This window comes from Wohlfahrtiimonas chitiniclastica DSM 18708, from assembly GCF_000375345.1.
Taxonomy (GTDB): Bacteria; Pseudomonadota; Gammaproteobacteria; order Cardiobacteriales; family Wohlfahrtiimonadaceae; genus Wohlfahrtiimonas; species Wohlfahrtiimonas chitiniclastica.
In genome coordinates, this window is the sequence record NZ_AQXD01000006.1 from 1 (window position 1) to 57,671 (window position 57,671).

At 43.0% G+C, this 57,671-nt stretch carries 50 protein-coding genes, 4 tRNA genes and 1 pseudogene (1 of these 55 running past the window's edge); 49 read left to right on the forward strand and 6 right to left on the reverse strand.

The annotated features are described in order from the left end of the window. Positions 1 to 118 precede the first annotated feature (118 nt). From B143_RS0109285 to B143_RS0109295, 4 genes and pseudogenes are all read left to right on the forward strand, one after another. On the forward strand, positions 119 to 5,125 hold the full coding sequence (locus B143_RS0109285; RefSeq protein ID WP_211205516.1) for a calcium-binding protein: 5,007 nt from the start codon (positions 119 to 121) through the stop codon (positions 5,123 to 5,125). 240 nt (positions 5,126 to 5,365) lie between these two features. Further along, positions 5,366 to 5,590, forward strand: a pseudogene (locus tag B143_RS10130) (heteromeric transposase endonuclease subunit TnsA); the annotation flags it as partial. Positions 5,591 to 5,645: 55 nt separating this feature from the next. Beyond that, on the forward strand, positions 5,646 to 6,956 hold the full coding sequence (locus B143_RS09780; protein ID WP_248647530.1) for an HlyD family type I secretion periplasmic adaptor subunit: 1,311 nt from the start codon (positions 5,646 to 5,648) through the stop codon (positions 6,954 to 6,956). A gap of 31 nt (positions 6,957 to 6,987) precedes the next feature. Continuing rightward, positions 6,988 to 7,875, forward strand: a complete 888-nt coding sequence (locus tag B143_RS0109295) for a toxin-antitoxin system YwqK family antitoxin (protein WP_008316781.1) — start codon at positions 6,988 to 6,990, stop codon at positions 7,873 to 7,875. A gap of 83 nt (positions 7,876 to 7,958) precedes the next feature. On the opposite strand, the gene B143_RS0109300 is transcribed toward B143_RS0109295, so the two are convergent. Then, positions 7,959 to 10,244, reverse strand: a complete 2,286-nt coding sequence (locus B143_RS0109300; RefSeq protein WP_018123063.1) for a TonB-dependent hemoglobin/transferrin/lactoferrin family receptor — start codon at positions 10,242 to 10,244, stop codon at positions 7,959 to 7,961. A 175-nt stretch (positions 10,245 to 10,419) separates the two neighbouring features. Between B143_RS0109300 and B143_RS0109305 the strand changes: the two genes are divergently transcribed. The 4 genes from B143_RS0109305 (at position 10,420) to B143_RS0109320 (ending at position 15,099) form a co-directional block, all read left to right on the forward strand. Beyond that, positions 10,420 to 11,460, forward strand: a complete 1,041-nt coding sequence (locus tag B143_RS0109305; RefSeq protein WP_155964888.1) for a DUF481 domain-containing protein — start codon at positions 10,420 to 10,422, stop codon at positions 11,458 to 11,460. A gap of 24 nt (positions 11,461 to 11,484) precedes the next feature. After that, complete coding sequence (locus B143_RS0109310; protein WP_018123065.1) at positions 11,485 to 11,988, forward strand: chorismate--pyruvate lyase family protein; 504 nt, start codon at positions 11,485 to 11,487, stop codon at positions 11,986 to 11,988. An 84-nt stretch (positions 11,989 to 12,072) separates the two neighbouring features. Further along, on the forward strand, positions 12,073 to 13,929 hold the full coding sequence (locus B143_RS0109315; RefSeq protein WP_018123066.1) for an SLC13 family permease: 1,857 nt from the start codon (positions 12,073 to 12,075) through the stop codon (positions 13,927 to 13,929). 12 nt (positions 13,930 to 13,941) lie between these two features. Then, entirely contained in the window at positions 13,942 to 15,099 is a 1,158-nt protein-coding gene (locus tag B143_RS0109320; protein ID WP_018123067.1) for an iron-containing alcohol dehydrogenase, read from the forward strand. A gap of 48 nt (positions 15,100 to 15,147) precedes the next feature. Here the strand turns inward: B143_RS0109320 and B143_RS0109325 are convergent, their stop codons facing one another. Continuing rightward, positions 15,148 to 16,260, reverse strand: coding sequence for a glycerol dehydrogenase (locus tag B143_RS0109325; RefSeq protein ID WP_018123068.1), 1,113 nt, complete (start codon positions 16,258 to 16,260; stop codon positions 15,148 to 15,150). Positions 16,261 to 16,461: 201 nt separating this feature from the next. Between B143_RS0109325 and B143_RS0109330 the strand changes: the two genes are divergently transcribed. The 17 genes from B143_RS0109330 (at position 16,462) to trmD (ending at position 31,412) form a co-directional block, all read left to right on the forward strand. Further along, positions 16,462 to 16,959 (forward strand): acyloxyacyl hydrolase, encoded by a 498-nt coding sequence (locus tag B143_RS0109330; protein ID WP_018123069.1) that lies wholly within the window; start codon positions 16,462 to 16,464, stop codon positions 16,957 to 16,959. Positions 16,960 to 16,980: 21 nt separating this feature from the next. After that, positions 16,981 to 17,529: an isochorismatase family protein gene (locus tag B143_RS0109335; RefSeq protein WP_018123070.1), complete on the forward strand. Its 549-nt coding sequence runs from the start codon at positions 16,981 to 16,983 to the stop codon at positions 17,527 to 17,529. A 155-nt stretch (positions 17,530 to 17,684) separates the two neighbouring features. Then, positions 17,685 to 18,605 (forward strand): Dyp-type peroxidase, encoded by a 921-nt coding sequence (locus B143_RS0109340; protein WP_018123071.1) that lies wholly within the window; start codon positions 17,685 to 17,687, stop codon positions 18,603 to 18,605. Between the two features lie 120 nt (positions 18,606 to 18,725). After that, positions 18,726 to 19,067 carry a ribosome hibernation-promoting factor, HPF/YfiA family gene (gene hpf, locus B143_RS0109345; RefSeq protein ID WP_008316765.1) on the forward strand — a complete coding sequence of 114 codons (342 nt, stop codon included), beginning with the start codon at positions 18,726 to 18,728 and terminating at the stop codon, positions 19,065 to 19,067. Positions 19,068 to 19,142: 75 nt separating this feature from the next. Continuing rightward, positions 19,143 to 19,592 (forward strand): hypothetical protein, encoded by a 450-nt coding sequence (locus B143_RS0109350; RefSeq protein WP_018123072.1) that lies wholly within the window; start codon positions 19,143 to 19,145, stop codon positions 19,590 to 19,592. Further along, positions 19,579 to 20,955 carry a UDP-N-acetylmuramoyl-L-alanine--D-glutamate ligase gene (murD, locus tag B143_RS0109355; protein WP_018123073.1) on the forward strand — a complete coding sequence of 459 codons (1,377 nt, stop codon included), beginning with the start codon at positions 19,579 to 19,581 and terminating at the stop codon, positions 20,953 to 20,955. The genes B143_RS0109350 and murD overlap by 14 nt, the downstream gene beginning before the upstream one ends. Beyond that, complete coding sequence (gene ftsW / locus B143_RS0109360; protein WP_018123074.1) at positions 20,948 to 22,135, forward strand: putative lipid II flippase FtsW; 1,188 nt, start codon at positions 20,948 to 20,950, stop codon at positions 22,133 to 22,135. Before murD ends, ftsW begins: the two co-directional genes overlap by 8 nt. After that, complete coding sequence (gene murG / locus B143_RS0109365; protein ID WP_018123075.1) at positions 22,110 to 23,183, forward strand: undecaprenyldiphospho-muramoylpentapeptide beta-N-acetylglucosaminyltransferase; 1,074 nt, start codon at positions 22,110 to 22,112, stop codon at positions 23,181 to 23,183. Before ftsW ends, murG begins: the two co-directional genes overlap by 26 nt. A gap of 41 nt (positions 23,184 to 23,224) precedes the next feature. Continuing rightward, entirely contained in the window at positions 23,225 to 24,640 is a 1,416-nt protein-coding gene (gene murC / locus B143_RS0109370) for a UDP-N-acetylmuramate--L-alanine ligase (protein ID WP_008316757.1), read from the forward strand. Beyond that, on the forward strand, positions 24,640 to 25,563 hold the full coding sequence (locus B143_RS0109375) for a D-alanine--D-alanine ligase (protein ID WP_008316756.1): 924 nt from the start codon (positions 24,640 to 24,642) through the stop codon (positions 25,561 to 25,563). Before murC ends, B143_RS0109375 begins: the two co-directional genes overlap by 1 nt. A 3-nt stretch (positions 25,564 to 25,566) precedes the next feature. Beyond that, a complete protein-coding gene (locus B143_RS0109380) occupies positions 25,567 to 26,394 on the forward strand; it encodes a cell division protein FtsQ/DivIB (RefSeq protein WP_008316755.1) in 828 nt (275 codons plus the stop codon). 4 nt (positions 26,395 to 26,398) lie between these two features. Continuing rightward, positions 26,399 to 27,658 carry a cell division protein FtsA gene (gene ftsA, locus B143_RS0109385; RefSeq protein ID WP_018123076.1) on the forward strand — a complete coding sequence of 420 codons (1,260 nt, stop codon included), beginning with the start codon at positions 26,399 to 26,401 and terminating at the stop codon, positions 27,656 to 27,658. Between the two features lie 57 nt (positions 27,659 to 27,715). After that, complete coding sequence (gene ftsZ / locus B143_RS09785; protein WP_008316753.1) at positions 27,716 to 28,840, forward strand: cell division protein FtsZ; 1,125 nt, start codon at positions 27,716 to 27,718, stop codon at positions 28,838 to 28,840. After that, positions 28,840 to 29,766, forward strand: a complete 927-nt coding sequence (gene lpxC, locus B143_RS0109395) for a UDP-3-O-acyl-N-acetylglucosamine deacetylase (RefSeq protein ID WP_018123077.1) — start codon at positions 28,840 to 28,842, stop codon at positions 29,764 to 29,766. Before ftsZ ends, lpxC begins: the two co-directional genes overlap by 1 nt. A gap of 129 nt (positions 29,767 to 29,895) precedes the next feature. Next, positions 29,896 to 30,147, forward strand: coding sequence for a 30S ribosomal protein S16 (gene rpsP, locus B143_RS0109400; RefSeq protein ID WP_008316748.1), 252 nt, complete (start codon positions 29,896 to 29,898; stop codon positions 30,145 to 30,147). A gap of 64 nt (positions 30,148 to 30,211) precedes the next feature. After that, positions 30,212 to 30,724: a ribosome maturation factor RimM gene (gene rimM / locus B143_RS0109405; RefSeq protein WP_018123078.1), complete on the forward strand. Its 513-nt coding sequence runs from the start codon at positions 30,212 to 30,214 to the stop codon at positions 30,722 to 30,724. Then, the gene (trmD, locus tag B143_RS09790; RefSeq protein WP_051063866.1) at positions 30,714 to 31,412 is read left to right on the forward strand and encodes a tRNA (guanosine(37)-N1)-methyltransferase TrmD; all 699 of its coding nucleotides are present in this window, start codon (positions 30,714 to 30,716) and stop codon (positions 31,410 to 31,412) included. Before rimM ends, trmD begins: the two co-directional genes overlap by 11 nt. Here trmD and B143_RS0109415 read toward each other — a convergent pair. Next, on the reverse strand, positions 31,392 to 32,231 hold the full coding sequence (locus B143_RS0109415; protein WP_018123080.1) for a ribonuclease Z: 840 nt from the start codon (positions 32,229 to 32,231) through the stop codon (positions 31,392 to 31,394). The genes trmD and B143_RS0109415 overlap by 21 nt on opposite strands. 122 nt (positions 32,232 to 32,353) lie before the next feature. Between B143_RS0109415 and B143_RS0109420 the strand changes: the two genes are divergently transcribed. Together B143_RS0109420 and B143_RS0109425 are read left to right on the forward strand one after the other, a co-directional pair. Beyond that, positions 32,354 to 33,163, forward strand: coding sequence for an endonuclease (locus tag B143_RS0109420; protein WP_008316741.1), 810 nt, complete (start codon positions 32,354 to 32,356; stop codon positions 33,161 to 33,163). Between the two features lie 293 nt (positions 33,164 to 33,456). Continuing rightward, positions 33,457 to 36,792 carry a pilus assembly protein gene (locus B143_RS0109425; RefSeq protein WP_018123081.1) on the forward strand — a complete coding sequence of 1,112 codons (3,336 nt, stop codon included), beginning with the start codon at positions 33,457 to 33,459 and terminating at the stop codon, positions 36,790 to 36,792. Between the two features lie 70 nt (positions 36,793 to 36,862). Here B143_RS0109425 and pepQ read toward each other — a convergent pair whose 3' ends face one another. Next, positions 36,863 to 38,179 carry a Xaa-Pro dipeptidase gene (pepQ, locus tag B143_RS0109430; RefSeq protein WP_155964890.1) on the reverse strand — a complete coding sequence of 439 codons (1,317 nt, stop codon included), beginning with the start codon at positions 38,177 to 38,179 and terminating at the stop codon, positions 36,863 to 36,865. Positions 38,180 to 38,373: 194 nt separating this feature from the next. On the opposite strand from pepQ, the gene B143_RS0109435 reads away from it, so the two are divergent. The 12 genes from B143_RS0109435 to B143_RS0109490 all read left to right on the forward strand — a co-directional run bounded on the left by B143_RS0109435 (position 38,374) and on the right by B143_RS0109490 (position 46,456). After that, a complete protein-coding gene (locus B143_RS0109435; RefSeq protein WP_018123083.1) occupies positions 38,374 to 39,120 on the forward strand; it encodes a YebC/PmpR family DNA-binding transcriptional regulator in 747 nt (248 codons plus the stop codon). After that, positions 39,117 to 39,599 carry a crossover junction endodeoxyribonuclease RuvC gene (gene ruvC, locus B143_RS0109440; protein ID WP_008316737.1) on the forward strand — a complete coding sequence of 161 codons (483 nt, stop codon included), beginning with the start codon at positions 39,117 to 39,119 and terminating at the stop codon, positions 39,597 to 39,599. Before B143_RS0109435 ends, ruvC begins: the two co-directional genes overlap by 4 nt. Before the next feature lie 3 nt (positions 39,600 to 39,602). Next, the gene (ruvA, locus tag B143_RS0109445; RefSeq protein WP_018123084.1) at positions 39,603 to 40,199 is read left to right on the forward strand and encodes a Holliday junction branch migration protein RuvA; all 597 of its coding nucleotides are present in this window, start codon (positions 39,603 to 39,605) and stop codon (positions 40,197 to 40,199) included. A gap of 23 nt (positions 40,200 to 40,222) precedes the next feature. Beyond that, positions 40,223 to 40,780, forward strand: a complete 558-nt coding sequence (locus B143_RS0109450; RefSeq protein ID WP_018123085.1) for an ATP-dependent zinc protease family protein — start codon at positions 40,223 to 40,225, stop codon at positions 40,778 to 40,780. A gap of 11 nt (positions 40,781 to 40,791) precedes the next feature. Beyond that, a complete protein-coding gene (locus B143_RS0109455) occupies positions 40,792 to 42,366 on the forward strand; it encodes a UUP1 family membrane protein (RefSeq protein WP_018123086.1) in 1,575 nt (524 codons plus the stop codon). A gap of 1 nt (position 42,367) precedes the next feature. Continuing rightward, complete coding sequence (locus tag B143_RS0109460) at positions 42,368 to 43,345, forward strand: alpha-L-glutamate ligase-like protein (protein WP_018123087.1); 978 nt, start codon at positions 42,368 to 42,370, stop codon at positions 43,343 to 43,345. A 1-nt stretch (position 43,346) separates the two neighbouring features. Further along, a complete protein-coding gene (locus B143_RS10100) occupies positions 43,347 to 44,486 on the forward strand; it encodes a tRNA nucleotidyltransferase/poly(A) polymerase-related protein (protein WP_018123088.1) in 1,140 nt (379 codons plus the stop codon). A 65-nt stretch (positions 44,487 to 44,551) separates the two neighbouring features. Then, positions 44,552 to 44,628, forward strand: a tRNA-Pro gene (locus tag B143_RS0109470). A 25-nt stretch (positions 44,629 to 44,653) separates the two neighbouring features. After that, positions 44,654 to 44,730: transfer RNA gene (locus B143_RS0109475), tRNA-Arg, on the forward strand. A 28-nt stretch (positions 44,731 to 44,758) separates the two neighbouring features. Next, positions 44,759 to 44,834: transfer RNA gene (locus B143_RS0109480), tRNA-His, on the forward strand. Positions 44,835 to 44,876: 42 nt separating this feature from the next. Further along, positions 44,877 to 44,953, forward strand: a tRNA-Pro gene (locus B143_RS0109485). 93 nt (positions 44,954 to 45,046) lie between these two features. Continuing rightward, positions 45,047 to 46,456 (forward strand): MFS transporter, encoded by a 1,410-nt coding sequence (locus B143_RS0109490; protein ID WP_018123089.1) that lies wholly within the window; start codon positions 45,047 to 45,049, stop codon positions 46,454 to 46,456. Between the two features lie 49 nt (positions 46,457 to 46,505). Here the strand turns inward: B143_RS0109490 and B143_RS0109495 are convergent, their stop codons facing one another. Continuing rightward, the gene (locus B143_RS0109495) at positions 46,506 to 47,795 is read right to left on the reverse strand and encodes a Glu/Leu/Phe/Val family dehydrogenase (RefSeq protein WP_018123090.1); all 1,290 of its coding nucleotides are present in this window, start codon (positions 47,793 to 47,795) and stop codon (positions 46,506 to 46,508) included. Positions 47,796 to 47,979: 184 nt separating this feature from the next. On the opposite strand from B143_RS0109495, the gene B143_RS0109500 reads away from it, so the two are divergent. The 10 genes from B143_RS0109500 (at position 47,980) to dnaQ (ending at position 56,623) form a co-directional block, all read left to right on the forward strand. Next, positions 47,980 to 48,741, forward strand: a complete 762-nt coding sequence (locus tag B143_RS0109500; protein WP_248647529.1) for a hypothetical protein — start codon at positions 47,980 to 47,982, stop codon at positions 48,739 to 48,741. Positions 48,742 to 48,843: 102 nt separating this feature from the next. Next, on the forward strand, positions 48,844 to 50,244 hold the full coding sequence (gene thrC / locus B143_RS0109505; RefSeq protein ID WP_018123092.1) for a threonine synthase: 1,401 nt from the start codon (positions 48,844 to 48,846) through the stop codon (positions 50,242 to 50,244). Positions 50,245 to 50,259: 15 nt separating this feature from the next. Continuing rightward, the gene (serA, locus tag B143_RS0109510; protein WP_008316721.1) at positions 50,260 to 51,486 is read left to right on the forward strand and encodes a phosphoglycerate dehydrogenase; all 1,227 of its coding nucleotides are present in this window, start codon (positions 50,260 to 50,262) and stop codon (positions 51,484 to 51,486) included. A gap of 28 nt (positions 51,487 to 51,514) precedes the next feature. Continuing rightward, a complete protein-coding gene (locus tag B143_RS0109515) occupies positions 51,515 to 52,099 on the forward strand; it encodes a DUF2058 family protein (protein ID WP_018123093.1) in 585 nt (194 codons plus the stop codon). A gap of 119 nt (positions 52,100 to 52,218) precedes the next feature. Further along, the gene (locus B143_RS0109520) at positions 52,219 to 53,106 is read left to right on the forward strand and encodes a c-type cytochrome (protein WP_008316719.1); all 888 of its coding nucleotides are present in this window, start codon (positions 52,219 to 52,221) and stop codon (positions 53,104 to 53,106) included. A gap of 44 nt (positions 53,107 to 53,150) precedes the next feature. Further along, on the forward strand, positions 53,151 to 53,810 hold the full coding sequence (locus B143_RS0109525; protein ID WP_018123094.1) for a thiol:disulfide interchange protein DsbA/DsbL: 660 nt from the start codon (positions 53,151 to 53,153) through the stop codon (positions 53,808 to 53,810). A 71-nt stretch (positions 53,811 to 53,881) separates the two neighbouring features. Continuing rightward, entirely contained in the window at positions 53,882 to 54,700 is an 819-nt protein-coding gene (gene lgt / locus B143_RS0109530) for a prolipoprotein diacylglyceryl transferase (protein WP_008316717.1), read from the forward strand. Then, complete coding sequence (locus B143_RS0109535) at positions 54,701 to 55,495, forward strand: thymidylate synthase (protein ID WP_018123095.1); 795 nt, start codon at positions 54,701 to 54,703, stop codon at positions 55,493 to 55,495. After that, positions 55,495 to 55,950: a ribonuclease HI gene (rnhA, locus tag B143_RS0109540; RefSeq protein WP_008316714.1), complete on the forward strand. Its 456-nt coding sequence runs from the start codon at positions 55,495 to 55,497 to the stop codon at positions 55,948 to 55,950. Before B143_RS0109535 ends, rnhA begins: the two co-directional genes overlap by 1 nt. Next, positions 55,943 to 56,623: a DNA polymerase III subunit epsilon gene (gene dnaQ, locus B143_RS0109545; RefSeq protein WP_018123096.1), complete on the forward strand. Its 681-nt coding sequence runs from the start codon at positions 55,943 to 55,945 to the stop codon at positions 56,621 to 56,623. The genes rnhA and dnaQ overlap by 8 nt, the downstream gene beginning before the upstream one ends. A gap of 44 nt (positions 56,624 to 56,667) precedes the next feature. Here dnaQ and murA read toward each other — a convergent pair whose 3' ends face one another. Further along, on the reverse strand, positions 56,668 to 57,671 hold the 3' portion of the coding sequence (gene murA, locus B143_RS0109550) for a UDP-N-acetylglucosamine 1-carboxyvinyltransferase (RefSeq protein ID WP_018123097.1). 274 nt of this gene lie beyond the right edge of the window; only the last 1,004 of its 1,278 coding nucleotides appear in the window; its start codon lies off the right edge, out of view; it ends in the stop codon at positions 56,668 to 56,670.

Sequence of the window (57,671 nt, forward strand, 5' to 3'; positions counted from 1 at the left end):
AGTTAGAATCGAAGATTTTTTCCAAAATGGATATTATGCTTCAGGCGAAGCTGCTTGGTTAACCAATAAGGTTAAATACTTTGAATTTAAAGATAATGTTGTCCTGACCTTAGAAGAATTGGCACAGTCAAAATTAATTCAATGGGAAAGCCAAGGCAGTGATTTAACAGGGATTCACTGGAGAGGTGATATCACTGTATTGTCTAATCCTGATGTTGCTAAAGGACACACGATTGAATTATCAGGTGAAGCCAAAGATGTTCATCATATAACAGGTAGCATTTACGATGATCAGATCACAACAGGTGCTGGTAATGATGTGCTTATTGGTGGTAAAGGTGATGACCGTTTAGTGGGTGGTGCTGGTAGCGATACCTATAAGTTCCGTAAAGGGGATGGTAAGGATGTTATTTCAGATAGCTATAACAGTACAACCGATGTAGATGTTATTGAGTTTTTAGATGTAAGCAGTGCTGAGGCTCGACTGCATGCAGAACAATATGATTTAATCATTGAATATGGTAAAAATGATTCTATTCGTATTAATAACTTTTTCTATGCTAAGAGTGCAAATAAAGCAGATTGGTTAAGCAATAAAATTCACCAATTTAAATTCACTGACAAAATATTAGGGGTAGAAGATTTATTACAGTTACCGTTACTTGTCACAAGTAAATCTAATATTGGTTATAACTTCTATTGGGATGGTGAATTAATTGTTACAACAGATGATGTGTCTTCATCTCAAGGTAGTACAATTCAAATATCAACGAGTAAGAATCAATATATTACTGGTGCTAGTAAAAATGATACTTTAGTGGGTAACAATGGGAATGATTTACTTGTAGGTGGGCGAGGAAATGATACATTAAATGGTGGGGCTGGCAATGATACTTATCAGTTTAGTGTTGGCGATGGTAAAGATATTATTATTAGTAATAATCGATCAACTGAAGATAAAGATCAGATTCATATAACTGATGATTCACTAGAGAATATTCATTTTCAACGAAATAACTATGACCTAATATTACACTATGGTAATGAGGATCAAATAACAGTTAAGGATTATTATGCGCGTACTTGGCGTGATAGAACTGTGATACCAACAGTTACCGATTTGAAAGTTGGGAATAAAAGCATTAAGTTAAATACTTTTGAGGTTTTATCACTTAAGAGCTTGAGTAATTATAATGATTCCAATTTTTATTGGTCTGGAAATGCAGAATTACACTTAGATACTAAGTCTACAGAAAAGGCTACAGTTCACCTATATTTAACAGGCAATGCTGATATAAAAGGTGGAAAAGGTGATGAGACCCTTCATGGTAGTTACGGTGGTCATACAACTTTTACAGGTGGTGCTGGCAATGATGAGTTCTTTAGCCACAGCCTAACGGATACGTTTATATTCAATAAAGGTGATGGTGTTGATCATATTAACTTGGAAAATGATTCATTTTTAGGTGCTAGCCATAAAATAATATTTAAAGGTATTAACTCAGATGAAGTTATATTCACTCAGAAGCCTGAATATTCTTCCAATACTTTAGTCATTGAATATGGTGATAATGACAGAGTATTGATTAATAATTTTGACCGCATCAATGGAAATGCGCCATTTTCTGAATTTGTCTTTGCAGATAAAACAATATCTGGTATTGATTGGCTCCGTAACTTTTCACTGAACGGCACATCGTCGGATAATAAGCTTTTGGGGTATAACAGTATTTCGAATACCATTCATGGTAACGTTGGAAACGATACCTTATATGGCGCAGATAAGGATGACCATTTATTAGGTGGTGATGGAGATGACACTCTATATGGACAGGATGGAGATGATCTTTTAGAAGGTGGTGATGGTCACGATGTTCTTTATGGTAATGATGGTAATGACCTGTTAAAGGGAGGTGGTGGTGATGACTCTCTTTATGGTGAAGATGGTGACGATGTTCTAGAGGGTGGTGCTGGAAATGATACTTTAAATGGTGGTCGAGGCAGTGATAGATATATCTTTGGATCAAATTGGGGAAGTGATCAGATTACAGGTTGGTATCGGGAAAATTCTGAAGATGAAATTGATACTATTGTATTTACCCACTTAAATGCCGATCAATTGGTTTTTTGGCATGATGGAAATGGCCATTTAATAATTTATGAAGCATTAGACCCTAATAATCGTATAGAGATTGATGCGCAATTTGATAATTTGAATCGTAGACTACCAATTAATAGAATTGAATTTGCAGACGGTACATCTTGGGATCAAAATGACATCATTCATTATAGTGTTCAAGGAACATCACAGGATGACATTATTCATGGTTTAACTAGCGATGATATTATTCGTGCAGGTGGTGGTAATGACACAATTCATGGTATAGGTCCAAATAGTCAATTATTCGGTGAAGATGGTAACGATACCATTTCAGGTAGTGGTTATCTTGATGGTGGTGACGGAGATGATCATTTAGAAGGTACTGGTCATCTAGTAGGAGGGGCTGGAGATGATACTTTAATCGGTGATGGTCTTCTTGAGGGTGGTAAAGGTAATGACTTGCTCCAGGGCCAGGGCTTTTTAGATGGTGGGCTTGGTAATGATATTTTGCGTGCTGAAGATAAGTATCGCCATTTCTTTAATGGATTAGAAGAGAAGGAAATGCTATTAGCTGATCTTGAATTTGATAGAGAAAATACTGAATTTGAATCAGATCGAGTGACTTATCTTAAAGGTGGAAAAGGTAACGATACATTATATGGCGCATTTTCTGATGATATTTATTTATTTGAATTAGGGGATGGAAATGACACCATTATTGAACGTGCAAAAGGAGAGGCGTATAGCAATGTATTGGAATCGTTTGACATTATTCGTTTTGGAGAAAATATTTCTAAAGAGAATATTGAATTTAAGCGTTTTGGCGAGGATTTAGTAATACAGCATAGTAATCAAAACGATAGCATTACAGTTAAAGATTACTTTGTAGAATATAAAGATGGTAATGATCACCATAAAATTAACAAAATTGAATTTTTTGATGGAACCTTTGTAACTTCTGAAATGATAGAGAATAGTATTCATTACTATGCAGATCCAAATAAAAAACAGACAATTGGATACCGAGATAGAAGCGAGCATATTTACGGTCACGCAGGTGATGACCAGATTTTCTCAGGAGAGGGAAACGATGTGCTATATGGAAATGAAGGCAATGATTATCTAGATGGTGGTGAAGGTGATGATCAGCTTTTCGGAGGTAAAGGAAATGACACGCTTCGTGGTGGAAAAGGAAATGATGTTCTAGATGGTGGCGAAGGCGATGATCATTATGTTTATTATGCTGGAGATGGTCAGGATATTATAGATCATCAAGGTGGTGGTAAAGATGTTCTTTTCTTTAATGATATTCGTGAAGAGAGATTGAGTTTCCATAGAGATGGCATGAACTTGGTTATCTTAGTAGATAATGATTCCCTGCAATCTGTTACAGTCAAAGATCATTTTCTTGGCGGTGAGAAAGAGCTAAGTTTCGTACAAGCTCAAGGAGGATACTTAATCCCTGCTATTAAAATTTCTGAGATGATTAAAGCTGCTGAAAGTGGTGGTAAATTTGATAGAGTCATTGAAGGAACATCACAAGGTGAACAATTAGCAGGAGGTTCAGGTGCTGATTGGATTCAAGGTTTTGATGGTGACGATAAATTATTTGGTATGGGTGGTGATGATCGACTAGAAGGTGGAAATGGTGATGATTACTTGTCTGGTGGTAACGGTAGTGGCCAAGGGTCTGGTAATGATATTTTGCTAGGCGGTGCTGGAAACGATACATTGTATGGTGAAGATGGTGATGACTTACTAATCGGTGGAACAGGTGATGATAAATATTTATACACAGAAGGTGGTGGTGTAGATACTATTGACAATACTGGTGGCGGTAATGATGGATTATTTATGAATGGCATTGCAGCGAATCGTATTAGTTATCACCGTGATAAAGATGATCTAGTCATTCTAGTTGATAAAGATTTACAACAGCAAGTACGTGTTTTGAATCATTTTTTAGGTGGTGATTGGTTATTAAATTATATTCAACCAGGCACCGGTTATACTCTTTCAGCTGCACAAATAGCAAAACAATTAACAGTGCTTCCAACAGATCCAGGAACAGATCCAGGAACAAACCCTGGAAGTGGTGAAGGGCAGAATATTGTTGGTACCGATAAGAATGATATTTTAAGAGACACTCTCGGAGATGATTATATGATGGGAGGCCTTGGTGATGATTTGTATATTTATACAGGAGGTAAGGATATCATCGAGGAAGCAGGTGGTTATGATCGTATACGTTTTTCTAATGGTATTGTTTTCAGCCAAGTAGGTTCTGGGTTGATACAATCTGGTGATGATTTAATTTTACAAGTTGATCAGAATCCTAATAATCAGATTACAATTAAAAACTTCTTCTTGGGTGGTAATTATTTAATTGAATCTGTTGAATTTGAAACAGGTGGTAGCATTTCTGCTGAGCAAATTTTTGGAGCATTTGGTTTAACAATGCCTGAGAATACAAGCATCGAATGGATTGAAGGTACACAAGGTAATGATACATTGCGTGATACACTAGGAAATGACTACATGCGTGGTGGATTAGGAAATGACCTATACATTTATAGTGGGGGTCGAGATGTTATTGAAGAATCTGGTGGGCATGACAGATTGCGCTTTAGTAATAATATTACCTTTAATCAAGTAGGATCAGGATTGACAAAGTCAGGCGATGATCTTATTTTACGTGTAGACCAAAGTCCTGATAATCAAGTGACTATTAAGAATTTCTTTTTAGGTGGAAAATATTTAATTGAATCTATTGAGTTTGAAACAGGTGGCAGTATATCTGCAGATCAAATTTTTGGAGCATTTGGTTTAACAATACCCGTCAATAGAATGAGTTCTTCTAGGATGGCAATGCAGAATGATGCGGATTTTTCTGTGGATCAAAGTTTACATCAATTAATTAGTGCAATGGCTGCATTCGATTCAACGAATAGTTCTAATGAGGATTTCATGGTGACAACAGATCAATCACTGTCTAGACCAATGTTAACAACTTCTGCGTATTGATTTAATATATAGAATAGCCCTGTAAATATTGCAGGGCTTTTTGTTAATTCTAATTTTCAGGATGAAACTTTATTACTTATTTTCTAGTTTAATACCAATATTTTTAAGATTTAAGATGATACTTTATTATTTTATCATCGAATAAAATTTTATAAAATCAATGTGTTGTGTTAGTTTTAGGGTGAATCTTTATTACTCGGTAACATCAGTGAATACCTCTTGCTATTGTCTATTGTAACAATGGCAAGAGGTTTTTTTATACTCTCAAAGAATCAAGAGAAGTGGCTTAAAGAAGGTCGAGGTCAAGGTGAACTAGCTGATTATAAACCTTGGATAAAAATTTCTGATATATCTTCATCAGGCCGATCACATCGTGTTTTTGGTTATAAAATAAGACGTACTCATCATTTGATGTCAGATTTAGAATTAGCAATATTTTTATTTTTCGAGTGGGAAAGCCGTTTGGAATATTAGGGAACAATTAGATCCACCAAAACGTGAAGAGGATGAACGTGCATTTTTGCCTGCTCAACTAGAGTTGGTAGAAACACCTTTATCCAATGCACCTAAATGGGCTGCACGATTGATCATGCTCTTTTTTGTCATCACTCTTTTATGGGCCATCTTAGGTCATATGGAGGCTGTGGCAACCGCACAAGGTAAAACAGTATTAAGCGGGCGCAGTAAGGCTATTAAAAGCTTAGAAGATGGTGGTATCGTTAAAATTTATGTGAAAAATGGTGATGAAGTTAAAAAAGACGATCCCTTAGTCACATTAGATTTCTTAGGTGCAGATCAAGATTATGAAAAAGCAGAACAATCTTTAGAGGCTGCAACGCTTTTAAAATACCGTTCTGAAGCTTTGATTAAAGCACTGCAAAATCAAGAGATGCCACTCATCACAGAGGAAGCCACCGAACGCATCACAATTGATGAACTCAAACAGGCTGAGCAACTGGTGCAAAACCAGTATCAGCTTTGGCAATCTCAAGATGATCGCTATGGTTCAGCGATTCGTCAAAAGGATGCAGAGTATCGCACCACCAATGCTCAAGTGGATAAACTCACACAAAATATAGAACTCATCGAAGAAGAGCTACAAGACTATGAAAAGCTCAGTAATAATAAGAGTAAAGGTGTCTCTAAACATCAATATAATCAAAAGAGACAAGATCATATCAATGCTAAACATGAGTTAGCCTCTCAGGAAAGTCGACTCATCGAGATCAATGAAGGCAAAATTCAGTTAGAGAAAGAGCGCCAATACACTGAATATCAACTCAAGCAAGAAACACTAAATGGCTTACGAGAAGCCCAAGAACTGATTCCCCAATATACAGCTGATAGCCAACGAGCAAAGCACCGCATGGATCAAGCTCACATTAAAGCGCCAGCCAATGGCACTGTGCAACAGCTGAATATCCATACGGAAGGTGGGGTCGTTTCTCATGGTGAAGAGTTGATGGTGATTGTACCTGAAGGTGATTTTATGGAAGTGGAAGCATTGGTGCCTAATAAGGACATTGGCTTTATTGAACATAACCAAGAGGTTGTGATCAAAGTGGAAAGCTTCCCATACACGAGATATGGTTACATTACAGGAAGAGTGAAAAGCATCAGCTTTGATGCAATCGAACATCAGGATTATGGATTGGTGTATCAAGCAATTATTAAACTAGATAAGGATTATTTAATGATCAATGAAAAGAAAATACCGCTGACAGCGGGTATGAATGTGACGGTAGAGATTAAGATCAGAGAACGTCGAGTGATTGATTACTTCTTGAGCCCCCTTCAAACGAAGGTGGATGAGAGTATGCGTGAGTTATAGAAATAGATTTGAAGCCTAAGGAGAAAAATATATGTTGAAGAAAAGTTTAATAGGACTGGTCATTATTGTAGTTATTGGAGGAGGTTACTTTGGTTATATAAAATATATGACATATAAAGAGGTGGAAAGACAAGAAACCATTGCTGCCTTGGAGCGATTAGATAAAGAGTATCGAGAAAAAAAACTGATAGAACTCAGAGCAGAACGTGCTGAGCAGGAGAAAAAAAGAATATTTGAAGCAGACCATTTTTCTAAAGTTCTAAGTGGTACAGGAAATATTGAAAAAAAAGTTGTAATAGATGAAAAAGGGATTAAGCGAGCAGAATACCAATTGATAGATGGCCATATTGGTGGTCCATATCGTTTATGGAGAGAAGATGGTACAAAAAAAGAAGAAGGCTCTTTACTAACAGCAGAAAAATATAGTAATGGCCAATTCAAAAAAACACGATATTTTAGTGAAAAGCATGAATATGATGAAAAAAATACTTTGAGAACTATCATTGCTTATAGCAACGATGGGAGTCGGTTATGGGATCAGACGTTTTATTCAAATGGTTCAAAAAAAAGCATGTTCATTCATGATTACCCTAGTAGCCAATCAGGAGAAGATTTTGCTTGGTACGAAAATGGGCAGGCTATGTTTAAAAAACATAAACAGACTAGTTCAGCTAATCATGGATGGGCTGAGTATTGGCATAGTAATGGTGAGAAAAGATGTGAAGGAATGTACGATTCAGATGGATTGTGGGCAAATGATAGGGTGGGGATTTGGAAAGTTTGGGATGAAGTTGGGGGTTTGATTGCAGAAGGTTATTTCTCCGATAATAAAATAGATATAAACAAACCTCATTTAGGAACAGAAGAAATGATTAAAGAGTGTTCCAATTTAAATATATTAATAAAACAGGATAATTAAGGATTGAGCTATGCTGAAAGCGCAATAAAAAAACCGATGATACATGAGCATCATCGGTAATATTGGTTGATTAAAAATTGTTGTTAGAATCGAGCTTCAAACGAAATCATAAAGTTACGTTTAGGCGCTGTGAAACGATTTAAGCCTTTACCTTTTGGATCCACGCGATTCGTTGTACCATAAGTAGGAATGTCTCGTAAACTGTCCCATGTGGTGTAACTGCGATTAAAGAGGTTGAACACACCAAAGTTGATGCTCATGTCTTTATCAATGTTCACTTGCCCTGTTAAATCCACCACGAAATAGGATGGGCTTAACCATGGCCATTCTTTCTTTTGTACTCCGCGATAAGAATACTGTGTTTCAATGGTATCCTTACCTTTTTTTGCGGCACTGTAACGCCCGGTTAAGGCAAGATTCCAACGCTCAGAAGGTGCTTGATATTCAATGCCCATCAATGCGCTCCAAGGTTGAATGGATTTGAGTGGATCACCATCTTGATTTTTACCGCGACTGTATTGTGCTTTAGCGTTAAAAGTCCAGCTGTCCGATAATCCCAATAATTCACCATTGATTGAACCATTGACTTCAATGCCTTTGATTTTTGCACGGGCAATGTTCACAAATTGGATTTGATTCACGAAGAAGTATTCGCCACCACTCCATGGATTATATGGATCATAATATGGATTCGGTGCTCGACCCTCTGAAACACGTTCATCAATAAAGTTACGATAGCGGCTTTCAAAAATGCCAATGCCAAATTGGCTGTAATCATTTTGGAATTGGTAGGTGATCTCTTGATTGAGGGCTGTTTCAGGTTTCAGTTGTGGATTTGGCATAAAGTGATTGGCGCCGCCTTTACCAAATTCAAAAAAGAGTTCTTCAATTTTAGGGGCTCTAAAGCCTGTGCTGATTTTATAGCCCACTTGATGCTCTGGCGTAAAATTATAGGTTGCGCCAATTGACCATGAAGGGCGCGAGAAATGTTTTTTACTGTCGTCAAAACTGATGGGGAATTTGTTGCTGCCATCTAATTTTGGGCTGTATGTGTATTGATCATAACGGGCACCTAGGGACAAATGTAATTCAGGGGTGACTTGAATCTCATCTTGCAAAGAGAGTGCGAGCACTTTTGAGCTGACGGGCGTCATGATACTGTATTTTGACGGATGTACGCTGTCTGTTAAATATAAAACATCATAGTTTTGATTTTTAAGGTGCCCTTTACGGAGCTCTAACTTGCCTTGGAAGGTATGCTCGATGCCACCAAGGTTGATGGCTTGTGTAAAGAGTTGTGCTTTGAGTAATTTTTGACGCTGTTCAAACTCACGAAAATAGCGTTGATCCACTTTAAAATCGCGTTGATTCACATTATAAGTGTGCGCTTGCATTTTGATTTTCTGATCAGCGGCGATGATGTTAATGGTGTCTAACCATGTGGAATCGGTGGCAAAGTAGTCATACTCTAAGCCATAGCGGCGATAAGGTGCAGTATCTGAAGCAAATCGGTGCGTATTCCAGCCATCAAATGTTTTTTCTTCAGTAAATTGACGATGCGCACGATCTTCATAAAAAGCGGTGATGCGGTTTGACTCATTGAGCTCATAGCCAAGTTTTGTCAGCCATGATGTGGTGCGGAATTTTGAAGGATCCGGGCGGCCACGTGTCCAGCCATACACATCATCCCCTCGGCCATTATTTTTCGTTTCATGACCGCGGCGCTGCGTTAATTGTGCAAAACCAAAAAAGCCATTGACTTTAAAGCCTGCCCCTAACACATAGCGCCACTCTTTATTTTTAGAGGAATACGCCCCTTTAGTGTAGAGTCCAAGCTTTTCACCCGGTTTAACAAAATCATCCACAGTTTTGGTTTTAAAGTAAACAGAGCCACCGACGGCGCCACTGCCGTCACTGACGGAGTTTGCACCTTTATTGACAGTGACGGAACTGATGTTTTCAAACTCTGTATTGTTCATGCTGCCATTAAAATAACCATAGCCTTTATAAATAGAGGGCATGAAGGTTTCAGCTTGGGGTAAACCATCAACAATGACGGCCACGCGATCTTTATCCACGCCGCGAATGGCATAACCATTGCTGCCAGCACGGCCACTTTCAGTAACGCCCACACTCAATTCATTGCGAAAGAGATCACGCTCATCTTGCACCATATTCTTGGTAATGTCTGCAGCCGTTTGTGTGGATTTAAAGACGGCTTGTGGTTTGACTTCACCAATGACCACAACTTTATCAAGGTTGATGGCATTGGTGTCGTCCTCATCAGAGGATGACTGAGCAAATGTAAAATGGGGGAGCAGCAATGAGGATAGTGCTAAAGCAGTGGTCACAGGATATTTAGGGTGCATGTAAATTGGGTCCAAATGTCAATGGGAATCATTATCGTATGCAAATGTATCATGATAGTATTTGATTATCAATCTCATTGTTAATCACAATCATCATAATTTTTATACAGTTATCAATCGGTTCTCATTAAAAGGGCGCTATAATGATGGCGTATTTGTGCAAAACACAGGAAGAATGTCAGTGAAAAAAATTGGATGGAGCGTTGGACTCTTGCTCTTATCTTCGGTCTTTGCCGATGAAGTGGCTCTGAAAAACGGCGATCGTTTATCAGGACAAATCACCTATCTAGAAGGGCCGTATCTCTTTTTAAAAACAGATTACGCCGGGACAGTGAAGATTGATCAATCGCAAGTGGTCAGTTTTACAACAACAAATGCCGTCAATGTGAAGCGTGATCTCTTCTCTTCTGAAATTGTGGGGCACGGCGCTGAGTTTAAGATTGTTAAGAAAGAGGGCAAGCGTGCACAGCGATTGCTGTTGGTGGATACCGATGACGGCGTTGTGCAAATGCCAATGAGTGAGCAAATTTCGCTCGCGAAAGTCAATGAGAAGATGCCTAAACGCCAAGATTTGAAAGTGACGGGCAATGTCACTTTTGGTGCCTATATTGACCGCGACAGTACAAAAACAGCGCGCTACAATTGGGCCAATACCATTAAAATTGAGCATGGATTGTGGCGGCATACATTGAATGGCGCATTTTATCGAAAAACAGAGAGTGATCGCACGAAGAGCTATTATTATAATTTAGGCTATTCAGTGGATCGCTTTTTCTCGCCTCATTTTTTCTGGCAAAGCGCGATGAGTTATCAGCATGATTGGATAGAAGAGATTCGTGAAAATACCATGGTGGGTACAGGTCCCGGTTGGCAGCTTTGGAACAATGAGCGCTCAGCCTTCTCAGTGGCAACGCTCTTAAATTATCAGGTGCTTGAGTATCGAAATAGTGATCATCGTGAAAACCCACAAGCTTCATTAAAATGGGATTATCGCCAAGCCTTGATGAATCAATCCATTAAATTCAGCACAACTGGTGAGGTGGGTCGAAGCTTTAATCAAGCGGTGACGCTCGATTTAAATTTAGGGGCGACGCTTTCCTATCAATTGACGGATGCCATTTCCGTCAATACAGGCGTGAGTTATGAAAAGATCCGTTCAAAAGATGGTGAATCGAGAAATCGCAGCGTCCATTTTGGATTGGGGTATCATTGGTGATTTTTATGGATAAGGAGCGTTTCGATGCCATGGTTTCATGAGGATCAGCTGCACACAGAACTCACACAAGCCGGTTTATCAATTGAGTTGTATGAGCCATTGCTCACCATTCAATCATTGACGGTGGGGTTAGAAGCATTAAAGGATGACTTTAGCGTTAGTTTACTTTTTTTAGGTGAAAAGGGTGATGCATTCAGTCGTCAAGTGGTCTTGCAATTGTCAGGCATTGCAGTCATTTGGGCAGAAAGCTTATGTGATCAAACGGCGCATTTTTGGTGTGATTATTTAAACTGTGGCACGCAATCTTTAGGGCGCAAATTATTCAGTGGCGAAAACGTGATTGATCGCTCAGCCTTCAGCTATCAAATCTTTGAGCCGCATGAGTTGCCAAGCGCTTTGCGCGACCATTGCCAAACACCATTGACCACGGTTGTGGCGCGCCGTTCTACGTTTTATATGAATCAAGAAAGTTTAACTTTAACAGAGTATTATCTGCCCACATTGCAGCAGTTTGCATCAAAATCTTAAGAGATGAGAATAGGAGATGAAACCTTTGTGTAAATCACTATAATGGCGAGATCTCCCTAAAAAAGTCTTCGAAGAATAAAGATTATGACTCACGAATTAATGATTGTGTTAGGGCTGCTGTTTGCAGCCGTGATTGCATTTATGATCAACAAGCCACGCATGGATGTGGTGGCGGTGTGCGCGCTGCTTGCATTGCCTGTAACGGGCAGCGTGACGCTCGATCAAGCTTTGGCTGGCTTCAGTGACACAAGCGTCATCATTGTGGCGGTGTTTTTCATCATTGGGGATGGCCTTGTGCGCACAGGCGTTGCTTTTCGCGTGGGTGACTGGCTGATTCGCCAATCTAAAAACAGTGAAACTCGGCTCATTGTTTTGTTGATGCTGTCGGTGGCGATTTTAGGCTCAGTGATGAGTTCAACAGGGATTGTGGCAATTTTCATTCCGATTGTGCTCAGTATTGCTGCAAAAATGAAGGCAGATGTGCGTCGATTGATGATGCCGCTCAGCTTTGCAGGGCTCATCAGTGGCATGATGACGTTGGTGGCAACGCCGCCTAACTTAGTGGTGTCTGGGCAATTACAGCTCTCTGGTCATGAGGGCTTTGAGTTTTTCTCATTCACACCGATTGGCTTAATGGTGCTCGTCGTCGGCGTTGTGTATATGTTGTTTGCCCGCCGTTTGCTTGGAAAAAAAGCCGATGAAGCGACTAAAAAATCTCGTAAATCCCGCGTGGACATTGACTATTTAGTGAGTGAATATCAACTCAAAGGTCGTAATCACCGCGCGAGCGTTGGGAAGGATTCACCTTTAGTGGGGCGAAGATTGTCAGACATGCACCTGCGGGAAAAGCATGGGGCGAATATCATTGCCGTTGAGCGCCGTTTAAGCCGCTTTAAAAATGTGGTGCTTGATGCTGTGCCGGATCGGATCATTCAAGAAAATGACATTTTGCTCTTTGACTTTTTCTATCCTGAAAAGATCAATCAATTTTGTTTAGAGTTTCACTTGATGTCTTTGCCATTATTGAGCAGCTATTTCAATGAGCATGCGCGCGAAATTGGCATGGTGGAAGTGACGATTCATCCGGACTCACAACTCATTGATAAAACCATTTTAGAAAATGCCTTTCGCACCAATTACAATCTGAATGTGATCGGGCTGCGTCGCCAAGGCAAAATTGTGGAAAATGAGCTGTTAGATGAGCGCTTAAAGCAGGGCGATACATTGTTGGTCATCGGGATGTGGAAAGCGATTCGTCAATTACAATCCTTAAAAGATGATTTTGTGGTGCTCACCATTCCGGCAGAAGTGGATGAAGTGGCGCCGGCCATGGAAAAAGCGCCGTATGCCGTTGTGGCACTTTTGATCACAGTGGGATTGATGATTTCCGGTATTTTTCCAACGGTGCTTGTGGCAATCTTTGGGGCGCTGTTGATGGGCGTATTTGGTTGCATTACGATGGACAGTGCTTATAAATCCATCCATTGGCAAAGCATTATCCTGATTGTAGGGATGTTTCCTTTTGCCATTGCCCTACAAAACACAGGCGGTGTGGATTTAGCGGTTAAATTTTTATTAGAGATCAGCGGGGATGCGAGTCCACGGATTTTATTGATGATTCTCTTTGGTGTCACGGCGCTCACCGGGCTCTTTATTTCCAATACCGCCACGGCAGTTTTATTGGCACCGATCGCCATTCAAACCGCTTCTGTGTTGGGTTTATCGCCTTATCCATTTGCCATGATTGTGGCGATTGCCTCATCGGCCGCTTTCATTACGCCGGTGTCATCGCCCGTCAATACCTTGGTGATTGCACCGGGTAATTACAGCTTTGGGGACTTTGTGAAGGTGGGATTACCCTTTGCGATGATTGTGATGTTGATTGCTGTGCTTTTCGTTCCGCTCCTCTTTCCGTTATCATTGAGTCCTGTCTCACCTTAATGAGGAACGTTGATGAACAATTTTATGTATGCAAATCCCACTGAGATCATTTTTGGTCAGGGGATGATTGAAAAACTCAAAGATGTGGTGCCAAAGGCGGCACGCGTGCTCATGATTTATGGCGGTGGGAGCATTTTACGTAATGGCGTCTATGATCAAGTCAAGGCGGCATTGAGTGAACACACCGTGATTGAATTTGCGGGCATTGAGCCAAACCCCCATTATGAAACGTGTTTACAAGCAGTGACATGCATTCGTGAGCAGAAGATCGATTTTCTGCTCGCGGTGGGTGGCGGCTCTGTGTTAGATGCCACGAAATTCATTGCCGCTGCGGCCTGTTATACAGGGGATGATCCTTGGCAAATTTTGCTTGATGGTGGCAGCAGCATCACTCAGGCCTTACCGTTTGGTGCAGTGATGACATTGCCCGCGACAGGTTCAGAGATGAATGATGGTGGCGTCATCACCCGTGCCGTAACGCAGGAAAAATTATCATTCACAAGTCCCCACACGTTTTCTACATTTTCTGTGCTGGATCCTTTGACCACATATACATTGCCAACGCGTCAATTGGCCAATGGATTGGTGGATGCATTCATTCATGTGATGGAGCAATATTTAACGGATCAACATCAAGCCTTGGTACAAGATTATATGGCAGAAGCGGTGGTGAAGGTATTGATTGAAACCTCAGATGCCATCATTCATCAAGCACCGGAATACAATTCGCGCGCCAATTTTATGTGGGCGGCCACCTGGGCGCTCAATGGTTGGATTGGAGTGGGCGTGCCCAATGACTGGGCAACGCATGCCATTGGGCATGAATTGACGGCATTGTATGGTTTAGATCATGCCCAAACCTTAGCCATTGTGTTACCAGGTGTCATGGTGATGGAAAAAGCGCACAAAGCCCGTAAGATCATGCAGCTTGGGCGCAATGTGTTTGGCATTGATGCCATCGATGATGATGCACTCATCACACAGACGATTGCGGCAGTTGAGGCATGGTTCCACAGCGTTGGCATGAAAACGCGCTTGAGTGATTATGAATTAGATGCCACAGCCATCGATGCCATTTGTGCCCGTTTTGCCGAGCGTGGTTGGCAGCTTGGGGAGCATCGATCGATTGATGCCAAACGCGTGCGTGAGATTTTAACGCTTCGCCTATAAAAGCAAAAGCCCTGTCAATGTAGGGCTTTTTTATGATGATAAGATGCATCAGATGTCTTCATTGCGCCATGCGCGCCCGAGTCGATCTGCCGTTAAAAGCGCGGCATAGACATCTTCCACTTTCACTTCAAAAGGCATGTTATAAATGGTTTCACCCTTTGCACAGCTTAACTCAGCGGCTGCATGCAATAATTCATGATAATTTGGCGCATCCGTCGTTAAACCAAGTTCTGCTAAGGTGACAGGTAAACCCACTTGTGTACAGAAATCGAGGACTTCTTCAATCTCTTCCATCGGGCTATTTTCCAGCACCAATTGCACCAATGTACCAAAGGCGACCTTCTCACCATGATAACGATCATGGCACGCTTCAATCACCGTTAAACCATTGTGAATGGCATGAGCGGCGGCTAAACCTGCGCTTTCAAAGCCTAAACCACTGAGGAGCGTATTGGCTTCAACAATGTTTTCCACAGCTTTGGTGCTGACTTTATTTTCCACCGCCAATTTTGCTTTAAACCCTTCTTCAAGCAATGTTTCATAACACAATGTGGCCAGTGACATCGCGGCTAATGAGGTCAATCCGCCGGCCATGGTGGTCTTTTGTGCCTCTGAGCAGCTTCTGGCTTCAAAATAAGTGGCGAGCGCATCGCCCATGCCTGCCACAAAAAGGCGAACCGGTGCATTGGCAATGATGCGCGTATCCATCAATACAACATCAGGATTTTTAGGGTAGAGCAGATAGCTCTCAAACTCGCCATTGTCTGTATAGATGACAGAGAGCGCACTTGTCGGCGCATCGGTTGAGGCGATCGTCGGCGCGATGATGATGGGCGCATGACCATAATGAGCCACAGCTTTTGCAGCATCTAAGGTTTTACCGCCACCGATGCCGACGACAATGTCCGCACCGCTCTGTTTAAAGGCATCGCTTAAGCGATCGATCTCTTTTGCAGAACATTCGCCCTGAAAAATCGCTTCACTGTAAGGGATGTTTTGAGTTTGACAACTTTTTTCCACAATCTCTTTGACGAGGCCAAAGACAAATTCATCGGCGATCACGAAAGCCTTTTTGCCAAGGGGTGCGATGTAATCAGCAATTTTAGCAAGTGCATCGGGACCTTGAACATATTTACCGGGGGATTGTAATACTTTTAGCATACGAAGCTCCTTATGTTTATGTTGTTGTATCGATGTGAATCGTGTTGCAACTTTGTTGTGACTTCAATTTCAGTATAACAGATCTGTGTGACAAATTTGAGTCTGAGGAATGATGGTTTAATTTTGGTAACCAATCGGTTATATTGAGATCATTTTGTTCAATCTGGAGTGAATCACGTGAATCTACTAACAAAAAGAGTGATGCTTGCAACGATGGTTGCCGCCTCTGTGAATTTAGCGAATGCTTGGCAGTTAGAGGTGTCCGCAGGGCACACCGGGCAAAGTGAAAATACGTTTCGCATTGGCGCAAGATCGCCTTGGGAAGGGAAATATTTTGACACATCTGTGGGTTATTTATCAGGCTATTGGGATGTGGCGTACACTTATTGGGAAAAAGGCAAATATGGCAAAGATGTGAGCTCGATCTCTTTAAGTCCCGTGTTAACCTATAACTTTTATACGGGGAGCGGCATGGAACCCTTTATTGAATTAGGTGTCGGAATCGCGGCGTTTTCGAAAACCAAAGTAGGGGATCAAAATCTAGGCAGCAGCGTGAATTTTGAGGATCGTATTGGAATAGGGGCAACCATTGGCGCACATACTTTTGGTGCACGCGCCATCCACTATTCAAATGCGGGCTTGAAAAGGCCCAATGAAGGCATTGAGAGCTATGCGCTCTATTATGCTTATGAGTTTTAACCATCCGTGGAGGATTGAGAGATGAAATACGCAAACCCAATCATTGTATTTGTCGATGTACAAGAGAAACTCACACAAGTGATGCACAATCAAGATGAACTTGTGCCACAACTTGAAAAATTACTCAAAGGCGCACAAATCTTGGATGTGCCTGTTTTATGGTTAGAGCAATATCCTCAAGGTTTAGGGGAAACGGTGGGCTCGTTGAAAGAGATTTTAGTGGCAGGTGGCTATTCACCCATCATTAAAAATTGTTTCAGTGCGATGGGTTCAGCTGGGTTTCGCCGTGCGTTGGCAGAATCAGGGGCGGATCATGTGTTGCTAGCAGGTATTGAATCCCATGTGTGCGTCTTTCAAACCGCGCGTGATTTATTGTTAGAAGAGAATGATGTGACGGTAGATGTGGTGGTCGATTGTGTCTCTTCACGCACAAAAGAGAACAAGGAGATTGGCATTGATCGCATGGTTGGTTATGGCGCTGGGGTCACATCATTAGAATCTTTGTTGTTTGAATTATTAGAAACGGCAGAACATCCGAAATTTAAAGAGATCAGCCGTTTAATTAAGTAAAGGCATCGGTTGCTGCATGAAGGGTGGTGCTTCATGCGGCGATTGACTGAAAAATTGTTTTAAATCATTTTTATTGAAGTTGTGCTTTTAAAAGGTGGAATCATCCCCATAATATGAGCCATCACATAGCAATAATGATCTTTTGGAGTGAATGAATGAGCGAATTGAATTATCAAGATGGCATGGTTGTGGAAAATCGAGATCATGCCATTTTTATTGAAGCAAATTTTAAAACAGAGGATATGGATGCCATCAAAGATGCCATCGCTGAGTTTATGGCGCGCATTCGTTCATACAAAACCCGTTATGGTCACATGGGCATTGCCTCTGTGATGGCATTTGGCCAACAAGCATGGAAAAAATTATCAGGCAATGATGACAGTGCGCCTGAATTATTTGATCTCACAGATAAAGCTCATGGCATGGTTGCCGGTACGCAGCGCGATCTCTTTGTGCATTTGGTGTCAAATGAACATAAAATGAATTTCACACTTGCTCAAGAGTTTGTCCGCATTTTTAAAGATGTGGTGACGATTGAGGAAGAAGTGCATGGTTTTCGTTGGTTAGATGCGCGTGATTTAGGCGGTTTTGTCGATGGCACAGAAAATCCTAAAGGCATACAGGATCGCGTCGATGTTGCAGTGATCAATGATGGTATCGATGCGGGCGGCAGCTACGTGATTGCCCAGCGTTGGGAACATCATTTAGAGCAGTTTCACCACTTAGATTTAGCCACACAAGAGGGCACCTTTGGGCGCACAAAACAAGATGACATCGAAATGGGTGATGATGAAAAGCCTGTCGGTGCACACACAGAGCGCGTGGTGATTGAAGAAGATGGTGAGGAGCTTGAAATCGTGCGTCAAAGCTTGCCCTATGGTCAAGCAAGCGGCAAACATGGTTTGTATTTTGTGGGTTATTGTGTACATTTGACGGCGATTGATGCGATGCTCACCAATATGTGTGGTGAAAAAGATGAGCATTTTGATCGCATGTTCTGTTACACCCATGCCGTGACCGGCAGTTATCTCTATGCACCTTCGGTGGATCAATTAGATGCCTTAGGGGATGATTAAACATTGTACGAATCGGATTTATCCCTTCTCATTTCTCAGAATCTGTATTAATGTGAGGGGTAAGTAACAGCTACACAGTCACAACAAAACGTTTCAACGTCGATTATAAAAGGAGTAGTTATGAACATTAACATTACTGGTGATGGTTTAGAATTAACCGCTGCAATCCAAGAACATGTCAAAGAACGTTTAAGCAAAATCGAGCGTCATCGTGATCAAATCACGCAAGTGGACGTGGTGTTATCTGTGGAAAACAAACGCCAGAAAGCTGAAATCAGCATGAATGTTCCCCATGCGGCAGACATTAATGCAGAAGCCACAACCGATGATCTCTATGTATCGATTGATGAAGCCGTCAATAAGCTTGAAAAGCAATATCTGAAAATGAAAGATAAAGCGATGACGCTTCAACGTCAACGTCAAGAACACGAGAAAGAAGTACGCGAAACTGACGAAGAATAATTGTACATTCTCTTAAAACCTTAAAAATGGTACTCTGTTTTTAAGGTTTTTTTATGCGCGTTAATTTTAGGAATCATGAACAAAATCATCATCAGCTGTGGGCTATTGATGTTCACAGCCTTAGGCATTCTTTGGCAAAGTCAGCACATGACCCATTTGATTGACCGAAAGGCACCCCGTCTTTGGGCAAAATCTCATCAACGCATTGAGGGGGCAGCGCGCACGTTAATCAGTGAGGATGCGCTATGCTTTAGTCAGGAAGAATTTGCCAAAATCTTCTCGGTGAATAAAGATTCAGCGCAGTTGGCGCAATTTTGCGACAATTTGATTGAAAATCACCAAGATGGGTATAAAATTTCCGGCACTTGTCAAAATGTCTCCGCACGCTTTTTTGTGAAGATCACACTGAAAGATCACAGGCAGCAAAAAGTGTGGCAGCGGACGATTTTTGACAAAAATCATGCTGTATTGCAGCAAGAAACAATTACATTTAAAGAGCGAGGCGCTTGTCATGTTTCCGATTGAGGGATCAGCTAAACATTTAGTGGTGGGGTTTGGGATTACAGGATTGTCCTTAGTCAAAGCCTTAAAAGAACTTGGGGCAACCCACATCTACGCGATGGACTCAAGAGACGCGCCGCCGAATCACTCAGAAATTGCTGCATTAGGGGCAGATTGTCATATCGGTGGTTTTTGTGAGGCTTGGCTCAATGATTGTGATTATTTATGGTTAAGTCCAGGCGTACCTTTAGCCACGCCTGAATTGCAAAGTTGCTTAGCGCGTTTGCCCAAAGATCACATCGGCGGAGACATTGAGCTGTTTGCGCGCCTGACACAAGGGCAAACCATTGTTGGCATTACGGGGACAAATGGTAAAAGTACAGTGACAACATTGGTGGCGGACATTTTAGCGAAAGATGATCGTGCTGTATTTGTGGGTGGCAATCTTGGTGAACCTGCACTGAATTTGTGGTTAGCGGCAAAGGCTCAGGGCATTTGCGATCCTTTATATGTACTAGAGCTGTCAAGCTTTCAATTAGAAACCACAGAGCATTTAGATGTGACAGTGGCGGCGATTTTGAATTTAGCGCCCGATCATCTTGATCGTTATCGTGATTTTGACCATTATGCACATTCTAAATTTAAATTATTGCACATGGCCAAACAATCGGTGGTGAATGTAGATGATGCCTATTTAATGGATTATGTGTCTCATCAATCCTTGAGCACAACAACATTTAGCCTTAAAAATGATGCCGCCACTTGGTATATGCAATGGCAAAATAATCTGCCTGCAGCCATTACCAATGGTGATATCAATATTCATCTTACGGACATCAGCTTAGGTGGATTGCATAATTATGCAAACGTTATGGCGGCGTGTGCGATCACAAAGCTATTAGGTGTGAAAGAAGCGGCACTGCGTGATGCCATTTTGCATTATCAAGCATTGCCACATCGTTGTGCTTTAGTGGCGGTGATGGATGGCGTGCGTTATTACAATGACTCAAAAGCCACCAATTTACCCTCAACGGTTGCCGCCATTGAAGGATTTTTAGAACCTAAATGGCTCATTTTAGGTGGTGTGACGAAAGATCAAGATTTTTCAGAATTACAAACATTGCTAGATGATGACAATATGCTTGGCGTGTATTTAATTGGGGAAGACATTTCCACCATCACGCCGCACATTCCTGCCACGTGTGAGTCTGTTTACAGTCGTGATTTACAAAGTGCTGTCACAGCCATTGCAAAACGTGCCAAAGCAGGCGAAGTGGTGTTGTTTTCACCGGCCTGTGCAAGTTTTGATCAATTCAAAAGTTTTAATGACCGTGGTGAGCATTTTGAGCGCTACGTTCATGCCTTAGTGAAGGAGCCGTATGTTTAAAGAAGCCCTGCGTGTGCCAAAACGTGTGTATGTGGATCCGTGGCTCATCAGTGCGGTGACCGTTTTATTGGTGATCGGTATTTTAATGGTGACTTCTGCCTCATCCTACACCACAGAACGCTATGAAGTGATCTGGTATCACTACACCCGCCAGCAAGCGATTTTCATTGTGGGGGGCATCTTTTTAGGTTGGGTGGCGTTTCGCATGCGTTTGACTTTCTGGCGCAACATGCATTTTGTGGCAGGCTTTGCGGCTGCATTGCTTTTAGCTTTGGTGCTGATTCCTGGCATCGGGCGCGAGATCAATGGATCGATGCGGTGGATTCCAATTGGCCCCATTAACTTTCAGCCCTCAGAGATGGCAAAACTTCTGATTTTTATCTATGTGGCAGCGTTTTTAGATGCCCATTATCAGAAACTGCGTAAAGAGTGGGTGCACTTAGGTTCCATTTTATTGGTGCTTGGCTTTTATGGCGTGTTACTGCTCCTTGAGCCAGACTTTGGTTCAACAGTGGTGATGCTTGGCGTTGGTTTAAGCATGGTGTTCATTGCCGGGGTTTCGATGCGAAATTTCTTGGTGGTGATGATTGTGACCGTCGGTGGCATGTTGTTCGTGTTGTTCAGCGCTTCATATCGTGTGGCGCGTTTGAAAACCTTCTTAAATCCATGGGATGATAAATATGGCGAAGGCTTTCAGCTCATCAACTCCTTAATGGCCATTGGCCGCGGTGAATGGATGGGCGTGGGCATTGGTGAGGGTGTGCAAAAATTGGGCTATCTGCCAGAGTCCCACACGGACTTTATTTTTGCAGTCTATGCAGAAGAGACTGGATTATTGGGCGTGGTGATTTTGATCGCCATTTTTACCATGCTATTGTCCCGCGCATTCATCATTGGTAAGCGCGCTGAGTTTTGCAATATGCGCTTTGGTGCCTATTTAAGTTATGGCATCGGCATGTGGATTGTGGGGCAGGCCTTCATTAATCTAGCTGTGGCAATGGGGCGCTTACCCACAAAAGGTTTGACATTGCCTTTATTGAGCTATGGTGGCTCTAGTATTGTGACCTTATTGATTGCCATTGGCATTTTGTGCCGCATTGATGTGGATTCGCAGCGCGAGTTGATTAAACGAACACAAGTAAAGGTGGAGAAAGATGAAGCAAACAGCGAAGCAGGTTGATGTGGTCATCATGGCAGGTGGGACAGGTGGACACATCTTCCCGGGGCTTGCAGTGGCTGAAAAATTGCGTGCACAAGGTTATAGCGTGGCATGGCTTGGTGCCCATGGTTTAGAGACAACTTTAGTGCCAAAGCACAACATCGAGCTCTATTCTTTGAGCATTAAAGGTTTACGTGGCAATGGCTTAAAAGGTTGGTTGATGTTGCCCTTTAAAATGCTCAAAGCAGTCAGGGAAGCTAAAGCCATTTTAAAAATGCTCTCTCCTAAATGCGTGATGGGGTTTGGGGGCTTTGCATCAGGGCCCGGCGGATTGGCCGCCAATGCTTTAAAAATTCCACTCATGATTCATGAGCAAAATGCAGTGCCAGGCATGACGAACCGCTATTTGGCTAAAATGAGCCAACATGTGATGACAGGATTTCCATTGCCTCAATGGGCCAATAGTCAATATGTGGGTAATCCTGTGCGTGAAGCATTGTTTCAATTGCCGAATATTCAAACGCGCTTTGCGGGTCATGATGCCAATGAATTGCGTGTTTTGGTGGTGGGGGGCTCTCAAGGCTCTCGTTTTTTAAACACCATTGTGCCGACTGTGATTGCAGGTTCAAAGCGTAACATTGCAGTGTGGCATCAAACTGGGCAAAAACTTTTTGATGAAGCCAATGCGAGTTGGGCGACAACGGGTGTGACGCCATTTCGCATCGCCCCATTCATTGAGGATATGGGGGAAGCTTATGCGTGGGCGGACATCATCATTTGTCGAGCAGGCGCTTTGACTTTAGCAGAATTGACAGCCGTTGGGCTTGGCAGCATCTTGATTCCGTTGCCCACAGCGGTGGATGATCATCAGCGTAAAAATGCAGCGTTTTTAGTTCAGAGTGATGCGGCATATTGCATTGATGAAAAAACTTTTGATGCACAACAGATGATTACGATTTTGGATGGCATAACACTTGAACGCGCCCAAGAAATGGCGGAAAATGCACATAAAAATGCGAAACCCAAGGCAGTGGATGAAATTGCCGAGGCAATTGAGCGTACTTTCTAGTCCTCAATTTATTTAAAAAGGATGTTATTTTGACACAGACAATGCACTACAAACGCGCAGGCAACATGCGCCGAATCAATCGTATTCATTTCATCGGTATTGGTGGCACAGGGATGTGTGGGATTGCCGAGGTGTGTTTGAATCTTGGTTATGAGGTGACAGGTTCAGACATTAATTTATCCACCACCGTTGAGCACTTGATTGCTTTAGGTGCCTTGGTGAAGATTGGTCATGATGCCAGTCATGTGGTGGGCGCCGATGTTGTGGTGGTTTCAACGGCTGTGCACAATGACAATCCTGAAGTGGTGGCGGCAAAAGATTTTGGCATTCCCATCATTGCGCGTGCTCAAATGCTTGGCGAATTGATGCGCTTTCATTATGGCATTGCAGTGGCGGGTACACATGGTAAAACCACCACCACAAGCTTATTGGCATCGATTTTAGAAGAAGCGGGGCTTGATCCCACATTTGTGGTGGGTGGTCGCTTTAATAAATCCAATAATTTATCGAGCTCACAATTAGGCTTAGGGGAATACTTTGTGGCAGAAGCGGATGAATCTGATGCCTCTTTCCTCTATTTGCGCCCAATGGCAGCGATTGTGACAAACATCGATAAAGATCACATGTCCACGTATGATGGTGATTTTAATACCTTAAAACAGACATTTGTGAACTTTTTGCATCATTTACCTTTTTATGGTTTAGTGGTGATGTGTGTGGATAATGCGGGTGTGCGTGAGATCATTCCTGCTTTGCAGCGCCCGGTGATCACATATGGTGAATCAGAAGATGCCGATTTCCAATTATTGGAATATCGCTCGAATAAAATGAGCACAGAGTTTTTGGTGAAAACGCCCTTTGGCGTGAGTGAATTTACGGTGGCATTGCCTGGTAAACACAGTGCCTTAAACAGCATTGCAGCCATTGCCATTGCCACAGATTTAGGGGTGAGTGCCCCTGCGATTCGTCGTGGTTTGATGAAATTTAAAGGCGTCGGTCGCCGTTTTCAATTCCATCCGGATGTGCCATTAAAAACCGGTGGCAATGTCTCAGTGATGGAAGATTATGGTCATCACCCAACGGAAATTCAGAGCGTGATGAATGCATTGACAGAAGCGTATCCTAAAAAACGTGTGGTATTGGCATTTCAACCCCACCGTTATTCGCGCACAGAAGAGTTGTTTGATGAGTTTGTGACGGTGTTAAAAAATTATCCGGACATGATTTTAACGGACATTTACCCCGCCGGTGAACAGCCTAAGGATGGCGTGAGCATTGATAAATTGATCGCGGCGATTGAAGCAGCTGCTGGGCATAAAGTGAATTTTGCCCCAACATTACAAGACATTCGAACGGTCTATCAAGGCATGGCAAAAGAAGATGATCTCATCGTGATGATGGGCGCAGGCAGCATTGGCGGCATTGCAGCGAATTTTTATAAGGGAGGCGCACTCTAATGACAATCGATGTCAATCAATTTGGTAAAGTGGCGGTATTGTTAGGTGGCGAGTCCTCTGAGCGCCAAGTCTCTTTGTGGTCAGGTGAAGCGGTATTGGCAGCATTAAAGCGCCAAGGCGTGGATGCGTATGGCGTTGATCCAAGTGAAGTGAACATTGCGGCGTATTTGCCGGAGCATGGTTTTGATCGCGTGATGAACAGCTTACATGGTGGTGCGGGTGAAGATGGCACCATTCAAGCGGTGTTGGATTATTTAAACATTCCTTATACCGGCAGCGGCACATTAGGTTGTGCGGTGGGTATGGATAAAGTGTTTACCAAAGCCATTTGGCAGGCCAAAGGTTTGCCGGTGTTACAAACGTTTGAAATGAATAATGAAGCGGATGTGGCGCGCGTTGCAGAATTGGGGATTTTCCCGCTGGCAGTGAAGCCAAGTGCAGATGGTTCAAGTGTGGGCGTGAGTAAAGTTGAGCGTGCGGAAGATCTATTAGCTGCTTGGCACAATGCAAAAGGTAAAAGTGGTTTAGTGTTTGCAGAGCCTTGGATTATTGGCGAAGGCGAATACACCTGTGGCATTTTAAACGATCAAGCCTTGCCATTGATTCGCATGGAAACAGATTTAACTTTTTATGACTTTGATGCGAAATATTTGCGTGATGATACGCGTTACTTTTGCCCATGCGGTCTAGATGAAGCTAAAGAGCAAGAGATTCGTGCATTGTGTGAACAAGCGTTCCATGCAGTGGGTGGCAAAGGTTGGGGCAGAGTGGATCTTGTGTTAGATGCACAAGGCTTGCCTTGGTTGTTAGAGGTGAACATGTCACCTGGAATGACGGGGCACTCATTGGTACCTATGGCGGCAAATGCTGTGGGCATGGATTATGATGCGCTTTGCATCGAAATTTTAAAGACAACTTTATAATTGATGAAGCACGCCAAACCTGTCGGTGCACAGCGCATCCATCAGCCTAATGATACATGGACATGGGCGAGAAAGAAGCGCGGTGCACATTACAAAAAGCCATTTCAATGGGGGGAGATGTTTAAAGCCCTCGGTCGGCACCTGCGTTTTGCCATTGTGGTCTTAACGGTGATCGTGGTGTGTACATCGCCCATTTGGGGTTGGATGTATTTGTCTGTCAATAATCTGTTCCCTGTAAAAAATGTGATGTTTCACACCATCAATGGTACAGAGCATTATGTGTCGGGCGATCATAAACAGCGCATCATCAATGAGTTGATGGGGCAAAACTTGGTCAGTTATGATTTAACGCAGCAGCGCGATCAATTAAACGCGCATCCTTGGATTAAATCAGCACATGTGGTGCGTCATTGGCCTGAATCCATTGAGTTATTGATTGAAGAGCGCCGCCCTGTTGCGATGTGGAATGATCTTTATTTGATTGAAGCCGATGGTGAGATTTTTGAGCCTGATTTGATGCCGAATGTCAATTGGATCAACCTTGTGGGGCCTGAGGCACATCGCATGAAAATGCTCGATGGCATGCAAAAAATCACGCAAGCGATGCGCACCATTGGTGTGAAAGTGGATAAAATTATTCTCGATTATCGAGGTGCTTGGACCATCATTCTAGAAAATAATGTAGAATTGTATTTAGGTTCAAGTTTATTTGAAGAAAGGTTAAGAAAATTTATTTTGCATTATCCTTCTTCGATTCGAGCAAAAATGGACAGCATCATGGCGATCGATTTTCGATATGATCATGGATATGCATTGAAATGGAAACAGTAAAGTGATGGCAGATAATAAACAAGTTGTGAATGAAGAAACGCCAAGCTTAGTGGTTGGTTTAGACATTGGGACCAGCAAAGTGTTGGCAGTGGTGGCGGAAGTGAATGATCATCATGTGATCATTCGTGGATTGAGCCGCCAAAAAACATATGGCGTCAATGCGGGTGAAATCTCAGACATTGAGCAAGTGGCTGCGGCTGTGAAAAATGCGATCACAGATTTAGAGCAACAGAGCGAATGTAGAATTTATTCGCTCTCAGCGTCGTTGTCTGGCAAACACATTGAGTGTTATGAAACTGGTGGTATGGTGCCGATCAATCGTAAAGAAGTGACGTATAAAGATAAGCAAGAGGTGTTGAACACAGCTCATGACATGGCGTTGCCTCAGGGCTCTGAAATCATCAACATGATTCCCCAAGAGTATGAGATTGATAAGCAAAAAGGCATCACCAATCCCATTGGCATGGCGGGCATTCGCTTAGCGGTCAAGGCGCTAGCAATCGCTGCGGCGAGCAATGCACTAGACAATACACGTAAATGTATCCGTCGCTGTAATTTTGATGTGGACCATTTTGTGTTTCAAGGTTTAGCCTCTTCAATTGCGGTATTAACGGAAGATGAAAAGCGCTTAGGCGTCTGTTTAGTGGACATTGGCAGCGGCACTTTAGATTTAGCCATTTACATCAATGGTCAATTAAAAGATGTGGTGAGCATTCCATTTGGCGGTGACTTTGTCACCATGGACATTGCCCGTGTGATGCATATGAGTACGGATCTTGCAGAAAGCTTTAAAGTCAAATATGGTTCAGCGAGCGTTGATCGCGTGCCTCATGGTGAGATGGTGAGCATGCCAGTGCATCAAGGTGTAAAAACCGTCTCGCGCGCTGATTTAGCCGCCATCATCGAGCCACGCTATGATGATTTCTTTGGGCTCATTCGTCAAACCCTTAAAAGCAACTATTATGATCACATGTTAGGGGCAGGGCTTGTGTTTACAGGGGGCGCTGCTAATATTGATGGTTTCGTGGATGCTGCGATCAGATATTTTGACCAACCGGTGCGTGTCGGGTATGTTAAAAATGTGCAGCTTGATCCAAAACTGCGTGAAAAAAATATCAATATTAGTGATCCAGAGTATGCAAATGTGATAGGATTGCTAGGAAAGCATCAAGAATATTTGATAAATCATCGTGGACTGATTGAAGAGGCACCGAAGTTGACCTTCCTTCAAAAAGTCAAAAAGGGGCTAAAGCAATATTTTTAATATTTAAGAATATTTTGCTATAATGGCGTGAATTTTATTTTTTATGGGGTTTTATAGATGCCAGTTTTTGAATTACACCAAGACTTTGAAGACCAAAAACCAATTATAAAAATTATTGGCGTTGGTGGCGCTGGTGGCAACGCTGTAACTCATATGGTTGATTCAGGTTTAAAAGGTGTTCACTTTTTATCCGCTAATACTGACTCGCAAGCACTTAAAAAAACCAAAGCAGAAATCATGATCCAATTAGGATCATCATTGACCAAAGGTTTAGGTGCTGGTGCAAACCCTGAGATCGGTCGTCAAGCCGCTCTAGAAGATAAAGAGCGCATCAAAGAAGCATTAGATGGTGCGAACATGGTTTTTGTGGCAGCAGGCATGGGCGGTGGTACCGGAACAGGTGCTGCGCCAGTGATTGCTGAGATTGCCCGTGAAATGGGAATTTTAACCGTTGCTGTGGTGTCAAGACCCTTTAGCTTTGAAGGCAAAAAGCGTGAAAAAGCGGCCAATGATGGCTTAAAAGTTTTGGCCGATCATGTCGATTCTTTGATCACCATTCCAAACGAACGTTTATTGACAGTGTTGGGTAAAACCGCCAGTTTAGTTGAGGCATTTGCCGCAGCAAACAACGTGTTGTACAACGCTGTTCAAGGCATCTCTGAGAGCATCATTAAGCCAGGTTTAATCAACCTTGACTTCAATGACGTGAAAACAGTGATGAGCCAACAAGGTATGGCGATGATGGGCGTGGGCTCAGCATCTGGCGACAATCGTGCGCGTGAAGCGACACAAGAAGCCATTGCCTCTCCGTTGTTAGACAACATTAACTTAGCGGGTGCTAAGGGTATTTTAGTGAACATTACAGGTGGCATGGGCTTATCCATTGGTGAATACAATGAAGTGGGTCAAATGATCAGCGAATATGCGTCTGATGATGCAACCGTGATCATTGGTACTGCCATCGAAGAAGAGTTGGGTGATGAATTACGTGTCACCATCATTGCAACTGGTTTAGATGCACCAAAAGACACCACAACAGCACCAACCACACGTCGCCGCGTTGCAACGACTGTGGAAGAGCAGGAAGAAGAGCATCCTGCGGAGCGTCGCGGTTCTAAGCAGGACAAATTGTTTGGTGAAATCTTAGATATTCCCGCCTTTTTGAGAAAGCAATCAAATTAATGATTAAGCAAAGAACGTTAAAACAGACCATCTCAACCGTTGGCATCGGTTTACACTCAGGGAAGAAAGTTTCCCTGACGTTGCATCCTATGCCCGTTGATTTTGGCATTCAATTTAAACGCAGTGACATGCCAAACAGTACACCTTTTAAAGTGTCGGCTGAAGGCGTGATCGAGACCATGCTTGCCACAAAAATTGCAAGTGGTCCGGACTCAAAAGAGACTGTGTCTACGGTTGAACACTTGATGGCAGCCCTTGCTGCTTTCGGGATTGACAACGTGTTGATTGAAGTGAGTGCGGCGGAAGTGCCCATCATGGATGGCAGCTCTGCACCGTTTGTTTACTTATTGCAATCAGCGGGCACCGTTGATCAAGAAGCGCCAAAGCGCTTTATTAAAATTAAGAAAACAGTGAGCGTCAAAGAAGATGATAAGGTGGCAACATTAGAGCCATACAATGGCTTTGCCTTAGACTTTACCATTAACTTTAACCATCCTGTTTTAAATCGCACGGGCGATCATGTTGCGTGTGATTTTTCAGCAAAAGTTTTCATCGAAGAGTTTTCACGTGCGCGAACCTTTGGTTTCATGCGTGACTTTGAAAAGATGCGCGAATACAACTTAGGTTTAGGGGGCAGTTTAGACAACGCCATTGTGGTGGATGACTACCGCATTTTAAACGAAGGTGGTTTGCGTTATCCGGATGAATTTGTGCGTCATAAATTGTTGGATGCGGTTGGTGACTTATATCAATTAGGTTATCCGATTTTAGGTAAATTTGTGGGCTATAAAGCAGGACATCGATTGAACAATCTTTTGATTCGTGAGTTGATGAGCCAGCGGGATGCCTATGAATGGGTGACATGCGAAGAAGAAGAGTTCTCCATTTTTGCACAATTTACATTGCCAACATTTGTACACGCTTAAATATTTTCTTTTTCTAACTTTTGTAGTAGAATGAGATGTTATTTTTGTGCTTCTCTATGTATCGTGTCTCTATATTTTAAAAGAAGTACTGTGTTATTTAATTATTGATATTTTTAGGATTTTTATTTTATGGTTACAATTCGTTTAGCACGTGGTGGATCTAAGAAGCGCCCTTTCTATCAAGTCGTTGCTGCAGACAGCAGAAACGTTGCAACAGGTCGTTATATTGAGCGTTTAGGTTTCTTTAACCCAATCGCTTCAGGTCAAGAAGAACGTGTACGCATTGATATGGATCGTTTAAACTATTGGAAAGGTGTGGGTGCACAACCAACTGATCGTGTTAAACAATTAATTAATGAGTTAAACAAAAAAGCTCAATAATTAGTTTTGAATAATAGAAATACCTCATTCGCTCGAGTGAGGTTTTTTTTTGAAGGCGATTTATATGGACAATCACGATAAAATTGTTGTGGGTAAAATTAACGGTTTTTACGGCCTAAAAGGTTTTGTGAAAGTATTTTCTGAAACGCGCCCAAGAGATGCCATCTTTGACTATGATCATCTATATGTCTTCAGAAACAATGAGTGGCAAACATTGGTGGTGGAAAAAGCCCAATATGCAGGCAAAAGCTTGGTGATCAAATTTGAAGGCTTCATTGATCGCACAGCGATTGAGCCTTATTACGGTTTACAGCTTTTCATTGAGCGCGATCAGTTAGAAGACCTCAAAGAGGGTGAATTTTACTGGGCAGATTTATTGGGCATTACGGTGAAAAATACTGAAGGCCATGTCTTTGGGGAAGTGTCTGAGTTTTTAGAAACGGGCGCAAATGATGTGATGATCGTGAAAAAAGGTGGCGCAACCACATTGATTCCTTTCACACGTGGTCATGCCATTTTAGATGTGGACTTGGAAAATCGTGTCATTTTAGTGGATTGGGATGAAGATGATCTTTGATGTCATCACGCTTTTTCCTGAATTGATTGAGGGTTACTGCGAACTTGGCGTTGTCGGACGCGCTCATCAAAAGGGCAGCATTGAAACCCGTTGTTGGAATCCTCGTCAATACACCACAGACATTCATCATACTGTGGATGATCGCCCATATGGCGGTGGTCCTGGCATGGTGATGAAGTATCAGCCTTTAAAAGATGCTTTTGATGAGATTAAAGCAACCCGTCAAGCGCGTGGTTATCGCATTTATCTCTCGCCGCGCGGTCGATTGTTGGATCAACAACTCGTGCAAACGCTCTCTGAGCAATCACACATTGTTTTGCTGTGCGGTCGTTATGAAGGGGTTGATGAGCGCATCATTGACAGTGAAATTGATCTTGAATTATCGATTGGGGATTATGTGTTATCTGGCGGTGAGCTTGCAGCTAATGTGGTGATTGATTCAGTGGCGCGTTTGTTGCCAGATGTGTTATCGAATCATGAATCCTTTGAGCAAGATTCCTTCAGCAATGGATTATTAGATTGCCCACACTATACGCGCCCAGAAGAGATCAACGGCATGCGTGTGCCAGATGTGTTGCTCTCAGGCAATCACAAAAACATTGCCAAATGGCGCACTGAGCGATCAATTGCAGACACTCAAGAACGCCGCCCGGATTTGTGGGAAAAATTAAATCTCCACACGAAGTAGATCGTGAGCTAAATGGCTGTTTGGAAAAATTGAGCGGCACTCATCAATCAGTTGCTGCTGCAATGCTTGATTATAATAACGTGAGCTGATGTGGGTCATATAAAGTTTACCCACATTTGCTGTATGTGCCGTTGTGGCAGTTTGTACCGTGGTTGAATGGGCACGCTGTAAGGCGAGTTCTTCAAACTCTGCTGCGTATGTGGTTTCGTGCACCATAAAATCAGCATCTTTGGCAATGGTGATGGCATTATCGCAAGGATAAGTGTCCCCAAAGATCACCACAGTTTTCCCATCACGATGGGGATGATGTTCCTCAATTCGATAGGCAAAGGATTGCACACGATGTTGCAATTCAATGGCTGTAACCGTAATGGTATCATCTTCAAACACAGTGAATGGCTGACTTGGATCGCTGTTTGGTGTTAATTCAATGATCTCAAAGGGAAAGAGCATAAAGGATTCAGAAATCTCAATCACGGTTTCTAAGATTTTACGAATGCCTTTCGGGCCATAGAGCGTCAATGGCTTTTGGCAACCAGTCATAGAGCGGCTTGTTAAAAAACCAAACAGCCCAAAAATATGATCACCATGCAAATGGGTGATGAAAATTTTAGAAATTTTAGGCAACGTGATGCCAGGCAATTGAACATTATTTTTAGATTCTTGTTGCTGTAAGCGTTGGATTTGATGGCCTGTGGCTTCGCCGCAATCAAATAGCCACATCTCATGACGTTCTTGGGTTAAATCTAAAACCATGCTGGTGACATTGCGTTGTAAAGATGGACGGCCAGCGCCGGTGCCTAAGAATGTGAGATTCATGCGAGTGCCCTGAGTTGACGGATTTTGGCATTATAGCAGAATTTAAAATCTCAGGTTTGATTGAGGTGCTGCCCATAGATTGCTATAGTATGCGACTTTTAATGATACAAATGGCATAAAAGATGGCGAAAAAACCACAAAAAACCGTGACCCCACAAGATTTATCTCGCTTGTGGACACAATTTCAACGACGTCCCTTACAAACGATCGCAATGATTGTCTTTGCATTGATCGCTTCATTCTTTGGTGGCAAAACCATCATTGAAAAGAGTGATAAGGGTGATTCGCGTGACGTACAAACGTTTGCAAAAGCCAAAACAAAATTGATCAAATTGTACAAAGACAATCCAAACATTAAAGAATTTTATTGTGGTTGTGATTTCACCTATGAAGAGCGTAAATCGAGTTTAGATTTTAAAAAATGTGGTTATCAAGTGCGCAATCAAAGCAACATTGCGCGTGCTAACCGCATTGAGTGGGAGCATGTCATGCCCGCTCATAACTTTGGTAAAAACTTGCAGTGTTGGCAAGAAGGTGGCCGTAAAAATTGCCAAGATTATGCCAAATTTAATGTGATGGAAGGGGATATGCATAATTTGCAGCCAGCCATTGGGGAGGTGAATGGGGATCGTTCAAATTTCCGTTACAGTGAGTTTACCAAGCGCTTTGGTCAGTATGGCAAATGCCATTTTGCTGTGGATCCTAAAAAGCGCCAAGTGCAGCCACGTAATGAGATCAAAGGCGTGATTGCCCGCACTTATTTATACATGGAAGCGCGTTATGGCATCAAAGTGGCTGAGCAAGAGAAAAAGCTCATGAATGAATGGAATCGCACGTATCCTGTGGATGCTTGGGAGTGCCGCCGCAATGAGATCATCGCTAAAATGCAAGGCAATGATAATCCATTCATCACCTCACAATGTAAAAAGTAAAGCAATGTCAGTTTTTTAAGATTCAACAAAAGCGCTGTATGGCGCTTTTTGTTGATTTACCGATGTATTTTGTCAAACTTAGACAGAGATGTTCTATAATATAAAAGTTAAATTGCGTAAAGTGCGAGGTTTTCTGAATGTGGGCACTTTGATTTAAAGCAATTTTTTATAAATTATATGATGGTTGAGCACTATATTATGAGATTTTTCAGTACCATAACGGAACGATCACTTTAGGTTCGATCATAGAATTGACAGTCATTTATAACAAATTAGGGTATCGAGAGTCATCCATGAAACAGCAAACATTATTGATAAAAATGTTACTCGCCTTAGCCCCCGTTGCCATCGGGTCGCTAGCCTTTTCTGAAGAAAAAAAAGAATTTGTGCCATCGACGGAGCCTGTGTTTAATACCGCCCAAGCGAAGCCGAATATTCATATGGTGCTCGATGATTCAGGATCAATGAAATCACGAGATATTTTAGATCGCCCAGGTGGTCGGTATATATTGCGAACTAAAGCATTAGACGATGCTGTACAAAGTTTATTATATAAATATCGTGATAAAGCATATTTGGGCATTACTTTAATCTATCAATTTCGTAATGAATCTGGATTGATTCAACTGCCTTTAGATGATTATTCAAAAATGAGTGAATCTAATTTTAAATGGGATGTGATTGACAGAATTTCAAAATTATTGGAACGCTCTCCGGGCAATACACCCATTCGTCCTGCAGTTTACGATACATTGAAAATGTTTCGAGGCATGCCAGTGTCTGCGCGTGGTGGGATGAACGCGAATGGTACCATTCAATATGAGTCACATCGAGCTAGATATTATGAGGGCAGACAATTAGAAACACCATTAAGATATCGTTGTCAGCAAAACCATATGATTGTGATGACAGATGGACAACCCTATGGTGATACCTCTGTGGGCATTGCTGAGGTGGATAAACATTTATTCGGTCGTTATGTCCATTCTTTAAATTCCAATACAGATGTGATCAGTAATGGTGTGATTTTAAGCAGCTCAGTTGAACTGGGTAGATTTGGTTCGACATTGGGTCATATTGCCGCCAATACAGATTTACGTGATGCATTTAAACCAAAACTATTGGGTTTAGATCCATGGCGTAGAGAAGTTTGGGGCATTAAAGATAAGGATGATGCAGGTAAAGATTGGCATGATGAATTTTCAACCAAAATGCCCATTACAGTGCACAGTGTGAGTTTGTACATTAAACCCACAGCAGATGTTTATACGGAATTAACCAGTGCCAGTAAAGGTATGAATTTAGGGTTTGAAAAAAATAAGGGAACGGCTCAAGATCTTTTATTGGCCTTTGATACGATTTTCTCTGCCATTATCAAAAGTACCAGTAGTACGAAAGCCATGAATGATAAGGCGAATGCTGATATTTTGTTTGGCACACCGAGAAAAGGTGATTTGTCATCCATGGGTGCCATTCGTTACGATACCACTTACAACTTTAGACAGCAGTTTGGTACCATTCGTGCCATGGTGCCTTATATCAGTGACTGGACTGAAGATGCTTCAGGCAAAAAAATCCCGCAAGTGGATGCGGCAGGTAAGCCAAAACAGGCAACTTTAGAGTTATGGAATACAGATCAAACGGTTAAAAGTAATCAGGGCCGATATGTCACATTAGGCGGACTTTTGAGCGATGATCGATCCATTCGTGCCATGAATGAAATTTATAAAAAGGCATATCCTGATTCAGGTAACAATTATGACAGAACATATGTGACATGGTTGACAGATCATGAGGTGACAACACATGCACACAATTTACGTGGACGTTTAACGCCCATTGGTAGTGTGACAAACTCAGACATTAAATTGGCCAATAAAGATGAATTATATATTGACATTACGCCTAAAAAAATGGGTGGTGAGTTAAGAGAAGGTTTGGTTAAATGGCTGATGTTTAAAGCGAAAAATCAACCTGTGAATCACTTGGTTGTGGGTGATAATAATGGTTTTATTAATTTTATCAATGCGGAAAGAGGGCTGGCTAGAGGTTATCGTGCAGGTGAACGCAACACGGCATATTTTCCAAAAATGTTGGCCAGTCGAATCGATGACATTGCCAAAGTGAATCGATCGGCAACGTTGGTGATGGAAGGACGAACCAATTTTGTGGATGCTAAAGTGGGTGCCAATCAATATGCAACCATTGGTTTAACATCTATGGGTAGTGGTGGTAAAGGATTAGTGGGTTACAGTATCTTTGAAGGTACAACCAATAATGGTCAATTATTTACTACGACATCTAATCAAATTAAACCATTGTTTGAAATCATTAACGAAGGGCCTAAAGAGTTTAGAACCAAAGGTTTTGAAAACTTAGGCTACACTTATTCGGGTTTTGAGTTTTTTAATCGGACGAATCCTTTAAATGGCGTCAAAGTCGGGCAAGCCGTTGCTGTATTTGGTAATGGTTTTGGTGTAAAAAAATCTAGCCTCTATTTCATTGATGCCCATACGGGTGAAAAAATTCGTGAAATTGTTCTCAATCCACAAGGTGGTGGTGCATCAACGCCATCGATGTTGGTGCATGCTGAAGGTGCGGGTCAAATGGTGGATCGCATTTATGTGGGCGATTACTCAGGCACACTTTATCGAGTTGATTTTAATGGTAAAGGATTAAAAGATAGTGATGTCACAGTCACCGCTTTATTTAAAGCACCGGAAAAAGGTTTTGGACAATCCGCCATTTCCATTAAACCTTTATTATTGAAAAATGACATTACGGGCAAAGTGACGGTTTATTTTGGTACGGGTATGGCTGCGAGTAAAGAGCTTGACCGTGGTGAAAAATCTTTGGTTGAACATAGTATTTATGCAGTGGTTGACTCGAATCAAACCAGCGCTGCTTCCACGGCAAAAGCAAGTGCGATGAACTCTAGTGCTGCATCAGTGTTAGCCCCTGTTTTAACCCAAAAAGATTTGAGCCCAGGTCAGGTTGAATATGCTAATAAGGCAAATGTCAACTATACAGATACAGACACACATAAATTAGAGATTAAAGCACCTGTTAATGTTTCTAACAAAGATGGTTGGTATTTACGTTTGATTGCCGATGGTGATAAAAGTGGTGAACGTGTCATTCAAGAGCCAAAGTATGATGCGCGTCATAAAGCGATTACCTTTTCAACATGGGGCGTGCATGAGCGTGAAGGCGGTAAACCGATTGACGGTTTAGATGATCCATGCTTATCAGATGCAGCATTTGGTAAATCATTGGCGATTGATGTGAAAACCGGTGGCGCATCCAATAAAATTGGTTTAAGTAACAAAGGTAAAACCAACAATGCACCAGGTGGTTTAACTGGTGATGAGTTATATGCAGCGCCAGAAGGAAACAGTGTGACTAACATTGATGATCTTAAAAAAATTGATGCTAAGGCCGCAGAGGAATTAATTGTGGCAGTGGGTGAAGAGAACAGCACGCATGCCACGGATCCTGAAGGTTATGCCGCTTATTGTGAAGGTGATTTAACAGGTGGTTTAGAGTGCGATTTATATGATCGTAGTTTGTTGAATCAGAAGGTCTTAGATCCTAAACGCATCGGCATTCAGAAAATCTTTAGTTTCTAATGATTGACGGCTGAAGACAAAAATCCCTTGCCATGGCAAGGGATTTTTTTATGTGTTCATGAAGAGAGAATTAAAAATTGGGTGCGCCAATTTCAGCAAATGCTTCAGCGGTCAGGTTGCGCGGTTGATCATCACAAATGACGATGTTGTCCTCATCACGAATGCCGCCATAGCTCATCATCGGGTTGATGCGCTCAAGGTTTAAATGTGACGCGATTTCAGGATTTTCTAACGCTTGAGTGATCAATGTATCATTGAAATAGATGCCAGGCTCAATGGTGAGCACCATATTATTTTGCAGCGATTGCGTCAGGCGCAGGGTTTTAAAGGTTTCATTGCTCTTTTTTAAGGATTTGGCAATGCTTGGCGTATCATGCGTGTTTAAGCCCAATAAATGCCCGATGCCATGTGGGAAGAAGACGCGCACAATGCCTTTATCTACAGCATCTGCAAGCTCAATGTTCACAATGAATTGATGCTCAATCAACAGTTCACCGATGAGTTTTAAGGCATAACGATGAATGTCCATATAGGAAACGCCCGCTTTGCACTCATCAATCAATACGAGTTTAATGGCGCGCATGTGTTTAAGGAGCGTGATGAAAAAAGGATCGGCATCCTCTCCCGGATGGGTTCGGGTAATGTCTGCAATGTAACCGTCATACACAGCGCCGGCATCGATTAAAAAGCTGTTTAAAACGGCAGGCGGCGTTTGATCTAAATCTTGATAATGTAAAATGCTGCCATGATCATTGTAAGCAATGATGTTGCCATACGGTAATTCAGATTCACGCAGCCCAGTTACATCTAAATAATCTAAATTCATCTGAAATTCGCTGATGTATTCGCTGAGTGATTCGCGCACCGCTACATGAGCAGAAGCCGCGCGGATCGAGGCAAGCTTCATGCATTCAATTTCAAACTCAGTTTTAATGAGGCGCCAACTGTCGATGGCCATTTTTTGTGTTTGTGTGGCGATGTTGTGGGCAAATTCATCGGGTACATCAGGGCCGAGCCAAATGGTTTTTTGTGTTTGTGTGGCGTTGTTTAAGGCGGCGAATAAGCCTTCTAATGACTCATGAGGTTCAAGGGTGAAGGCGTCCGACCATGGGCCAAAACTCTCTTTGACTTTGAGCCAAAAATCTTTCGGGCGGTGGCTGTAAAGTGTGCGTGCATCTTTTGTAATCACTAAATATTGATGTGTGCCAATGTTTTCAGGAATCCAATGGCGTAAACTTGCGGGCATTTTATGGGGAATCTCAATGTCATCGTCATAATAAAAATGTGGCATGCCCGCGGTTAGGATTAAAGCATCTAATTGTTCTGTGGCTAAAAAATCTGCCGCTTTTGCGTGAAGTGTGTTTAAGTGATCAAGATAAAGGGACATAAAAGGTTTCCTTGAGATGATTTGATGAATCAAAGTGTCGCCTAAATGATAATGCACAGGGGCAAAATAACCAACCATCAAAGCGCTCACACGGGGAATCTTTGTCGGTGGTTGCAAACCCCGGGGGGCTTTGTGATAAAATGCATTGATTTTGAGTGTACATGCAGTTAATTGTTAAAGTTTAAGGAGCTTTCATGGCAGGTCATAGTAAATGGGCAAATATCCAACATCGTAAAGGCGCACAGGATGCGAAACGCGGTAAAATTTTTACGCGTTTGATCCGCGAAATCACCATCGCTACGCGCATGGCAGGCAATGGTGATCCTTCGAGCAATCCGCGTTTACGTTTAGCGATGGATAAAGCGTTGTCTAACAACATGTCCAAGGATACGATGGAGCGTGCCATCAAGCGTGGTTTAGGCGGTGATTCTGACAGCGCGCAAGAAGAGATTCGTTATGAAGGTTATGGTCCTGGCGGTGTGGCTGTGATGGTGGACTGTGTGACAGATAACCGTAACCGTACCGCTGGTGAAGTTCGTCATGCCTTCACAAAATGTGGCGGTAATTTGGGCGTGTCTGGCTCTGTTGCCTTCCAATTTACAGAAACAGGCGTATTGTCTTATCCTGAAGGTGCCGATGAAGATGCCATCACAGATGCGGCGATTGAGGCAGGTGCCGATGACATCGTTGTCAATGATGATACTTCCATTGATGTGTTAACCACACCACAAAATTATGCAACGGTTTATAATTTTATGGTGGAAAAAGGGTTAGAGCCTGAAGAGTCAGAAGTGACAATGCGCGCGGCAAATAATGTGGCGTTATCATTAGATGATGCCAAACAAATGATCAAAATGTTGGACATGTTAGAAAATTTAGATGACACACAAAATGTGTACTCTAATGCGGACATCTCTAGCGAGATTTTGAGTCAATTGTGATTATTTTAGGCATTGACCCAGGCAGTCGCATCACAGGTTATGGCGTGATTGAATGGGTCAATCATAAAGCTAAATACATCGACAGTGGTTGCATTCGCATGGATGTGAAGGCAACCACCGGCAATCGTTTAAAGACGATTTTTGAAGGGCTTGATCAATTGATCGGGCTCTATCAGCCGGATGTCTTATCGATTGAACAAGTCTTTGTTCATAAAAACCCTCAATCTGCCATTAAGTTAGGGCAAGCACGCGGTGTTGTGATGTGTGCGGCGGCTTTAGCGAATATTGAGATTCATGAATACACACCAACGCGCATTAAACAAACGGTTGTGGGCAATGGCCACGCCACAAAAGAGCAGGTGCAGCACATGGTGGAACATCTATTAAAATTAAGTCGAAAACCGCAAGCAGATGCCGCCGATGCATTGGCCATCGCCTTGACACATGGTTTTCATGGACCAGTTTTGGGAGTGAAATAAAAAATGATTGCACGCTTAAAGGGATTGATTTGGGAAAAAATGCCACCGAACATTGTGATTTTAGATGTCGGCGGCATTGGTTATGAGATTGAAGTGCCTGTGTCCACATTCTCAATGTTGCCAAAAGCAGGAGAGTGCACCACATTAGAGATTCAAAACATTGTGCGTGAAGATGCCAGTTTGCTTTATGGCTTTTATACGCACGCAGAAAAAGAGGCGTTTCGCTTATTGATTAAAGTCTCCGGCATTGGGCCAAAGAGTGCGATAGTGATTCTCTCTGGCTTATCGGTCAGTGAATTGTATGAAGTGATCTCAAGTGAAGATGTGGCGCGCTTAACGCGTGTGCCAGGCATTGGCAAAAAGACGGCAGAGCGCCTCATTGTGGAATTAAAAGATAAGATTAAAGGATTATCGTTGGGTATCGATCTCTTTAATGGACAAACACCCATGGCCGATCCGACCACAGATGCCGTATTGGCTTTGACCACATTAGGCTATAAACAGAGCGATGCTGAGAAGATGATTAAAAAGATCGTGCAACCTGCAATGGCGGTGGATGAGCTCATCAAGCTTGCCTTGCAATCCTCTATGAAAAAATAAATGTGCTACTGATAAGGACCCTTATGAAAACAATTTCAAAATTTTTGCTATTGTTCCCTTTGTTTTTTGCGCCGGTGTTGGCAGAAGAGAAAAGTGATCAACCTACTGAATCGACCCCTGTGCAAAAACCTGAGGTGGTCAAACATGTTTATGGACACGATGAGCAGGTGGTCTTGCCACAGCTTAACAATATTCAACTGCACGCGAAATTAGACACGGGTGCAAAAACGGCCTCTTTGAGTGCAAAAGAGATCAAGATTTTCACTAAAAATAAAGAAAAGTGGGTGCGCTTTCAACTGGAAAAAAACAATAAAACTTATGAATTTCCCATCAAGCGCATGAGCCGCATTAAGAATCGTGAAGGTGAGCGCATGCATGAAGGGGTGCCAACATCATCAGAGCGTCCTGTGATTGAGTTAGAGATCTGTCTTGGCAATCAGAGCAAGAAGATGGAAGTCAATTTACAAGATCGCTCACGCTTTCAATACCCGATATTGATTGGTAAAGTGGGATTGATCAAATTAAAAGCAGTGGTGGATCCCGCTTTATCTGAAACCACACAACCGAATTGTCAACAATAGAAAGAGCAGATATGAAATCACTAACGTTGCATCTTAAAATATTAATCACTTTGTTATTGGTGATTGGCTTTGGCTCCATTGCTTATCAAGCATGGGTGCTTAAAATCCCATTGACAGAAGATTCCCGTGGGTCTGTTTGGACGATTGATACGAAAATCAATTTCAATGTCCGCGGCTCAAAACCTGTGAAAGTGAAATTGTTCATCCCCTCTAAAGAAAATGGTTTAAGCACCGTGATTTTAGAAGATGACAATATCCTTGCCCGTAATTATGGCGTGGCCCGTGAGATTGATCCTTTAGGCAATCAGCAATTGATCCTCTCATCACGCAGAGCCACCGGTGATCAAACCTTGTATTACCGCTTATTGGTGTCAGAAGAGGCCGGCAATGTGGAGCGTTACATTGGTCCTAAGGGATTGGTGTATCGTGAGCCGATCCCATTAGAAGGTGCACAAAAAGTGGCTGCCGATTCTTTGATTGCGAGCATTCGTGAATTGTCATCGGACACGGCAACTTTTGTCTCTGAAGCCATTCAAACGTTGAATGATCGTCGCAATGATTATGCCAAAACATTGTTAGAAGGTGATTACTCCATTGAGAATCGCGGGAAAATGTTGGAAGTGTTATTGTCCCAAGCGCGCATCCCGATTCAATTTGTGCACACGTTAAAACTCAGCATTGGTTCGAATCAAAAGCCACAAATGTTTGTGCGCAGCTACATTGAGAAATCTCAAGATGAGAAAAAACTCGGTGAATGGATCTATTTTGATCTCAATTCTGGGCAACGCGGCTTAACGAATGACCGCCTCATTTGGTGGGTGGGCAATGATCCGTTATTGACGGTGTCAAATGACATCAAAGCAAATATTAATTTCAGTTTAGATGATAGAGAATTGACCTCAAAAGGCATCATCTCCAATAAAGTGAGCAATGCAGAGGCCAGCAGCTTTTTAACGTATTCACTGTACAGTTTGCCGATTCAAATCCAAGAAACCTATTTGACCATGATTGTGATCCCATTTGGCGTTTTGGCCATTTTGATCTTCCGCAACATTGTGGGTGTTCAAACTTTAGGAACATTTACCCCTGTATTGATTGCATTGGCATTTCGTGAAACAGGGCTGGTGTTTGGGATCTTCTTATTCAGTGTCATTGTGGCCATTGGCCTTGCGATACGATCCTATCTTGAGCATTTAAAACTACAAATGTTGCCAAGGTTGTCAATCGTTTTAACATGCGTGGTGATTTTAATTGCCATCTTAAGTTTAGTGAGTCACAAGCTTGGGTTAGATCAAGGTTTATCTGTGACATTGTTCCCGATGGTCATTTTAACCATGACCATTGAGCGTTTATCCGTCACATGGGAAGAGCGTGGTGGTGCGTTTGCCTTTAAAGTGGCGCTTGGCACATTCTTCACAGGTTCGATTGCCTTTTATGTGATGAACTTAAATGAGCTCAGTTACTTTGCCTTTACATTCCCAGGCATTTTATTGATCCTCATTGCCTTTATGTTGGCGATGGGTCGTTATCGTGGTTACCGTTTAACGGAATTGGTGCGCTTTAAAGCACTGGTGAAGGAAGGTTAATATGTTTGGTTATATTCAAACATGGAAGGATTTGAAAAAACGCGGCATCATGGGGATCAATCAGCGTAATGGTGATTACATCCTTAAATACAATGATCGCCGTTATTATCCCTTAGTGGATGATAAAATCCTGACCAAAGCACGGGCAATAGAGGAGGGCATCAGTGTGCCGGAGCTCTATGGCATCATTGAAACGGAAAGCGAGATCACGCGTAATTTGCGTAAGATTTTAAAAGATCGCCAAGATTTCGTCATCAAGCCTGCCCAAGGGGCGGGCGGTGATGGTATTTTGGTGGTGGCTGATCGTTTTGATGAAAATCGCTTTAAAACCATCTCAGGTAAACTCATCACCATGACGGAAATTGAGTATCAAATCTCCAACATCTTGACGGGCTTGTACTCATTAGGTGGCATGCGTGATCGGGCGATGATTGAGTATCGTGTGACGCCTGATCCTGTCTTTAAATCCATCAGTTTTGAAGGTGTGCCGGACATTCGCATCATTGTGCTCAAAGGTTATCCTGTGATGGCAATGCTGCGTTTACCCACCCGTCAATCGAGCGGTAAAGCGAACCTTCACCAAGGGGCGATTGGGGCAGGCATCAACTTACGCACGGGTAAAACTTTGCGTGGGACATGGCTCAATGACAAAATTGAACGCCATCCTGACACCAATAACAGTATTTTTGATCTGCAAATTCCCCATTGGGAGGATTTCATTTCATTGGCAAGTCGCTGTTATGAGCTCTCTAACCTTGGCTACATTGGGGTGGATATGGTGCTTGATCAAGAGAAAGGCCCGATGATTCTTGAGCTCAATGCGCGTCCGGGTTTAAACATTCAGATCGCCAATGACTCAGGCTTAGCCGCACGCAATCAAACTGTGGAAGCGCGTTTAGCGATGCTCAAAGCCAAAGATTTACCAGAAGAGGACTTTGCATCGCGCATTGCGTTCTCTCAAGAACATTTTGGATTTTAAAATGGGTCAGCAAATTTATCAGGTGGGCGGGGCTGTGCGTGATGAACTCCTTGGCAAGCCAGTGAAGGATCGTGATTGGGTGGTGGTCGGTGCAACGGCAGAGGATCTCGTGGCACAAGGTTATCAACAAGTGGGCAAGGATTTTCCTGTCTTTTTGCACCCAAAAACGAAAGAAGAGTACGCACTTGCCCGCACTGAACGTAAGCAAGGTCATGGTTATGGGGGATTTGCCGTTTTTGCTACGCCAGATGTGACGCTTGAAGAGGATTTATTGCGCCGTGATTTAACCATCAATGCGATGGCGAAAGATGATGCGGGAAATTTATATGATCCTTATGGCGGGCATGATGATCTCAATGCTCGCATTTTGCGTCATGTGAGCCCAGCCTTTGAAGAAGATCCTTTACGTGTGCTGCGCTTGGCGCGTTTTTATGCACGTTTTTATGAGGATGGTTTTACAATTGCGAGCGAAACTGCGCACTTGGTTCACAAAATGGTGGAGAGTGGCGAGCTTGATCATTTAGTGGCAGAGCGCATTTGGCTAGAAACTCACAAGGCATTGAGTGACGTGAATGCGGCACACTATTTTAAAGCGCTCTATGATTTAGGTGCATTAAAAGTTGTGTTTCCTGCGTTGCAACCCTATTTTGATGAGCATAAAACTGTTGTGGAAGCGATGTTTACTGCGCTTCGCACAAGTATTGAAACAGAGCAGGGCATGCACATTCGTGTGGCGCTTTTGTTGTCGATCTTTGAAACAATGGCGGAGGTGAAGCAATTTGCAACGCGCTATCGTTTATCGGTGCATGAAAAAGCAGCGGCAGAGAAATTACATGCGTGGAAAGATTGGCCAACGCGTGATTTATCGGTGGCGCAAACGTGGTTAGATCTATTGCTTGGTTTAGATGCCTTCCGTAAGCCGGATCAATTGCATGATTATTTAGCAAGCATGGCAATTTTATCTGAATTAAACGGTGAAAGATCTGCATTCAATGAATGGTCAAAGCAATTATTATCCATTTATACAGTATTGAGCAAAGTGGATATTAAACCATTGATTGAGAATGTATTGCCAAAAGAAATTCCACAGAAAATTGCGGCGCATCGTTTAATGATCATCAATAAAATGATTAAATTTTAAACACATGTTTGACAGTGTTTAAAATTCGCTATATAGTGGCGTCCTCTTTTAGAGAACATGATTAACGGGGCATAGCGCAGTCTGGTAGCGCAACTGGTTTGGGACCAGTGGGTCGGGGGTTCGAATCCCTCTGCCCCGACCAATTTTAAGAGTAAGCTTGGACCTGAGCGCTCGTAGCTCATCCGGATAGAGCATCGGCCTTCTAAGCCGAGGGTAGCAGGTTCGAGTCCTGCCGAGCGCGCCATTCTCGATTACTCTGGCAACAAACAATGGTGGACGTAGCTCAGTTGGTAGAGCCCTGGATTGTGATTCCAGTTGTCGCGGGTTCGATCCCCGTCGTTCACCCCACTATTCATAACCCTTCGAGATCTCGAAGGGTTATATCGATTTCGGGGCATAGCGCAGTCTGGTAGCGCAACTGGTTTGGGACCAGTGGGTCGGGGGTTCGAATCCCTCTGCCCCGACCATCTTTTAAATCCTTAATGTATATTTTAACCACTTAAACTTTATGGTTTTGAGTGGTATTCTGTTATCCATTATTTGTGGACAGAGAAGACATTATGGCCAATTCGATTGCATCCGACCGATCTAAAGCAGTATTGCCGTGGATTTTAGGGGTCACCATCTTTATGCAGATGTTAGAGACCACCATTTTAAATACCGCGTTGCCCACGATGGCCAAAGATCTTGGCGAATCGCCCTTACAGATGCAATCCACCATCATCAGTTATGCACTCACATTGGCGATTTGTACGCCCTTAAGTGGCATCATCTCCGATAAATTTGGCACAAAGTATACCTTCATCATTTCCTTATTTGTGTTTACATTAGGCTCGCTCTTTTGTGCGTTGTCCATGAACTTAACGCAATTGAATCTTTCCCGCGTATTACAAGGCGTTGGCGGGGCGCTCTCGATTCCTGTGGCACGCTTATCCATTTTTAAAACCTATCCTAAGTCAGATATTTTACGCATCATGAATTATGCAATTACGCCTGCATTGATTGGCCCGATGCTCGGACCAATTTTAGGTGGATATTTGGTGCAATATCTCTCTTGGCATTGGGTGTTTTTAATCAATTTACCAATTGGCTTGATTTGTTTGAGCCTTGCGATTTTCTTCATGCCTGATTATAAAGCGGACAATGTGAAGATGGATTATGTGGGGTATGTACTGTTTGCCGCTTCCATCTCATTGTTGATTTTGGGCTTGCAGTTCATCAGCCGTCAAAACAATGAAGTGTTTTCCATGATGCTGCTTTGTTTAGGTTTGTTGTTATTGGTGAGCTATTGGATTTATGCCTATTACAGCACTTCGCCCTTATACTCTGTGGAGCTGTTTAAGATTCGCACTTTTGTGGTGGGGATTTTTGGTGGGATTCTAGCGCGCCTTGGCATTGCCTCCATTCCATTTGTGGTGCCATTGTTGTTGCAAGTGGGGATGGGTTATACGCCCGAACTGTCAGGCTGGATGCTGGTGCCATTGGCTTTGGCAAACCTTATCAATAAACCCATGGTGACCACGATCATGCGTTGGTATGGGTATAAAACGGTGCTGATCATCAATACATTATTGATCAGTATTTTGATCATGGTGATGGGCTTTGTGGCACCGCATGTGCATGCTGCGGTATTGATTGGCTTGCTGTTTGCATTGGGCTTTTGTAACTCCATTCAATTTAGCGCCATGAATACGCTCACCATTGCGGATTTAACGGATGAAAATGTCAGCAGCGGCAATAGCTTGATGCTGGTGGTGCAACAAGCGTCTTTAACGCTCGCGATTGCATTTGCAGCCATCTTTATGAACATCTTTGCTCATGTGCCGATGGCTTATTTTGATCACACAACTGAGCCCTTTCAAGCCACGATGATCATCATGGGGCTCTTCACACTGTTTTCCACGTTAGTGTTTGTGATTTTAAAAGGCACTGATGGGGATAATATGGCCAATCGCACCTTCAAGCGCTGAAGACTGACCATAAAAAAGCACCCATTGGGTGCTTTTTTAATGGGTTAAATTAAGATGCCCAGCCGCGAGCTTGTACAGCTTCTTTCACGCGTGTAATGGCGATGGTGTATGCCGCATCACGCAGATTGATGTCTTTTTCTTTTGCAACGTTATAAACATTCTCAAAGGCATTGTTCATGAAGGTTTGCAATTTAGAGAGCACCTCTTCTTTATCCCAATAGAAGTTAGTATTGCCTTGCACTTGCTCAAAGTAGCTGCATGTGACGCCGCCTGCATTGCATAAAAAATCAGGAATGATGGTGACACCGCGTTCAAATAGAGCTGCATCGGCCTCATAGGCAGTGGGGCCATTGGCGCCTTCACAAATGATTTGAACATTGTTGGACATTTTTGCCATGGATTCTAAAGTGATCTGATTTTCAAGGGCAGCAGGAATGAGGATCTCTACATCTTGTTCAATCCATGCTTCGCCCGGTAAAATCTCAATGCCTAGGGCTTTAGCTTTCTCGATGTCTAAGCTGCCAAAAGCATCTTTAATTTCAAAAAGTTTTGCCACATTTAAGCCATTTAAATCACGGAAAGTGTAGCTTTTTTGATCTTTCTGATTCCAACAAGAGACCGCCACAACTTTGCCGCCTAATTGACTGTATAACTCTGCGGCATATTGTGCCACATTGCCAAAACCTTGAATGCTTGCGCGTGTGTTTTGAATGTCGAGTCCTTTTTTAGCGAGCAGGGCGAGCAGGTGATACACAACGCCATAGCCTGTGGCTTCTGTGCGGCCTTGTGATCCGCCTAAATTCACAGGTTTACCGGTGATCATGCCAGGGAAGTGACCTTGATTGATGGTTTCAAATTCATCGAGCATCCACACCATGTGTTGACCATTGGTCATCACATCTGGGGCAGGGACGTCGGTATTTGGGCCAAAGAGCGTATGAATTTGGCGCACATAACCGCGACAAATGCGCTCTTGTTCGGCTAAGGATAATGTTTGTGGATCACAAATCACACCGCCTTTACCACCACCTAATGGCAAGCCAACCACTGCACATTTCCATGTCATCCACATGGATAAAGCGCGCACCGTATCAACGCTTTCATGCGGATGGAAACGGATGCCGCCTTTAGCGGGGCCTAAAGCCTCATTGTGCTTCATGCGAAAACCTTTGAACACGCGCGTTGAACCATCGTCCATTTTAATCGGGATGGAAAAGTGAATCTCTTTCATCGGTGAGCGAAGAAGATCTTTCATACCTTCTTCAAGATGTAACGAAGTCGCCACATGATCAAATTGTTTTTGAGCATGCGTGAAAGGATTATATGCGTCGTGTTCCATTGAGTGTTCCCCTACTGTGGTTATAATTTTGTCTACCTTTCGATTCTATTATCAATTTATTTTTAATTGCAAGCCATAAGGTAAAATTTTTTCATGCGCAGTTTATTGTATAATCCCCGATCATTCACTAGAACTCAGTAAAATTATGATGTCATTATCGAAAGTATTTAATCTCAAGGCTTTTTTGTATCATTTTTTATTCAGCATTGTCTTAATCGGTGGGCTTGCGTTGTTCATCGTGCACCTTTGGTATCCTGGCATTTGGGCCACGGAAATCGGTGGTTATCAATTGGTTTGGATGATTGTGATGGTGGATCTGTGTGTGGGACCGCTATGTGTGGGCTTTGCATATAAGACTCATAAGTCCCGCAAAGAGAAAATATTAGACATCTCTGTGATCACATTGTGTCAGCTGGCATTTTTTGCATGGGGTGCTTGGACGATCTCCATTTCACGCCCAGTTTTCATTGCCTTTGATGCAGATCGCTTTGAATTGGTGGTGGATCAAGAGGTGAGTGCAGAGAATCTAGCAAACACAGCGCCGTTTGATCGTCTGCCTTTGTTTGAAGGGCTCAAAATGGCTGTGGTGGATGTTGAACAAACCGTGCCTGATCAAGAGGCGCGCATTCAAGTCAACAATGATGCACTCTTTGGGCTAGACATTTCAAAGCAGCCAAAATATTACGTGCCATATGAGGATAACATTGATCGGGTGTTAAAAATGGCCAAAGGCTATGAGGACTTTGCAAAAAACGGTGAAGCGACACAAGCGGCGGCGGATTTTATGGCCAAGCACGCCATCGAAAAAGCAGAGTTTATGTGGTTGCCGATTCGTTATTTTTCTCCTGAAAAACAGTCGCCACTCTTCATGACGGCGGTGATTGATCCAAAAACGGCGCAAATCATCGACTACATCGTGATCGATCCTTATGAGATTAACGAATAAAACAATGGATTTTATTTTAGCGCGCACCTTGATGATCCGCTTTGTTGTGTGCTTTAATCAATCTCGTTCTTTCACATTGATCAGTTTGGAATGGAAAATATCATGCAATTTATTAGTACCCGAGGAAAAAGCGAGCCACAGGCGTTTTCGGATGTTGTTTTAGAGGGATTGGCCAAAGATGGTGGTTTAGCCATGCCAGAGACAGTGCCAACCGTAGATACCAAGACTTTACAAGCATGGCAATCACTCAGTTATCCTGAACTTGCCTTTAATGTGATGTCCCGCTTCATTACGGACATTCCGGCTGATGATTTAAAAGGCATTGTGGAAAGAGCATACACCGCCGAAAAATTTGGTATTGAGGAGATTGTCAGCCTCTCTAAGCTCAATGAAGATTATGTGGTCGGTTTATCTAATGGCCCAACCTTTGCCTTCAAAGACATGGCCATGCAGTTTTTGGGCGAATTGTTTCCATATTTATTGGAAAAACGCGATCAACAATTGAACATTGTGGGGGCAACATCCGGCGATACAGGCTCAAGCGCCATTCATGCCATGCGTGGCAAACCGCGCATCAATGTGTTCATGCTCAGCCCATTTGGTCGCATGAGTGATTTCCAAACAGCACAAATGTATTCAGTGCAAGATGAGAACGTCTTTAACATTGCTGTGGAAGGCGTCTTTGATGATTGCCAAGATTTGGTCAAAGCCCTCAATAACGATGCGGAATTTAAAGCGGCAAATCATTTAGGTGCAGTCAATTCCATTAACTGGGCGCGCATTTTGGCGCAAATCGTTTACTACTTTAAAGCCTATTTAGCGGCGGCAAAAGAGATTGGCGAGCCCATGGATTTTGTCATTCCATCGGGTAACTTTGGCAATATTTTTGCGGGCATTTATGCGCGCGCGATGGGTTTACCGATTCGTAAACTCATCTTAGCCACCAATGAAAACAATGTGCTTGATGAATTCTTTAAAACAGGCATTTATCGCCCGCGTGCTTCTAAAGATGTGCATTTGACCTCAAGCCCATCGATGGACATTGCCAAAGCGAGTAACTTTGAACGCTTCATCTATTTATTGCTTGGGGCAGAGCGCACGCGTCAATTGTGGGAACAGATTGAAACGCAAGGTTATTTTGATTTGACCGAAGACCCCATTTGGGCAGAGCGTGCAAACTGGAACATTGAGTCAGGTCAGAGTTTGCATGACAATCGTGTGGAAACCATCCGTAAGGTGTATGATGACTTCAATGTGGTGGTGGATCCCCACACCGCAGATGGTATTTTTGTGGCCGCACAATACAAGGATGCAGGCATCCCACAAATGTATTTAGAGACCGCTCAGCCGATTAAATTTGCACAAACTGTTGAGCAAGCCTTAGGTTTTGTGCCAGAGCGTCCTGCTGACTATGCACAGATTGAAGCATTGCCACAGCGCTTTGAAAAGTTGCCGGTCGACGCACAGTTATTGAAACAATATGTTGTTACGCAATTAAGCTAAAAAGGATTGGACCAAATGTACTCATTAGCTAAAGAAAAGATTAAGATCGTTTTATTTGAAGGCATTCACCCCTCTGCTGTGGAATGTTTGCATAAATCGGGTTACACCAATGTGGTGACCTATGCAAAAGCCCTTGAAGGTGCCGAATTGATCGAAGCCTTGAAAGATGCGCACATCATCGGGATTCGTTCACGCACACGCATCACCAAAGAAGTGCTCGATCAAGCCCCTAAATTGATGGCCATTGGTTGCTTCTGTATTGGTACGAATCAAGTGGATCTCGAAGAGACCTTAGCGCGTGCCATTCCTGTGTTTAATGCGCCGTATTCCAATACACGTTCTGTGGCTGAATTGGTGATTGCAGAGATGATCATGCTCATGCGTGGCATTCCTGAGAAAAACTATGTGTGCCATGAAGGTGGTTGGTTAAAATCTGCCAATGGTTCACATGAAGTGCGTGGTAAGACACTTGGCATCATCGGTTATGGTCACATCGGGACACAAGTGAGCATCCTTGCTGAAAGCTTTGGCATGAACGTTGTGTATTATGATACAGAAACAAAATTGGCACTTGGTAACTCTGAGCCATTAGATTTGCATCGTTTGTTAGAAGTGTCAGACATTGTGACTTTGCATGTGCCAGAAGATGCCTCTACGAAAAACTTAATGAGCCGTGAAAACCTTAACCGTATGAAAAAAGGTGCCGTGTTATTGAATGCATCACGCGGGACAGTGGTGGATTTACAAGCATTGGCAGATTTGATTGAGTCTAAACATTTAGCGGGCGCGGCGATTGACGTTTTCCCTGTTGAGCCAAAATCAAACCAAGATGAGTTCATCACGCCACTTCGTAACTTCCGCAACGTGATTTTAACGCCACACATTGGCGGTTCAACCATGGAAGCGCAAGAAAATATTGCCGTAGAAGTTGCCGTTAAATTGGTGAAATACTCAGACAATGGTTCAACCATTACAGCGGTGAACTTCCCTGAAGTGTCATTGCCTGTGAACCCTGACAGCCACCGAATTTTACACATTCACCACAACGTGCCGGGCATTTTGCGCACCATGAACAATTTAGTGTCTAACTATGACATGAACATTGATGCGCAGTACCTGCAAACAAGTGGTGACATCGGTTATGTGGTGTTAGATGTTAAATCCACAGAGCAAGATGCTGAAGCATTGTATAAAGAGATGCAACATGTTGATGGCACGATCCGTTGCCGTTTGTTGTTCTAATTTGATTGAAAAGTAAGAGGGAAGAATCGTGTCATTGCGTGATCAACTTTTAAAAGTCGGCGTTGTCAGTGAAGAACGCGCTAAAAAAGTCGACCAAGAGAGAAAAAAGGCGAAGCATCAAGCGCATCGCAACAAGGATGTAAAAGCTCAGCTTGAGGCGGAGACAAAGGCTCAAAAGGATGCGGTTCTTGCCCGCGAGGCTCAAGAGAAAGCAAAGTCAGCACAAGCGAATCAAGCGGTGCAAGCAAAACAGCAGCGTAAAGCGTTGCGTGTTGAAGCGCGCCGCATCATTGATGAGAAACGCGTCAATGTTGACAGTGCAACCGATCGCTTTAACTTTAGCCCCGATGGAAAAAAGATCCGTTACGTCAATGTGACCGCCGAGCAGCGTAAGCAGCTTGGCAATGGCAATTTAGCCATTTGTCGCAATGATCGTGACGGATTTGATATTCCTTTGATTCCAAAGGAAAATGCTGAGCATTTATTGGAAATCGAAAAATTGATGGAAGAGCGTTGGGTATATTTATTGGTGGATCCAACAGAAGAAGTGGATAACGCTGATGAGTGGGCTGCATGGGATGCTTACGAGGCGGAACTGGCCAAAGAAAAATAAATAAGCCATTGGATTACGGTGGGGAATGATGGAAAATTTGTAACATTATTTTCCCATTTGTATTAGAATAATCGATATTTTGAATATCAATGACAGAAAAAAAGTGTAGGAGAATTATTGTGCTGTCTTATAATCGTCTATTATTAGCACTCGGTACCTTAGGACTCACCATGGCATTATCAAATGCACAAAACGTGGTGGGCAATGCAGATGATGCAAAAAAAATTGTAGAAACGCAGTGTGCCGCGTGTCATGGGGTTTATGGTGAAGGTGTTGCCTCATTACCACATCAAGCTAAATTAGCAGGTCAGCACGAAAATTATCTTCGTGTTCAATTGCATGCATTAAAAGAATCAAAAGATGCCACAGGTTCTCGTTTTGAAATGACCATGAGCCCGCAAGCGAGCATGTTGTCTGATCAAGACATTGCCAACATCTCTGCTTACTACAGCAAACAACCGATGTTGTTTTATCATTTAGATGAAGATTTCAGCGCAAAACGCACACAAGCGGCGACTGATTTAGAAAAGGCCAAAAATGATTTAGCGGCGTTAGAAGCGAAAGAAGCTGAATTAAAAGCCTTAGTTAAAGCCGATGCAAACAATGCAGATGCGGCAAAAGAGTTAAAAGCCATGTCCCGTGATTTACGTGGCGCGAAAAGTGCTGTGCGTAAAGCAGAAGGTGCGAATGATGAAATCGCAGCAGCTGAAGCAAAAGCAAAAGCCTTGATGGTGCGCGGTGAGCAAATCTATTTTGGTGGCGACATGAACAAACGCATTCCTGCGTGTGCAGCGTGTCATAGCCCATCAGGTACGGGTAATGGTCCTGCGGCTTATCCTGCATTGATCGGTCAAAACTATGAGTATTTAACCAATCAATTGCACAACTTCAAAACGTATAAACGCAGCAACGATCCTGCGGGCATGATGCGTGACATTGCAGAGCGCATGAGTGAAGATGAGATCGAAGCGGTGGCCACATACATTAAGTATATGCAACCAAAATAAGTCAATCCTTTAATCAAGAGAGTGAAGCTATGTCTTTAAGATCAATGTCACAAAAACTCTTAGGCACCACATTATTGGTGGGCTCTATGTTGTTTGCCGGTGCACAATCGGTTAAATTGCCAGAAAAAGCACAATTGGTGAAAACTTCTAATCCTGAACAAGTGGAAGTGGTGGAAGTCTTTTCTTACACTTGTGGCCACTGTTATCAGTTAGAAGCGCCGGTGGCAAACTGGTTAAAAACAAAGCCTGAAGATGTGAACTTTGTGCGCATTCATATGCCAGGGGAAGGCGTTTGGGGTCAATTGTCCCGCACGTTTTTCACGTTAGAGGCGATGGGTGAATTGGAAAAAGCCCACCCTGTGATGTATCAAGCATTGATGGTGGATCGCATGCGTGACTTTGAGCCTGAGAACATTGCAGCATATTTACAGAAAAATGCAGGCATTGATGAAGCGACCTTCTTAAAGACATGGAATTCATTTCCTGTCACAGCGAGTTATAACCGCGCGTTAGACTTAGTACAAAATCAATATCAGCAAGATTACACGCCATTTTTCATCATTGATGGTGAATATTTAGTGAACGGTGAAACCTCTAAAGCAACCTCTTATGAAGGCATTGTAGAAGCGGTGGATCAAGTGTCTAAATCTTTACTCAAAGAAAAACAAGCCAAAGCGCCTGAACAGGCTGCAACAGCACAGTAATCCATGCTGCCTCATTGACCAGCAAAGGGCTTTCATTGAATAGCCCTTTTTTATTGAAATTGGAAATAGATATGATATTTACGCCGCAGATTGACCCTGTGATTTTTTCCATCGGACCGGTAGCGGTGCGTTGGTACTCTTTGATGTACATTGTGGCATTGCTCATTGCCATTGGCCTTGGCAATTATCGTGCGAAAAAGCCGGGCTCAACTTGGACAAAAGAGAATGTGGGCGATGCTGCCTTTTACCTATTCATTGGCGCTGTGCTAGGTGGGCGCGTGGGTTATGCCATTTTTTATGGCTGGGAACAGGTGTTACAAAATCCGCTCTTTATTTTAGGTTGGAATGGCCACACCGTTGAGTGGAGCGGCATGAGCTTCCATGGTGGATTGCTGGGCACATTGGTGGCGGCACTTTTGGTGCGCAAAAAGATTCAAAAAAGCTTTTGGCAAATCACCGATTTCTTTGCGCCACTTTTACCATTAGGGCTCTTTTTCGGGCGCATTGGCAATTTTATCAATGGCGAGCTTTGGGGCAAATATACGGATCAAACGTGGGGCGTGCTCTTTGAACATGCGCCTGTGGTCAATGGTTTGGTGTATCGTCATCCTTCGCAATTGTATGAGGCGATCACCGAAGGTTTATTGCTCTTCATTGCACTTTGGTGGTACACAAATAAGCCACGACCACGCTGCGCCGCATCGGGCTTGTTTTTAGCAGGTTATGGCATTGCACGTTTTATTGTAGAATTCTTCCGCGAGCCGGATGCACATTTAGGTTATCGACTCGGAACCGATTGGCTCACCACAGGGATGATCCTTTGCATTCCGATGATCGTTGCCGGATTAGGCTTAATGATTTACGCATATCGCAACAACAAAGGGCAATAGATGCAAACATATTTAGATTTACTGGCAAAGGTTAAAAATGAAGGCGCCTTCAAAGAGGACAGAACAGGCACAGGCACCTACTCCATCTTTGGGCATCAAATGCGTTTTGATTTACAAAAGGGCTTTCCTTTATTGACCACCAAAAAATTGCACTTAAAATCCATCATTCATGAATTGTTATGGTTTTTAAAAGGCGACACGAACATTCAGTATTTGACGGACAATGGCGTGCGCATTTGGAATGAATGGGCAGATGAAAATGGGGATTTAGGTCCTGTATATGGTCATCAATGGCGCAGCTGGCCAACGCAAGATGGTCAAACCATTGATCAGATTACAGAAGTGGTGAATCAGATTAAAACCAATCCTGATTCCCGTCGCCTTATTGTGAGCGCGTGGAATGTGGGCGAAGTGCCCAACATGGCATTGCCACCTTGTCATTTATTGTTCCAATTTTATGTGGCCAATGGCAAGTTGTCATGCCAATTGTATCAGCGCTCTGCGGATCTGTTTTTGGGCGTGCCATTTAACATTGCCAGCTATGCGATTTTAACTCATATGATGGCGCAAGTGTGCGATTTAGATGTGGGTGATTTTGTGTGGACGGGCGGGGATTGCCATCTATATGCCAATCACATTGAGCAGGCTGAATTGCAATTGACGCGCGAGCCATTGCCATTGCCACAGCTTAAAATCAATCCATTGAAGAAAGACATTTTCAGCTTTGAGTTTGAGGATTTTGAGTTGGTGAATTATGAATCTCATCCTCACATCAAAGCCGCAGTTGCTGTGTAATGATGGATAAAGTCTATATTTATACTGATGGTGCATGCAGCGGTAACCCAGGCAAAGGCGGTTGGGGCTGCATTTTAAAGTATCGTGGTCATGAGAAGGAATTGTCTGGTTATTGTGCAGACACCACGAATAATCGCATGGAACTGACGGCAGCCATTAAAGGTTTACAAGCGCTAAAAAAGCCGTGCCATGTGGCATTGATCACCGATTCCCGTTATGTGCAGCAAGGCATTAATGAGTGGGTCAATGGCTGGATTGCACGCGGTTGGAAAACAGCGAGTCAGCAGCCTGTGAAAAATGTGGATCTTTGGCAGCAATTGGTGATCGAGCGTGATCGCCATCTCTCCATTGATTGGCAATGGGTGAAAGGTCATGCGGGGCATCCTGAAAATGAGCGTGCCGACACATTGGCCACCGATGCAGTGAAAAATGAACGAGGGTTAAGCGATGAGTAGACAAATTGTGCTCGATACAGAAACCACAGGCATGGATCCGGCAACGGGTGATCGCATTGTGGAGATTGGTTGCGTGGAAATGGTCGATCGCATGCTGACGGGCAATCACTTTCATGTATACATCAATCCTGAGCGTGACATGCCGGTGGAAGCCTTTAAAGTGCATGGTTTGAGCGAAGAGTTTTTGAGTGATAAACCTGTATTTGCAAGCATTGCACAAGATTTTGTGGATTATATCGATGGCGCAGAGCTCATCATTCATAACGCTGCGTTTGACATGAAGTTCTTAGATCATGAGCTTAAATTGCTCAAGATGCAGACTTTGAGTGCACAATGCAGCGTGATCGACAGTTTAAAAATGGCACGCGATATGTATCCTGGGCAACGCAACAGCTTAGATGCATTGTGCCGCCGTTTAGGGATTGATAACTCTAAGCGTACGTTGCATGGCGCATTGTTAGACTCCGAAATCCTTGCCCAAGTCTTTTTAGCCATGACGGGCGGGCAGGATTCGCTCTTTGGAGGAGAAGGCGATGATGATCATGCAACGGTTTCGCTCGACCCATCCTTATTGAATGCAGCAGCTGTATTGCCAGAAGCCACACGTGTCATCTACGCAACGGCAGAAGAGATTGCCGCGCACGATGCTTTTTTTGCAAAGCTGAAAAAATAGCCATAAAAAAAGCCAGTTTTCACTGGCTTTTTTAACATTGGGCATTAAATGCGGCGAATTTTTGCGCCTAACCCTGTTAATTTACGTTCAATGCCATCATAACCACGATCTAAGTGGTAGATTTGATCCATGGTTGTGGTGCCATCTGCCACTAAGCCCGCTAAAATGAGGGCGGCAGATGCGCGTAAATCGGTGGCGGAAACTTCAGCACCGGATAAACGATCAACCCCCGTCACAATCGCCATATGATCTTCAATGCGAATGTTCGCACCCATGCGGCTCAATTCATTGGCATGCATGAAACGATTTTCAAAAATGGTTTCAATGATGGTGGATTTACCTTCCGCAATGGTGGCCAATGCCATGAACTGCGCTTGCATATCAGTGGCAAACTTTGGATAAGGTTGCGTTTTGATGTCAATGGCTTTCAGTTTTGAAGCTTTTGGGAAGACGCGAATGGCGCGTTCCATCACTTCAACGCCGCAACCTGTTTGCAAGAGTGCTTCAATGGTGGCTTCTTGATGAATTGGCGTGCAATCATTGACGATGATGTCACCAAATGTCATGGCGCCTGCCACTAAATAAGTGCCCACTTCAATGCGATCTGGCATGATGGTGTGTTCACCACCGGTTAATTGTATGACGCCATCAATCACAAGGCGGCTGGTGCCCACACCTTCAATTTGTGCGCCCAATGTGATGAGCATTTCGCATAAATCCACCACTTCAGGCTCTTGTGCGCAGTTGTCTAAGACTGTGCGGCCATCGGCTAAGACGGCAGCCATGATGATGTTTTCGGCGCCCGTCACCGTGATCATGTCAAATGTGAAATGGTTACCTTTCAATTTCGTTTGATTCGGCGTTGAGGCAAACACATAACCATTTTTCAGCTCAATGTTCGCGCCTAATGCTTCTAACCCTTTTAAGTGCTGATCCACAGGTCGGCTGCCAATGGCGCAGCCGCCCGGTAAAGAGACTTCTGCCTCACCAAATTTACTGACCAATGGACCGAGGACTAAAATGGACGCGCGCATCAATTTCACCAAAT

Excerpts from the sequence above, each read along its gene's own strand:
- B143_RS0109295 (WP_008316781.1), top strand. The coding sequence starts at position 6,988 with ATGTTGAAGAAAAGTTTAATAGGACTGGTCATTATTGTAGTTATTGGA.
- B143_RS0109300 (WP_018123063.1), bottom strand. The coding sequence starts at position 10,244 with ATGCACCCTAAATATCCTGTGACCACTGCTTTAGCACTATCCTCATTG.
- B143_RS0109305 (WP_155964888.1), top strand. The coding sequence starts at position 10,420 with ATGTCAGTGAAAAAAATTGGATGGAGCGTTGGACTCTTGCTCTTATCT.
- B143_RS0109310 (WP_018123065.1), top strand. The coding sequence starts at position 11,485 with ATGCCATGGTTTCATGAGGATCAGCTGCACACAGAACTCACACAAGCC.
- B143_RS0109315 (WP_018123066.1), top strand. The coding sequence starts at position 12,073 with ATGACTCACGAATTAATGATTGTGTTAGGGCTGCTGTTTGCAGCCGTG.
- B143_RS0109320 (WP_018123067.1), top strand. The coding sequence starts at position 13,942 with ATGAACAATTTTATGTATGCAAATCCCACTGAGATCATTTTTGGTCAG.
- B143_RS0109325 (WP_018123068.1), bottom strand. The coding sequence starts at position 16,260 with ATGCTAAAAGTATTACAATCCCCCGGTAAATATGTTCAAGGTCCCGAT.
- B143_RS0109330 (WP_018123069.1), top strand. The coding sequence starts at position 16,462 with ATGCTTGCAACGATGGTTGCCGCCTCTGTGAATTTAGCGAATGCTTGG.
- B143_RS0109335 (WP_018123070.1), top strand. The coding sequence starts at position 16,981 with ATGAAATACGCAAACCCAATCATTGTATTTGTCGATGTACAAGAGAAA.
- B143_RS0109340 (WP_018123071.1), top strand. The coding sequence starts at position 17,685 with ATGAGCGAATTGAATTATCAAGATGGCATGGTTGTGGAAAATCGAGAT.
- hpf (WP_008316765.1), top strand. The coding sequence starts at position 18,726 with ATGAACATTAACATTACTGGTGATGGTTTAGAATTAACCGCTGCAATC.
- B143_RS0109350 (WP_018123072.1), top strand. The coding sequence starts at position 19,143 with ATGAACAAAATCATCATCAGCTGTGGGCTATTGATGTTCACAGCCTTA.
- murD (WP_018123073.1), top strand. The coding sequence starts at position 19,579 with ATGTTTCCGATTGAGGGATCAGCTAAACATTTAGTGGTGGGGTTTGGG.
- ftsW (WP_018123074.1), top strand. The coding sequence starts at position 20,948 with ATGTTTAAAGAAGCCCTGCGTGTGCCAAAACGTGTGTATGTGGATCCG.
- murG (WP_018123075.1), top strand. The coding sequence starts at position 22,110 with ATGAAGCAAACAGCGAAGCAGGTTGATGTGGTCATCATGGCAGGTGGG.
- murC (WP_008316757.1), top strand. The coding sequence starts at position 23,225 with ATGCACTACAAACGCGCAGGCAACATGCGCCGAATCAATCGTATTCAT.
- B143_RS0109375 (WP_008316756.1), top strand. The coding sequence starts at position 24,640 with ATGACAATCGATGTCAATCAATTTGGTAAAGTGGCGGTATTGTTAGGT.
- B143_RS0109380 (WP_008316755.1), top strand. The coding sequence starts at position 25,567 with ATGAAGCACGCCAAACCTGTCGGTGCACAGCGCATCCATCAGCCTAAT.
- ftsA (WP_018123076.1), top strand. The coding sequence starts at position 26,399 with ATGGCAGATAATAAACAAGTTGTGAATGAAGAAACGCCAAGCTTAGTG.
- ftsZ (WP_008316753.1), top strand. The coding sequence starts at position 27,716 with ATGCCAGTTTTTGAATTACACCAAGACTTTGAAGACCAAAAACCAATT.
- lpxC (WP_018123077.1), top strand. The coding sequence starts at position 28,840 with ATGATTAAGCAAAGAACGTTAAAACAGACCATCTCAACCGTTGGCATC.
- rpsP (WP_008316748.1), top strand. The coding sequence starts at position 29,896 with ATGGTTACAATTCGTTTAGCACGTGGTGGATCTAAGAAGCGCCCTTTC.
- rimM (WP_018123078.1), top strand. The coding sequence starts at position 30,212 with ATGGACAATCACGATAAAATTGTTGTGGGTAAAATTAACGGTTTTTAC.
- trmD (WP_051063866.1), top strand. The coding sequence starts at position 30,714 with ATGATCTTTGATGTCATCACGCTTTTTCCTGAATTGATTGAGGGTTAC.
- B143_RS0109415 (WP_018123080.1), bottom strand. The coding sequence starts at position 32,231 with ATGAATCTCACATTCTTAGGCACCGGCGCTGGCCGTCCATCTTTACAA.
- B143_RS0109420 (WP_008316741.1), top strand. The coding sequence starts at position 32,354 with ATGGCGAAAAAACCACAAAAAACCGTGACCCCACAAGATTTATCTCGC.
- B143_RS0109425 (WP_018123081.1), top strand. The coding sequence starts at position 33,457 with ATGAAACAGCAAACATTATTGATAAAAATGTTACTCGCCTTAGCCCCC.
- pepQ (WP_155964890.1), bottom strand. The coding sequence starts at position 38,179 with ATGTCCCTTTATCTTGATCACTTAAACACACTTCACGCAAAAGCGGCA.
- B143_RS0109435 (WP_018123083.1), top strand. The coding sequence starts at position 38,374 with ATGGCAGGTCATAGTAAATGGGCAAATATCCAACATCGTAAAGGCGCA.
- ruvA (WP_018123084.1), top strand. The coding sequence starts at position 39,603 with ATGATTGCACGCTTAAAGGGATTGATTTGGGAAAAAATGCCACCGAAC.
- B143_RS0109450 (WP_018123085.1), top strand. The coding sequence starts at position 40,223 with ATGAAAACAATTTCAAAATTTTTGCTATTGTTCCCTTTGTTTTTTGCG.
- B143_RS0109455 (WP_018123086.1), top strand. The coding sequence starts at position 40,792 with ATGAAATCACTAACGTTGCATCTTAAAATATTAATCACTTTGTTATTG.
- B143_RS0109460 (WP_018123087.1), top strand. The coding sequence starts at position 42,368 with ATGTTTGGTTATATTCAAACATGGAAGGATTTGAAAAAACGCGGCATC.
- B143_RS10100 (WP_018123088.1), top strand. The coding sequence starts at position 43,347 with ATGGGTCAGCAAATTTATCAGGTGGGCGGGGCTGTGCGTGATGAACTC.
- B143_RS0109490 (WP_018123089.1), top strand. The coding sequence starts at position 45,047 with ATGGCCAATTCGATTGCATCCGACCGATCTAAAGCAGTATTGCCGTGG.
- B143_RS0109495 (WP_018123090.1), bottom strand. The coding sequence starts at position 47,795 with ATGGAACACGACGCATATAATCCTTTCACGCATGCTCAAAAACAATTT.
- thrC (WP_018123092.1), top strand. The coding sequence starts at position 48,844 with ATGCAATTTATTAGTACCCGAGGAAAAAGCGAGCCACAGGCGTTTTCG.
- serA (WP_008316721.1), top strand. The coding sequence starts at position 50,260 with ATGTACTCATTAGCTAAAGAAAAGATTAAGATCGTTTTATTTGAAGGC.
- B143_RS0109525 (WP_018123094.1), top strand. The coding sequence starts at position 53,151 with ATGTCACAAAAACTCTTAGGCACCACATTATTGGTGGGCTCTATGTTG.
- lgt (WP_008316717.1), top strand. The coding sequence starts at position 53,882 with ATGATATTTACGCCGCAGATTGACCCTGTGATTTTTTCCATCGGACCG.
- B143_RS0109535 (WP_018123095.1), top strand. The coding sequence starts at position 54,701 with ATGCAAACATATTTAGATTTACTGGCAAAGGTTAAAAATGAAGGCGCC.
- rnhA (WP_008316714.1), top strand. The coding sequence starts at position 55,495 with ATGATGGATAAAGTCTATATTTATACTGATGGTGCATGCAGCGGTAAC.
- dnaQ (WP_018123096.1), top strand. The coding sequence starts at position 55,943 with ATGAGTAGACAAATTGTGCTCGATACAGAAACCACAGGCATGGATCCG.